This is a genomic window from Desulfofustis glycolicus DSM 9705 (assembly GCF_900130015.1).
In the GTDB taxonomy this organism is placed as follows: domain Bacteria; phylum Desulfobacterota; class Desulfobulbia; order Desulfobulbales; family Desulfocapsaceae; genus Desulfofustis; species Desulfofustis glycolicus.
Window position 1 is genome coordinate 1 of record NZ_FQXS01000022.1, and the last position, 57,671, is coordinate 57,671.

At 55.4% G+C, this 57,671-nt stretch carries 50 protein-coding genes and 2 pseudogenes (1 of these 52 running past the window's edge); 32 read left to right on the forward strand and 20 right to left on the reverse strand.

Annotated elements, in window-relative coordinates; translation table 11 throughout:
- Positions 1 to 246: pseudogene (locus BUC26_RS23610) on the forward strand (IS1634 family transposase); the annotation flags it as partial.
- Between the two features lie 173 nt (positions 247 to 419).
- Here BUC26_RS23610 and BUC26_RS16035 read toward each other — a convergent pair.
- From BUC26_RS16035 to BUC26_RS16080, 11 genes are all read right to left on the reverse strand, one after another.
- Positions 420 to 1,859, reverse strand: coding sequence for an EH signature domain-containing protein (locus BUC26_RS16035; RefSeq protein WP_073377620.1), 1,440 nt, complete (start codon positions 1,857 to 1,859; stop codon positions 420 to 422).
- Positions 1,856 to 2,608: an OmpA/MotB family protein gene (locus BUC26_RS16040; RefSeq protein ID WP_073377621.1), complete on the reverse strand. Its 753-nt coding sequence runs from the start codon at positions 2,606 to 2,608 to the stop codon at positions 1,856 to 1,858. The genes BUC26_RS16035 and BUC26_RS16040 overlap by 4 nt, the downstream gene beginning before the upstream one ends.
- 1 nt (position 2,609) lies before the next feature.
- On the reverse strand, positions 2,610 to 4,532 hold the full coding sequence (gene zorA, locus BUC26_RS16045) for an anti-phage ZorAB system protein ZorA (RefSeq protein ID WP_073377623.1): 1,923 nt from the start codon (positions 4,530 to 4,532) through the stop codon (positions 2,610 to 2,612).
- 752 nt (positions 4,533 to 5,284) lie between these two features.
- On the reverse strand, positions 5,285 to 5,872 hold the full coding sequence (locus BUC26_RS16050) for a hypothetical protein (protein ID WP_073377624.1): 588 nt from the start codon (positions 5,870 to 5,872) through the stop codon (positions 5,285 to 5,287).
- A gap of 117 nt (positions 5,873 to 5,989) precedes the next feature.
- Positions 5,990 to 6,427 (reverse strand): terminase small subunit, encoded by a 438-nt coding sequence (locus BUC26_RS16055; protein WP_073377625.1) that lies wholly within the window; start codon positions 6,425 to 6,427, stop codon positions 5,990 to 5,992.
- A 396-nt stretch (positions 6,428 to 6,823) separates the two neighbouring features.
- Positions 6,824 to 7,189, reverse strand: a complete 366-nt coding sequence (locus BUC26_RS16060) for a hypothetical protein (RefSeq protein WP_073377627.1) — start codon at positions 7,187 to 7,189, stop codon at positions 6,824 to 6,826.
- Positions 7,186 to 9,789 carry a hypothetical protein gene (locus BUC26_RS16065; RefSeq protein ID WP_073377628.1) on the reverse strand — a complete coding sequence of 868 codons (2,604 nt, stop codon included), beginning with the start codon at positions 9,787 to 9,789 and terminating at the stop codon, positions 7,186 to 7,188. Before BUC26_RS16065 ends, BUC26_RS16060 begins: the two co-directional genes overlap by 4 nt.
- Position 9,790: 1 nt before the next feature.
- Complete coding sequence (locus BUC26_RS23465) at positions 9,791 to 9,934, reverse strand: hypothetical protein (protein ID WP_161949872.1); 144 nt, start codon at positions 9,932 to 9,934, stop codon at positions 9,791 to 9,793.
- Positions 9,931 to 10,200, reverse strand: a complete 270-nt coding sequence (locus BUC26_RS16070; protein WP_073377630.1) for a helix-turn-helix domain-containing protein — start codon at positions 10,198 to 10,200, stop codon at positions 9,931 to 9,933. Before BUC26_RS16070 ends, BUC26_RS23465 begins: the two co-directional genes overlap by 4 nt.
- Positions 10,188 to 10,400 carry a helix-turn-helix domain-containing protein gene (locus BUC26_RS16075; protein ID WP_073377631.1) on the reverse strand — a complete coding sequence of 71 codons (213 nt, stop codon included), beginning with the start codon at positions 10,398 to 10,400 and terminating at the stop codon, positions 10,188 to 10,190. Before BUC26_RS16075 ends, BUC26_RS16070 begins: the two co-directional genes overlap by 13 nt.
- A 78-nt stretch (positions 10,401 to 10,478) precedes the next feature.
- Positions 10,479 to 11,078: a hypothetical protein gene (locus tag BUC26_RS16080; protein WP_073377632.1), complete on the reverse strand. Its 600-nt coding sequence runs from the start codon at positions 11,076 to 11,078 to the stop codon at positions 10,479 to 10,481.
- A gap of 442 nt (positions 11,079 to 11,520) precedes the next feature.
- Between BUC26_RS16080 and BUC26_RS23070 the strand changes: the two genes are divergently transcribed.
- Positions 11,521 to 11,772 carry a hypothetical protein gene (locus tag BUC26_RS23070; protein WP_143166044.1) on the forward strand — a complete coding sequence of 84 codons (252 nt, stop codon included), beginning with the start codon at positions 11,521 to 11,523 and terminating at the stop codon, positions 11,770 to 11,772.
- A 38-nt stretch (positions 11,773 to 11,810) separates the two neighbouring features.
- On the opposite strand, the gene BUC26_RS16085 is transcribed toward BUC26_RS23070, so the two are convergent.
- Positions 11,811 to 14,123, reverse strand: coding sequence for a hypothetical protein (locus BUC26_RS16085; RefSeq protein WP_073377634.1), 2,313 nt, complete (start codon positions 14,121 to 14,123; stop codon positions 11,811 to 11,813).
- 8 nt (positions 14,124 to 14,131) lie between these two features.
- Positions 14,132 to 14,773: a protein-L-isoaspartate(D-aspartate) O-methyltransferase gene (locus BUC26_RS16090; RefSeq protein WP_073377635.1), complete on the reverse strand. Its 642-nt coding sequence runs from the start codon at positions 14,771 to 14,773 to the stop codon at positions 14,132 to 14,134.
- A 597-nt stretch (positions 14,774 to 15,370) separates the two neighbouring features.
- Here BUC26_RS16090 and BUC26_RS16095 point away from each other — a divergent pair.
- From BUC26_RS16095 to BUC26_RS16120, 6 genes and pseudogenes are all read left to right on the forward strand, one after another.
- Positions 15,371 to 15,946, forward strand: a pseudogene (locus tag BUC26_RS16095) (DsbA family oxidoreductase); the annotation flags it as partial.
- A 289-nt stretch (positions 15,947 to 16,235) separates the two neighbouring features.
- Positions 16,236 to 19,055: a 2-oxoglutarate dehydrogenase E1 component gene (locus BUC26_RS16100; protein WP_073377638.1), complete on the forward strand. Its 2,820-nt coding sequence runs from the start codon at positions 16,236 to 16,238 to the stop codon at positions 19,053 to 19,055.
- Entirely contained in the window at positions 19,052 to 20,254 is a 1,203-nt protein-coding gene (gene odhB, locus BUC26_RS16105; RefSeq protein WP_073377639.1) for a 2-oxoglutarate dehydrogenase complex dihydrolipoyllysine-residue succinyltransferase, read from the forward strand. The genes BUC26_RS16100 and odhB overlap by 4 nt, the downstream gene beginning before the upstream one ends.
- A gap of 2 nt (positions 20,255 to 20,256) precedes the next feature.
- A complete protein-coding gene (gene lpdA / locus BUC26_RS16110) occupies positions 20,257 to 21,660 on the forward strand; it encodes a dihydrolipoyl dehydrogenase (protein ID WP_073377640.1) in 1,404 nt (467 codons plus the stop codon).
- 40 nt (positions 21,661 to 21,700) lie between these two features.
- Complete coding sequence (locus tag BUC26_RS16115; RefSeq protein ID WP_073377642.1) at positions 21,701 to 23,656, forward strand: aconitate hydratase; 1,956 nt, start codon at positions 21,701 to 21,703, stop codon at positions 23,654 to 23,656.
- A gap of 167 nt (positions 23,657 to 23,823) precedes the next feature.
- Positions 23,824 to 25,563 (forward strand): methyl-accepting chemotaxis protein, encoded by a 1,740-nt coding sequence (locus BUC26_RS16120; protein WP_073377643.1) that lies wholly within the window; start codon positions 23,824 to 23,826, stop codon positions 25,561 to 25,563.
- Positions 25,564 to 25,594: 31 nt separating this feature from the next.
- On the opposite strand, the gene BUC26_RS16125 is transcribed toward BUC26_RS16120, so the two are convergent.
- Positions 25,595 to 28,087 carry a glycogen/starch/alpha-glucan phosphorylase gene (locus tag BUC26_RS16125; RefSeq protein WP_084540710.1) on the reverse strand — a complete coding sequence of 831 codons (2,493 nt, stop codon included), beginning with the start codon at positions 28,085 to 28,087 and terminating at the stop codon, positions 25,595 to 25,597.
- A 422-nt stretch (positions 28,088 to 28,509) separates the two neighbouring features.
- On the opposite strand from BUC26_RS16125, the gene BUC26_RS16130 reads away from it, so the two are divergent.
- The 8 genes from BUC26_RS16130 (at position 28,510) to BUC26_RS16165 (ending at position 37,163) form a co-directional block, all read left to right on the forward strand.
- Positions 28,510 to 29,106, forward strand: a complete 597-nt coding sequence (locus BUC26_RS16130) for a tetratricopeptide repeat protein (protein WP_073377644.1) — start codon at positions 28,510 to 28,512, stop codon at positions 29,104 to 29,106.
- 41 nt (positions 29,107 to 29,147) lie between these two features.
- Positions 29,148 to 30,428, forward strand: a complete 1,281-nt coding sequence (locus BUC26_RS16135; protein WP_073377646.1) for an O-acetylhomoserine aminocarboxypropyltransferase/cysteine synthase family protein — start codon at positions 29,148 to 29,150, stop codon at positions 30,426 to 30,428.
- Between the two features lie 17 nt (positions 30,429 to 30,445).
- The gene (gene metX / locus BUC26_RS16140; protein WP_073377647.1) at positions 30,446 to 31,615 is read left to right on the forward strand and encodes a homoserine O-acetyltransferase MetX; all 1,170 of its coding nucleotides are present in this window, start codon (positions 30,446 to 30,448) and stop codon (positions 31,613 to 31,615) included.
- Entirely contained in the window at positions 31,599 to 32,222 is a 624-nt protein-coding gene (gene metW / locus BUC26_RS16145; protein ID WP_208609812.1) for a methionine biosynthesis protein MetW, read from the forward strand. Before metX ends, metW begins: the two co-directional genes overlap by 17 nt.
- Complete coding sequence (locus BUC26_RS16150) at positions 32,219 to 33,250, forward strand: serine O-acetyltransferase (protein ID WP_143166045.1); 1,032 nt, start codon at positions 32,219 to 32,221, stop codon at positions 33,248 to 33,250. Before metW ends, BUC26_RS16150 begins: the two co-directional genes overlap by 4 nt.
- A gap of 13 nt (positions 33,251 to 33,263) precedes the next feature.
- Positions 33,264 to 34,187, forward strand: coding sequence for a cysteine synthase A (cysK, locus tag BUC26_RS16155; protein WP_073377648.1), 924 nt, complete (start codon positions 33,264 to 33,266; stop codon positions 34,185 to 34,187).
- Positions 34,188 to 34,323: 136 nt separating this feature from the next.
- Positions 34,324 to 36,270, forward strand: coding sequence for a sigma-54 interaction domain-containing protein (locus tag BUC26_RS16160; protein ID WP_073377650.1), 1,947 nt, complete (start codon positions 34,324 to 34,326; stop codon positions 36,268 to 36,270).
- A 320-nt stretch (positions 36,271 to 36,590) separates the two neighbouring features.
- Positions 36,591 to 37,163, forward strand: coding sequence for an OsmC family protein (locus BUC26_RS16165; RefSeq protein WP_244155874.1), 573 nt, complete (start codon positions 36,591 to 36,593; stop codon positions 37,161 to 37,163).
- 75 nt (positions 37,164 to 37,238) lie between these two features.
- On the opposite strand, the gene pcaD is transcribed toward BUC26_RS16165, so the two are convergent.
- The 4 genes from pcaD to BUC26_RS16185 form a co-directional block, all read right to left on the reverse strand.
- A complete protein-coding gene (gene pcaD / locus BUC26_RS16170) occupies positions 37,239 to 38,030 on the reverse strand; it encodes a 3-oxoadipate enol-lactonase (RefSeq protein WP_073377651.1) in 792 nt (263 codons plus the stop codon).
- A gap of 23 nt (positions 38,031 to 38,053) precedes the next feature.
- Positions 38,054 to 38,971, reverse strand: coding sequence for an AEC family transporter (locus tag BUC26_RS16175; protein WP_073377652.1), 918 nt, complete (start codon positions 38,969 to 38,971; stop codon positions 38,054 to 38,056).
- A 68-nt stretch (positions 38,972 to 39,039) separates the two neighbouring features.
- On the reverse strand, positions 39,040 to 39,267 hold the full coding sequence (locus tag BUC26_RS16180; RefSeq protein ID WP_143166046.1) for a hypothetical protein: 228 nt from the start codon (positions 39,265 to 39,267) through the stop codon (positions 39,040 to 39,042).
- An 83-nt stretch (positions 39,268 to 39,350) separates the two neighbouring features.
- Entirely contained in the window at positions 39,351 to 39,950 is a 600-nt protein-coding gene (locus tag BUC26_RS16185) for a hypothetical protein (RefSeq protein ID WP_073377655.1), read from the reverse strand.
- 340 nt (positions 39,951 to 40,290) lie between these two features.
- On the opposite strand from BUC26_RS16185, the gene BUC26_RS16190 reads away from it, so the two are divergent.
- The 3 genes from BUC26_RS16190 to BUC26_RS16200 all read left to right on the forward strand — a co-directional run bounded on the left by BUC26_RS16190 (position 40,291) and on the right by BUC26_RS16200 (position 42,113).
- Complete coding sequence (locus tag BUC26_RS16190) at positions 40,291 to 41,139, forward strand: restriction endonuclease (protein ID WP_073377656.1); 849 nt, start codon at positions 40,291 to 40,293, stop codon at positions 41,137 to 41,139.
- Positions 41,140 to 41,246: 107 nt separating this feature from the next.
- On the forward strand, positions 41,247 to 41,645 hold the full coding sequence (locus BUC26_RS16195) for a c-type cytochrome (protein WP_073377657.1): 399 nt from the start codon (positions 41,247 to 41,249) through the stop codon (positions 41,643 to 41,645).
- 66 nt (positions 41,646 to 41,711) lie between these two features.
- Complete coding sequence (locus BUC26_RS16200) at positions 41,712 to 42,113, forward strand: hypothetical protein (RefSeq protein ID WP_073377659.1); 402 nt, start codon at positions 41,712 to 41,714, stop codon at positions 42,111 to 42,113.
- A 78-nt stretch (positions 42,114 to 42,191) separates the two neighbouring features.
- Here BUC26_RS16200 and BUC26_RS16205 read toward each other — a convergent pair whose 3' ends face one another.
- Positions 42,192 to 43,079: a DMT family transporter gene (locus BUC26_RS16205; protein ID WP_073377660.1), complete on the reverse strand. Its 888-nt coding sequence runs from the start codon at positions 43,077 to 43,079 to the stop codon at positions 42,192 to 42,194.
- Positions 43,080 to 43,267: 188 nt separating this feature from the next.
- On the opposite strand from BUC26_RS16205, the gene BUC26_RS16210 reads away from it, so the two are divergent.
- The 8 genes from BUC26_RS16210 to rsgA all read left to right on the forward strand — a co-directional run bounded on the left by BUC26_RS16210 (position 43,268) and on the right by rsgA (position 53,847).
- Complete coding sequence (locus BUC26_RS16210; RefSeq protein WP_073377661.1) at positions 43,268 to 43,528, forward strand: aldo/keto reductase; 261 nt, start codon at positions 43,268 to 43,270, stop codon at positions 43,526 to 43,528.
- A gap of 117 nt (positions 43,529 to 43,645) precedes the next feature.
- The gene (locus BUC26_RS16215; RefSeq protein ID WP_073377663.1) at positions 43,646 to 44,224 is read left to right on the forward strand and encodes a flavodoxin family protein; all 579 of its coding nucleotides are present in this window, start codon (positions 43,646 to 43,648) and stop codon (positions 44,222 to 44,224) included.
- 247 nt (positions 44,225 to 44,471) lie between these two features.
- Positions 44,472 to 48,836, forward strand: coding sequence for an Ig-like domain-containing protein (locus BUC26_RS16220; protein WP_073377664.1), 4,365 nt, complete (start codon positions 44,472 to 44,474; stop codon positions 48,834 to 48,836).
- 170 nt (positions 48,837 to 49,006) lie between these two features.
- Complete coding sequence (locus BUC26_RS16225; RefSeq protein WP_208609813.1) at positions 49,007 to 49,909, forward strand: homocysteine S-methyltransferase family protein; 903 nt, start codon at positions 49,007 to 49,009, stop codon at positions 49,907 to 49,909.
- Between the two features lie 157 nt (positions 49,910 to 50,066).
- Positions 50,067 to 50,405: a tRNA-binding protein gene (locus BUC26_RS16230; RefSeq protein WP_073377665.1), complete on the forward strand. Its 339-nt coding sequence runs from the start codon at positions 50,067 to 50,069 to the stop codon at positions 50,403 to 50,405.
- 68 nt (positions 50,406 to 50,473) lie between these two features.
- Positions 50,474 to 51,919 (forward strand): trimethylamine methyltransferase family protein, encoded by a 1,446-nt coding sequence (locus tag BUC26_RS16235; RefSeq protein ID WP_073377667.1) that lies wholly within the window; start codon positions 50,474 to 50,476, stop codon positions 51,917 to 51,919.
- A gap of 235 nt (positions 51,920 to 52,154) precedes the next feature.
- A complete protein-coding gene (locus BUC26_RS16240; RefSeq protein WP_208609814.1) occupies positions 52,155 to 52,676 on the forward strand; it encodes a class I SAM-dependent methyltransferase in 522 nt (173 codons plus the stop codon).
- Between the two features lie 115 nt (positions 52,677 to 52,791).
- On the forward strand, positions 52,792 to 53,847 hold the full coding sequence (gene rsgA, locus BUC26_RS16245) for a ribosome small subunit-dependent GTPase A (protein ID WP_073377669.1): 1,056 nt from the start codon (positions 52,792 to 52,794) through the stop codon (positions 53,845 to 53,847).
- Here the strand turns inward: rsgA and BUC26_RS23075 are convergent.
- Entirely contained in the window at positions 53,821 to 54,021 is a 201-nt protein-coding gene (locus BUC26_RS23075) for a hypothetical protein (RefSeq protein WP_143166047.1), read from the reverse strand. The two genes, rsgA and BUC26_RS23075, sit on opposite strands and share 27 nt — an antisense overlap.
- A 78-nt stretch (positions 54,022 to 54,099) precedes the next feature.
- Between BUC26_RS23075 and BUC26_RS16255 the strand changes: the two genes are divergently transcribed.
- From BUC26_RS16255 to BUC26_RS16275, 5 genes are all read left to right on the forward strand, one after another.
- Entirely contained in the window at positions 54,100 to 54,627 is a 528-nt protein-coding gene (locus BUC26_RS16255) for a hypothetical protein (RefSeq protein WP_143166048.1), read from the forward strand.
- Between the two features lie 48 nt (positions 54,628 to 54,675).
- A complete protein-coding gene (locus tag BUC26_RS16260) occupies positions 54,676 to 55,950 on the forward strand; it encodes a B12-binding domain-containing radical SAM protein (RefSeq protein ID WP_073377673.1) in 1,275 nt (424 codons plus the stop codon).
- Positions 55,951 to 56,119: 169 nt separating this feature from the next.
- Complete coding sequence (tsaA, locus tag BUC26_RS16265; protein ID WP_073377675.1) at positions 56,120 to 56,593, forward strand: tRNA (N6-threonylcarbamoyladenosine(37)-N6)-methyltransferase TrmO; 474 nt, start codon at positions 56,120 to 56,122, stop codon at positions 56,591 to 56,593.
- Between the two features lie 98 nt (positions 56,594 to 56,691).
- Positions 56,692 to 57,042 carry an antibiotic biosynthesis monooxygenase family protein gene (locus BUC26_RS16270; RefSeq protein WP_073377676.1) on the forward strand — a complete coding sequence of 117 codons (351 nt, stop codon included), beginning with the start codon at positions 56,692 to 56,694 and terminating at the stop codon, positions 57,040 to 57,042.
- On the forward strand, positions 57,039 to 57,671 hold the 5' portion of the coding sequence (locus BUC26_RS16275; RefSeq protein WP_084540713.1) for an HAD hydrolase-like protein. Its footprint extends 117 nt past the window's final position; 633 of the gene's 750 nt are visible here — the first part of the coding sequence; the start codon lies at positions 57,039 to 57,041; the stop codon falls past the right edge of the window. Before BUC26_RS16270 ends, BUC26_RS16275 begins: the two co-directional genes overlap by 4 nt.

Below are 57,671 nucleotides of genomic sequence, written 5' to 3' on the forward strand. Positions count from 1 at the left end.
GCGGATGCCTGGCGGGATCTGGACGTGACCGTCGAGGAGGGGTTGAAAAAATTATCAACCCTGTGCGCGATGGAGCATGAAATCAACGGCAACCAGACCGGTGGCATGCTCAGCGTACCACAGCCACGGCCAAGTCTGGCTCGGTTATTCTCAGCACTGACGATTACCCCGCCCAGTGCTCTGCCGCGTCGGACTGGTCACGTAGACAGCAGAAGGAAGCTGCCGAGCAGGAGAAAATCGAAATAAATTCAGAATATTGAGGGGCAAAATCGGCCTTTCTATATTTGGAACATCCGTAATACTGTTTACTCTTGATGACGGTGCATGAAAATCTAACCCATGAGAACCAGCTTCCCAAGAATAGCCATTGTCTCGTTCCTCAGCAGAGAACAGTTTGTCAAGAATGCCTTTCACAAACATTAATTTCTCCCATACAGCCTCAGATACTCATGATAATCTTCCGGAGGCAAAACGTCCCTAGCGTTGATGTTTATACCTATCGATTGAAGTTCTTCAATGGCCTTGTGTTGCCAATTGAAATTTACAGGGAAATGCGTGATATTGGCGGAGCTTGGGGTTCCTTTCACAGCCATTGCATCACTTAGGCCCTGCGTCAGGGAGCTATAGGTCACCTGTGTTTTTGTATAGTCAAAAACTAAGGCTGACTCATGCAGTCTTGGATAAATCCAAAGATAACACGAATGACTTCCTTCAATGAGATGGGTGCTCTTCAGTTCGACGTGAATGATAGATCTTTGACCATCAACCTGAGAGTAGTTCGGTAGATGCTCTTTTTTATAGTTCTGTCTTAGGTAGTGGATGGCTCCCGAGTCCAGATATAAGCGAGTACCTGTTATTAATTGCTTATCCAACAATCCTTCTAGAAAATGTTTTCTCGAAGGAAACATTCTTTTCAAGTCCTCTTTACCTGATTTATATGAATAATTTTTAAGCGCCTCCAAGAACAAACGAAGATCCAAACGAGATAACCACCCGAGAACTTTTCTATTAAGACCTGAATCAATGACAGACCACCATTTTTGATAATTCGGATGTGTTCTCGGAACTCTTGGGTCACCACCTATGCCAAGTATAACATTCAGCCAACTTTCGTGGATTTCGGTTAAGGGTGCCCGTTCTATAAGAATTTGTAGTACTTTATGCCCCAGAAGATATTGGCCATCATATCTGGATTCGAAGGTTGATTTGTCTTGAAGCTCCTCCAGTATAGGATGGCTCTTGTTTGCCGGAATTGTTTTTAGCTGCTCAACAAAGTATATCTGCTTGGCAATTTTAAGAAATCTACCAGCTTCATAATTTTGAAGATCTAGAACACGTAACTGTTTTGAGAAATCACGTTTAAATTTTTTGCATTCGTCTGCCACCCATATAGGACCATTGTTTCCGAAAATGTATTGATGATAATCTTTCAACATCCCTTTTTTTTCCATTGCGGACAAAAGCCATTTTGCTACCGACTGCGGCTCTGGAAGCATGTCATATTGGGAGAGGTAGTGCTGATAAATATTTAAAACGAGCTGATAACTAGGCTTTGGTTTCAGGTGGTTAATTTTTCGTAATACTGTTTCGGTTAAATGGATTCGATCCTTCAGTTCAGATTCTAAAAGCATTGTCAATGCTCTTATTTTGATTGGTTTATCAAGTACCCAAGACAAGTCTTGGTTCTGAAGAATGGCATAATGTACAGCAGAATATGCTTCTTTATACTTTGCATTACCCGTTCCTGCCCTTCTTGCCATTTCTTTGATATTATTGGTGATAATTGCTAATTTTTGGGGTAGCATACCGAAGGGGTTTTCTGGCAAAACAAAATTAAGTTTCGTGATACTTATTTTCATTTCTCTATGATATCTTCAAGTTGAGAAATTGTTGGCCTTTTTACAGTAAAGCGAATGTCAATTCGTCGATTGGCAGTTCTCTGCTCTGGTGTTTCTTCAGCCAATTGAACAAGTCTGGTTGCTGCATAGCCACTCACTGAAAAAAGTTTCTGGCCAAAAGCATTTTCCATTTCAGAAAGCGATGGTGAGACAGCCAGTCGGTCCTCCCAAAACTCCCACAAAGATATAGCACGAAATGATGATAACCCCCAGTTACCCTTTACCCTGCTGGAAGCTTGGCTATCGGTATGACCTTCAAGGAACACTGTATCCAGATATTCAAAGCGCATCAAACCATTCTTAGATTTATCGAATGGTTTATTAATTGTGGCATGAAGAATTAAACCGATTTGCTCGATAGTTTGGCGTAACTTTTCGTCATCAGGAATCGTATAGCTGTTAGAATCAAAGGTGAGAGTAGTCTCTGGAATACGTAACACAGTGTCATTATCGGCAACAATCACGGTAATGTTTTGATTCGCTAATTCGTCTCGAATCTCATGAATGATGTCTCTTCTCGCTTGTTCAGCATTACGTAATTGCTGGATATCTTCTTCAATTCTTTTCTGTGTTTCTGTCAGTTCAATGATAAGTGCAACGGCAGCGAGAATGAACACCACAAGTAATGCGGACATTAAATCTGAGAAGGAGATCCAGTATGGATTTTCTTCATCAACACGGATATCATTTTGGCGTGATTCAGATCTCATCTCAATTGCTCAACTTGTCTTCAATTTCTTCTACCACATTTGATAAGGCTTGATAGGCACTCTTCATTTGTTCTGCATAATTTGTGGTGTGTCTGGCCCAGAGGTCAAGGTGCTGCTCTGTTTGCGAGTTAGCTCTTGAGGCATAATCGCTGAGCAGCGTCGTCATCTGAACAGCCAAAGCACTAACTTTATCTTCTAAGCCATGCAGAAAGGCATTCTGATGTTCTCTCATCTTATCAAATATGGAGTCAGCAGAAAGGATCAACGACTGAAGTCGCTCGGCCACCTCGTTGAATTGCGCCCTGTCATCTACCAGTTGCTGTCTATGTTCACTTATCAATTTACTTGTTAGCTGATTTTGCTCAGCAAGGTTGCTAGTGCTATTTACTGCCCCTGCTATTGCCCCGGATAGCTTAGATCCCGCATAGCTTATCTGAGAACCAAAATCATTCATCTCAGTGGATGCAGCCTTAAGTTCATTCGCACTTGTTTTCATGTTACTGCTCGCTTCAACATTTGCTTGAACAGATTCATCAAGACCAGCCTGGAGAACCTTTCCTTGCTCAATCAAGGCATTGGACGCAGAGACATGAGCATTCATCATATCTTCGATACGGCTCAACAGGGTTTCAGTGCTTTCCTTAACCTCTTTCGCTTGTTTGACAAATACGGCTTGCCGGTATCTATCACGTTCGCCAGAGATATGGTCCCTCTCATCAAAAGCTTTGCTCAGACCACTTAGTTGCTTTTCTACATACTCAGTGAGCATTTTACCCTGTTCAGCGCTCTGGCCGACTAGCTGAGAGACCTGGGTAGAAATAGTAGCAATTAATTCTTTTTCTCTTTCTGCGGAACTATTCTGATTTTGATCAAGTTTCTTTAAAAATGTGCCCATTGTAGAACTTAAGGAATTAAGCGCTTCATTGACCTTCAGAGATGCGTTATCCATCGCCACTCTTTGGTTGCTACCGAGTACACCGAACCTTTCCAGAAAGGTATCAATAAGGGTATTTAGTGCCTTTTGGTTTCCGTCAGATGTTTCATCAACTAATTTGTTTATGGCAGGAGCCATGATCTTTTCCAGACTAGATTCAAGACTTGCCTGTATTCCTTTGGTTACTTGCAACAATGATTCCTGCATTTTCTCGCCAATTTTTTCAGCTAATCCTTGCAGACTTTCGCGGGATTGCTTACCATCGTCTGCAATTCGTTGTAATTGAAACTCGGCGCTAATTCGGGGAAAAAGCTGATCTATTTTATTCTGCAACTTGTGAATGTTTTTTCTAATACTTCCTGCCAGCCACTTTTCAAAAAAATTAAAGAGGACGCTGAGTGTGACACCCCAAACTGAGGTCATGAAAGCTATTTTTGCTCCAGAGATCACTTGGGCGAGCCCGGTTTTCATTTCCTCAACAGAAACATCATTGCCGATATTGAGCTCTGAGAGACCTAATTGCAAACCAACAAAAGTTCCAATTACCCCGAGGGCTGTGAGAAATCCAGGGACAGCAGCCAGCATCCGACTTTCTGTTATTCCAGAGGCGAGTGTTGAATTATTAAAAAAATGGCGGGCATCTAAAGTATTAAGTAAGGCTAGCTCCCCATTATGCTCAACTTCAAGCAATGTCTCATCAAATTCTAGCCAAAGATGACCTTCTTGGCCTTTTCTCTTTTTTGCTTTTTCGATTAGATCGTGCCGGTTTGATGTGACCGATGAAATGTTCTGCCTACCAACCAAATTCGACAGCCATCCAATTCGCCGAAGTGAAACGAAATATACAATCAAAGACCAAAGAAAAAAGCATGAGGAAATTATTATTAAAGCAGAAACAAAGAGAGCACTTAATTGTTCACCTGTCTCTAAGGAAAAACCAACGGAATGAAAGTCAGGAAACAGCCCAATTAGATTAATATTATCTGTCATGTCTGGTTATTGTTGTATTGATTATTTCAGCCTTAAGACTCTTGATAAACCATCTTTCTCTGCCTCACTTTATGCGATAGCCATCTCGGCCACTACCAATAGACGCAGTGCTACATTGTCATACAGCGAAACAATACAATTCCATTTACTTACGCTAGGTTATCAACACATCGCGTTAATAACAAACATTTCTACCTTATTATAAATGGTCCCCAAAAGATGGACAGTTGTTTAAGCTGTACCCTACCAAGAGGATGAAGAATTGATGAGTGGGGTAAAGCATCGATAGTATCTCAGTCCCGAGCTCAAGGCCAAAGTGGGCCTGGAGGCTCCGCGAGGAGTGGAGACGATCAACCAAAATGGCCAGGAGTATGGAGACTCCTCCCTCCCTGCCTACTGTAACGCCTTTGTGGGCATTCCCCATGCACTGACCTATATCTTTAGCGGATGAAGCAGAGTCAAACAACACAAAAAGCAAGATTTCGCAGCTTCCATGTTAGGAAACTAAGACATTTTTATGATACACCCTCAAATAGAGATGCGAGAGCTTATTCTTTGCTCCAGGTTGAAAAACCCTGCATCATAGCAGTGGGGCGAGAGCTTTCCAAATTCCTCGAGAACAGATACCTAATCGTCTGCCTTCCTTTTGACAAAAATAATAGGTGGCAAGAGATGCCTCTTCTTGCAGCCGCACAAACGTTTCCCTATGCATCTCCTTTGGTTTGAATATAATTGGCACCATCATGTCAAAGTCACTGTCCCCAACGCTGCCCAGCAATTGCCCAAGAAAGGCTGTTGGCATGTTCCGCTTCACGCCGCAGACGTTCAAACATTCGCCAGCGCATCCATTTGGGTTTGAAGACAATCGGTTCCATCATATTCATATCAGCCTCCAGTTGTTTCCTAATTTTTCGTGCCCGCCGCAGCATACGATCGACTTCGCTCTCATGCTGGCTTGCGAAGTTCAATCCGTAGCAGTGACGGCAGAGGAAATATTTCCCGGCACCACATAAAACCGCTACTCGTTTATGACACCAAGGACATTCGAACCAGAGCCGGTGGCCACCAAAATGGCACTCTGAGCGTGAAAGCCGAATGGTTTGCTCGGCCGGTACCCACTCTCCATCACGGCCCCGATGATTGTAATTCAGAATGAAATTATCTCCGGCCATTCTCGCCCCAATTGTGCCGGTGGTAGAGCCGTTGCAACTCCACGAAATCGTGCCTGCATAACCTGGCCGCAAGCACCCTTGCTTTTTGAGCCAGCGAATGTCAATCCGATTCGTCTCCTCAACCGTCGATTTGGCATCCCATCGTCGTCCGCTTCCGTAGCCACCCATTAGTAACCTCCTTTTATTTTTCGAAATCAAAAGGGAAATTTAGACTTTCCTTGGTCTATGTCTCCATCAATGATCCTCGTCAAGGATCTAGAACAATCGGTTTTGGGCAGATGTCGCTCACTTCTTTTCAAGCTTGTCCTCAGGACTAACAAAGTTGACGATAATCCTCTCTGAGCATTTTGGCATTTCTCTGTCCTTCCTTCGTCGTAGATGCTTATCGAAAAGACCGTACAACTCTGCTTTTTTGGTGATTGCCGTTATTGCCGGTGAAGGCTGCTTCATCTCGAGCGCCATTTTAATGATTGCATCGTATTCAGCGACCACGCTGTCAATGGTTACCTCATGTCTGCTTCTTGCAGCTTCCTTCAACTCTTCTACCCTTAGCTGTACATTAGCATTGGACAGAAGCTTTGATGCGTTCACATGTACTGAACCCTCTTTCCAGTTACGGGCGCGTGGATAAGTCCTTCGGTATGCTTCTGAAGCGTTGCCTGTTACCACGAACTCCATGGCGAATTGTTCTTGCTTTGGTGATAGCTGGGTTATGGTCTCCATTATCTGCTCCCTTCAAAATGGTCCGCCGCAATAACTCGGTATCGCGGGCCGGTTGTTTTGCTGCCCCTTGCTCTCTTTGGCGTATGAAACGACGGTGCCGCCGATTTCGACGCTCCAGACGAAAAGCCGATAGTCGTTTCTCCATTGTCCCGGATCCGGTTGCCAGGAATTGATTGCCGCCATACCGGATACGCCGATCTCCGCACCTTCGCCAGCAGCCTGGATCGCGTCGGCTACTCCGGCTAACGCGACTCACAGGAAACGGTACTGATCGACGTTGCTGAAAACTTGACCATAGGGGTTCCCTTCTTAGTCGGGATTGACCGCAAATTGCTGACCATGCCGACCATTTCAACTCGATTTTTTTCCATGACTAATATTCACAGTATGTAGTTGTCAGGCACTACACAGAAAAGCGCCCTGTTTTTTGATTTCCTGCCATCGCGCCCATTGCCGGGGTGTTCCCTTAGGGTGAATGTGCTTCTCGATCTCGGCGTCACTCGCACCCACAGATAGCAGTGCATCCAATACCGGGGTCTGTAGCAGTCCACCACGAACCCGGAACTCGCCGCTGTGAAGATACGGTACGCCGGTGCGCTTCCTGGTCAGGATGTCAATCACCGCCTCCTTGTGACTCCGTAGACGGACAGCCATTTCTTGTGGCAGGGGTTCCGCTGCGGCATAATGCAGCCCGTTGCCCTCCACAGTAAGAACGATGCCAGCATTGAAAGAATCGCTCAAAATATCTTCCGCCGCGCTCATATAATGTCCCCCCCATAGCGCAGACCGTTATTACCGCCGAACGTCGGTCGCGGGCCGGTCGTCGTGCATAAAGAAGTTTCTTTTTCATGTTCACCATGTTCACCTTGTTCATTAGTGACGATTCTTCGACCATTTAAATGGTGAACATTGTCGCTGTTTTGGTGAACGTTGTCGGAGAAGTTCACCGGGACGTTCACCCTATGTTCACCCTTTTTCCCTTCGTAAGTACTTGATTTCTTGATACCAGGTGAATGTGGTGAACGTTGTGAACATTGTTTTTCAACTTTCTTTATATTCACGTGATAGCCGTCTTTCCGTCTTACCGGGTTGAAGTCAACCATGATGCCGATGGCCTTCAAGGCAGGAATGTGCAGCTTCAGGCGCTCTGACAATCCACGGGAAGTTTTGACGAAGTTATCCGCGGCCTTCTCGCTGATGATATTGAACAGGTTGCCAATAGTGCCTAAATATTCGCCTTGCCGCTCAATGAGGTCAATGACAGCCGTGATTGCCGGACTCGCGTCGAGTGACTCTTCAAAACTGACTGCCCGGTTCCGGTAGTATGCGGCCAGCAGATCGTTCCACCCATAAACGGTTTCCAGGGCGGAGCAGGTCTTTGCAAAGTCTGCCATCCGGGGAAGATGATCCAACTTGATCGTCGGTAGCACCCGCAGCACTTCTGCCAGACACGAAAGCAGGGAGCCGAGTATTTTCGGCAGATCGTCGGTGAACCGCTCCATCACGTTTTTCTTGGCTCGGTTTTCCCTGCTGTTGATCGGTTGCAAGGATATGCGAATAACCCGGTCAATCAAATCTGTTTGTTTCGCCAAGGAAGATATGCCGTTGAGAACGACCGGCCTTTGAATATCAACGGCCACCTCGTCGGTGTTGGTGTAGAACTTCCGCCCGGCATGACCGCCACCTGTGGACAGGCTGCAAAGTGCATCCGACATGCCCTTGGTGATCCTGCTCAGGTTGTTGTAGCTCACCAGCAGATTGTTAGCTGCCGACACAAAAACATCTTCAACGTTACCAGGTGCCGCGCGAAGGTTTACCCGGTTTGGGTCAAGAATCTCCCGAAGCATTTCTTGTGCTGTAGACTTTCCGCTTCCTGGAGAACCAAGAAGTTCCAAAATGGGATACTCCGTTCCCGGCATAAGGCATTCAAGCAGATATGATATGGTTAGCCGGATATCCTCTACGCTCATGTTTAGGTGGCTATTGAGCAGTGCCGGAAGTTCCTTATGAGAGCAGCTCACCGGAAGTGGCAACGCTCGCATTGCACTGGTGCGCCTGAAATAAACGCTTTCCTTTGAATTGATAACCCGCCAGGACCCAGGCTCGATCATAACCGCCGACCAATCATCTCGGCACAGGTCGAGGAAGTATCGCTCATTGACCTGTGCTGTCCTGAGATATACGGCTATCTCTTCGCCTTCAAAGATTGCCATCCCGGCCAGCGTGTTGGTTACGTCACTCATGACGTTGCGGTTGGCGACGATGCCGTGCTTGCGGTAAACCTTGTGGCTGATCCAGTTCCGCGCTTGTTGCGACTCCAGCGGCCATACTTGCCGGATATCGTTTTCAGTGGTCAGTATGAAGGCTGTGCCATCAGCGTCATGCTTCAACTCGGCACATTCCAGAACGGCCTTGATGACAAGCTGCGCTGAACTACTAGCCCGTTCCTCTGACTCGTCGTCCTTCACGTCATGATTGCCCCCTGGTTCCACGTTGTCGGCAAACCACTGTTCAAGCTGTTTGCGCTCACTATCATGCCACCGTGCGACCTTATCTTTATCGGAGCAAAAACGTTCAATCAGAACGTTAATATCATTGAATATTTGCTTCGTTGTCAGGTTGCTGGTCCGTGCGAGCCATCCTGCATACTTTTTCGCGGCCTGGTGAATCGTGCCAGTTTCCAGTTCATCGGTGAAGTCGGCAAGGTGGTTTCCCTCGGATCGCTTACCCCCATCGTCTTTCACCTGTCCGTTCTCGTCCGGCAATGGCAGAGCGGGGTCAGGGTTGAACAGATACCCATCGTTGTTGATGTGGCACCTGTAAAGGTGTTTTTCCAAGCACTGCCCGTAAAAAAACGGTTGGCTCTTTACCCCACTTTCACCAGCATAGGCGAACTCTAACCCAACCGACCTGCAATAATCATAAAGCTGTTTGGTCAACGTTGCCGTGCTGTCTTTATGGTACAGATCGACCGGCACAACAATTCTGGATCGGCCAGGGGTGATCGTCGGATACACCGCGTGGATGATGTCGCCCAGAGCATCGTGGATTTCTTCGACGGTAGGCAGGACACCGCCGGGCAGAGGTTTATCAACGTCGAGTGGAAGTAGATAGCAAACCGCTAAATGGGCATCATCGCGTTGGTCAGTAATAACCCCGCGAACGAAGTATTGACCGTTATCGGCCTTTGCTTTAGATGAGGTGTCCGGCAGTACCATCAGGTCGTTTTTGAACCGCTGACAAAGTTCGTCCCAGCCGACCACCTCCTGCTGCGTGGTGTTGCTGACCGGAGCCGAAAAAACGCTTACCAAAAATGCACGCGGTACGCTGTTTTTTAACCCTTGATTTGTTGGATCATGCATGCTAATTTTCCTTTACAGAGTTGATATGTTCTGGTTTTTGAATAGCCGGGTTGCCGCAAACAACCCGGTTTTTCAGTTTCGTACATAACAACGCCAGCAAACGGTATACGCCGGTTACGGCTGCAGCAATCTCTGAGCAAGTCATACCGCCCTCCTGTCTAGCCATGCTAGAACCTCGTCCAACCTGAAACGTCGATATTTGCCGATTCTCAGGTGAGGTATTCTGTTCACATCTTGCCGTCGTGTCTGAGCGTAGACCCAGCTTTCTGGTACTCTCAACTTTGAAGCGAGCTCAGGGACCGTCAGCAACTCATCATCATCCACATCTTTCCCAACACTCCCCTCAACAATTGATTTCAGCCGCTCGACTTCGTCAATCATCTGGTTAAAGGCTCCTCTCAGTTCCTGCATGCAACCCCTCCTTCCGAGAAAAGTTCTCTGGCAGGCTTACCAATCACAGATGCAATCGCATGCTTCTGTCCGGCATCAAGATTATACCGGCCATTTACCGCCATGCTGATTATTGGCTGAGGAATTTTTGTCCTCATTTCCAGTAGCTTCTGAGTGATCCCACGTTCCAACATTGCCTCTTTCAGTGCCACATTCTTCATTCCTTCCTCCCGTGTTGTTAACCGACGGTTGTGGTTAAGTCGTGAATGATGACTTATCGTTTAGATTCAAAAAAAATCCTAACCCTTTTTATTGATGCCAATTTTCTCGGCAAATTCCTTTAGAGTCGGATAAACAGGGATAAACGAGGTATGAATATTCCTTTCTTCCCAACCTGGGTCGTCGTCACAAAGGCGGACCAGATTGTAATGTTCTATTACATAGCTAATCTTCTTTTCCCTATTCAGCCACTCATGGCCATCTTTACCCGCCCCCTTAGCAATAAGGCGATACCCCTTTGCAGTTTTTGTAACACAGAGGGTCCAGTTAGTTTCACCAACCGGATAACCAGTAACGGTTCCATCATCAAACTCAATTTCAGACCAAGATTCTTTTCCTCGGTTTTTCAGGTAATCGTCTATAGGAAAATAGCCTACAGAGACTAGCCATTCGGGGAGAATACGAGACATCCTTTTCGCCTCTTCTAGAGGGACACTATGATGGTTGACAGCCAACCCACACAAATAGACGATAAACGCATCCTCAAGCGTCAACATCCGCTCCTTACCCGATGACTGCCCGGCTTCGGGGTCGACACCCAGAAACTCCCTGGCATGCCGCCTCTGCTTGGCAAGATTGATGCCCAGTAGTTTCGCTAGCTCTTTGTTGGAATACTCCATCTCTCCACCTGATGTTAAGTCGTTAACCGCAACATACCATCTTTATAAATAATTGCAACACAAAGATGTACCAGAATGTCTATTGCAACCAGCGTGCCAAATGCTCATTGATGTGTTAGGCACACAAAAGCAACAATTTACTGTTACAATTTATGAAAGCAAACTTTCCTAACCGACAATTGTCTCATAAAAAACACACACACTGTGTCTTCCTGCCCACAGCGGCGGCATCATCGAAACTGTTACCAGATTGTTACCACATTGAGAAAACTATAGGCGGATAAGAAAGAATAAGATAGAAAATGGATACGCTAGTTGCCTGATTTTGTTCGTCTTGGGAAACACTGGGCAATGACATAAATATTTAAAATCACACTGCAAAACCATTATTCAGCGGTTCAAATCCGCTCGCCGCCTCCAAAAATATGAAGGAGTTATCGGTTTGTCACCGGTAGCTCCTTTTTTTTTGCGCAGTAGTAAAAACAGCATTCTCAAGCCGGAAAGCCGCGGCGGGGTTCTCTGTTTACAGGAAATGCCGTCAGATGTCCAGGGCGCCCTTGCTCCTGCTCCGTCCCATGTGCACCTGGATATACTTTATGGGGGAGGCAAGGTCAATCTGTATAGTGGCATAGGTGTGCGTACCAACGATCACGAAATCGACATCAGTTTCGACGTCGATCGCGATAAGCCTTAAGGCTGCCTCGAAACATTTAGCAACGCCAGGAACAGCCGTTACTTTTCCCTACAGGAGACAACGGCGAGCAGAGCACCAGAAAAGGCCAGCAGATAAGCTCCGCCGACCGCCGGGGTCAGGGCTGCATAGCCGTATTGAAAGGCAAGCAGTGCGGCGCCTGGAGCGGCGAGGACCGCAACGGCTCCGTCAATCCCGCAGGCCCATGGAACCTGCCGCACATCTCTTTGTGCCAGCAGGCGCACGCCAAGAGGAAATGGGATGCCCATCGGTACAGCGGCAAGCATCAGAAAAAACATAGCAGCCCCGCCCCTTACAGCTGCCGGCGAGGCCATCAGCGAAGCGACAGCGATATCCAGACCTTTGAGGGTTGCAACCGTTATTCCTGCAATGACCAGCGTCAGCCCTGCCAACCACAGAGGTGTGGCGACAATCCTGCGGCTCAGGCCACTGCCGATTCCCATGCCACACAATAACGCGGTGATAACCAGAGCGACACTGGTCAGCGCGTTCCCCCACAGCGGCATCAACCGCTGAATCAAGGCCACCTCAAAGAGCATGAAACCGGCGCCCAGCCCGGTGAAATAGATTAGCGTAAAAGGTTGACGTAGCGGGGACAGAGAAAGCGGTACGAGCGGGCCGAGGACAAGCAGCAGGACTGCCGCCGCCAACAGGTAGAGGAGCATCTGCAGAATCACCAGCCCCCGTTCGCTGACACTCAAAAATTCCAGATCCGCACCCCTATCACCGAGCCGCAGAAACTGATTGAAAAAGGGGCGATCATCGCTCGGCGCACGGATATCAAAGCGATATGAACTGCGCAAAAACTCGGGATCCGGCCCTATCAAGGCTGCCAACATGTCATCGAGCAGATCCTCCCGGGATCCGTGGTGCCGATCGGTATGCCCCGACGGCCACAGCACATCAAACCCCTTGCCGCCCGCAAAGGATTCTATCCGCCGGATAGACTCCGGGCCGAAAGGCTGCGGGCCAGCGAGCAACGTCATTGAGCCCCAACCGCGCACGATAGCGATGTGCTCCGCCGGATCCTGAATACCGCCATTACGCAAAACAGTGACCGCCAGATCGGTAATCCTCAGGGCATGACGCAACGGCTCGTCCAACCACACATTAAAGGCGAGATACCCGGAGGGTGCCAGCTGTCTAAAGGCACGACCCACAGCCTCGACGGTGAACAGAGAATCTTCACCGAGTGTCTGTAAACCGGTTGGCCCGCCGAACATTCCGCGGGCCGGAAAGACAACCAGATCGTAGGTGGGAAGATTTGTCCGCGCCAAGAAACGACGCGGATCGCTGACATCAACCTGCGCGCGAGCCGGCAGCAGGGGGCGAATCAGCTCGGCAATGCGGTGATGTGGTTCAACGATCGTCATGGCGGCATTATCAGCCTGTGCCAGGTGGAGGTACGGTGTACCGCCCGGTGCGAGGAAGAGGGCCGACTCGACCGCGCCGGCGACAAAAGGCAGGGCTCGCGGCGTTTCCGCCAGTATCAGGGCGGCGGAATCTTCTTTAGGCAACAGAACTCCGGACATATTTCCATCGATGAAAAGGTGCGGGGGCGAAGGCACCGGGCCGAGGTACTCTAGGCTGAGATCGGGTGCATAACGCAATGCCGGAGACTGCACGACTTCAACACGCCCGAGCGGATGCGGCAGCGGGCCGCTTCGTGAAGCGTTAGGCAGTTGCAGGGCGGAACTGATATCCTTGTATGGAGAGCGAGGCAGAGCAGGTGCCTGCAGGGCGAACAGTGCAATGGCGAACAGTGACAGCACGAGCGGTATCCTGCCAGGCCGGGCCGGCAGAGACGCCACCCAGGCAAACAGAGCCAGGACCGACACGCTATGCTCCGGCAGGCTCCAGCGCAAGATGAACAACACTGCTGCTGCACCCGCCGCTGATCCGAGCAGATTGGCACCGTAAAGCCGGCCGATTCTCTGAGGTCGAGTTGAAAAGGCGATGGAAAGCGCGGCCGCTCCCGAAAAAAACGGCAGGAACGCTATAGCGCCCAGCCCGCTCAGACGGAGCCACTGCGAAGCGTCGACGAACAGCAGATCAACCTCCAGACCGCGCAGAAGCGCCCGTGCTGGAAACGGCAACCAGGCAGTGCTGACTGCGCAGAACAGCAGGGCCGGACCGTAGAAACGCTCCAGCCTGATGCGGCATAGTCTCTGTAACAGGGTCAGAAGCGATCCTCCGGCACCAAAGCCCAGCAGGGCAATGGAGAGAATAACATAGGCCAGATGATGCCCCTGGGCGTAGCCGACCGCCTGCATCAAAACGATCTGCAGTGCCAGCAGCAGAAACGATATCAGTGCGACGGAGAGCACGGTCATGACCGCTGTTACCTCACACCCGCGTCGTCCCCTCGGGTAAAGGGCACAAAACGTACCGGCAGCATATTGCGCGTCGTAAGCTCTCCCTTCTCTTTCTCCACTAGGACCAGCTGTTGAACACGGAAGCGAGAGCCGACCGGGATGATCATCCGGCCGCCGTCCTTCAGCTGCTCGATCAGAGGCGGCGGAATATGCGGAGTGGCTGCGGTTACGACGACGGCATCAAAGGGGGCGTGCTCTTCCCAGCCGTAATAGCCATCGGCCTGCTTCACCATGACGTTTTCATAGCCGGCCGCCGCGAGTCGCGCCTCGGCCCACTTCGCCAACGGGGCGATAATCTCGACGGTGTAGACCTCTTCGACAAGTTCGGCCAGCACGGCAGCCTGATAACCCGATCCCGCGCCGATCTCCAGTACCTTGAACGGTGGCTGTGGGCGAATGAGTTCGGTCATCAGGGCGACGATATAGGGTTGGGAAATGGTCTGCCCGTGCCCTATCGGAAGGGGCCGGTCATCGTAGGCAAACGGCACCTGGGAATCCGGAACAAACAGGTGACGTTCTGCCCTGCGCATCGCCTCGAGTACGCGCGGGGCGCTTACACCGCGGGCCTCAATCTGCTCAGCGACCATGGCCAGACGCCTTTCCTCCATGACGTCCATTCCGTCTTGACACAGGCCTGCCGCCGGAAACCACCCGCCCCGCAGGCCAAGAAAAGCAAGTAAAAGTAAGAGAAGCCATGTTCTTTTCATGATGCCCATCCGTAAATCGATTGCAGTTGCTGGTGTGCAGATATTCGCCTCGACCGACAGAGGATGGGAGCCCCCCACCGTCCGGTCCGACAACGCGAAAAGGTGACACCGTATCCCTTGCTCCTTACAAGCTATCTCTCTTTGGCTGATATTTCCAGATCTTTACCGCCGGAAAAACCGAGACAAGCATGCGATACGGGACCAAACGATCCAGAGAAAAGAGCAAGACATCATCCGCACTATCTTCTCCAATATGGTTTTGCTGCATTGACCTGGCTGGTTCTTTGTTGGCACGGTCTTTTGGGAATGCAGAATAAAGCGACTGCTCAGCACTTCACCTAGCACCGACTCGAGGGGTCCGTCAGGAACAGCGGTTTCCGGCAACCATTGACACGGGCATCTTCATTACCAAAGTCTTTCTATGCCTGTTTCTGCATGGAGGACTTGGTCATGGCCATACTCGAAATCTTTTCGGACTATATCTGACCCTGGTGTTATTTCATTACCGGGAGTATTGAAAAACTGATTGATAACTACGATATACAAATTCACTGGCGAGCCTTTCCGCTCCATCCAGAGACCCCGGAACAGGGGCGCTCCCTGGAAGAGCTTTTTGCCGGCTCAACCATCGAGGTCACTCAGATGCTCGCACATCTCAACCAGGTGGCCCAGTCGCTTGGACTCCCCTTTGGTCCGAGAAAGAAAACCTATAACAGCAGACTGGCCCAGGAATTGGGGCTGTGGGCGGAAACGAGGGGAAAGGGCCACCGTTTTCACCTGGCGGCGTTCCACGCCTATTTCGCCAAGGGACAAAACCTGGCGAAAAAAGACGCCCTTCTCGAAATAGCCGTGACGGCGGGACTCGACCCGGCTGCCGCGGAGAAAGTCATTAAGGAGCGATCCTTCAGCGCTCGCGTTCTCGCCGATTGGCAGCTCTCCAGAGAAAAAGGCGTCACCGCCGTTCCCACCTTGATCATGAACGACTCGTCCCTGACCGGAGCCCGGCCCTACAGCGATATTGCCCGCTTTGTCGAGACAGCAGGCAAGGTGCCGGCAAAGTTTGCCGGGCGGTGATAGACCACCAGCGGGAAGATGCTGGGCCGGCGCCTGTTCTTCTCGCTGGAACGCGAACCTGTTCACGGGTAAAAATCGCTCGCCGGAGTTCCGTCTGCGATTCCCGGTCTTTCGGAAATATGAAAATTCTTGCCGTGCCTCACTGGACAGACCTCCTCCAAAATGATATCTATCTATCTAGATATAGATGACAATTGATACATTTTTTGATACTTCCCATGCACAACGTGTGTTCCTTTGAGGTGGCGGGGGGTTCAGAAAACAAAAACAAGCGACGATGGCTTGAAAGATGAAGGTTGCCTCACCCACTATTCACAGTATCGACTATATAGAGGAAATCTGGCAGCGTTATCAGCAGGACCCCTATGGTGTATCGGCCTCCTGGCGAGAGTATTTCGATAAATTGGGTCAGGCCCGGTCATCCGTGCAAGCGACCCCGCTTCCACCGATCGCTCTCGGCAAGAAACAACTTAGCCAGGGATTCGGGCCGGGCGGTAAGCTCTGTGCGGGGTGCGGCAGGGCCGAGGCGATGTCGTTTCTGCAGTACAATGTCAGTTTGCTGGTACGAAACTACCGGGTACGCGGCCACCTCCTCGCCAAGGTCAGTCCCTTGAGAAGACCACCGCGGTCATTTCCGGAACTGGAGCCAGAATATTACGGGATGAGTGAAGAGGATTTTGATCTCCTCTTCAATTTTGGCCATATTTCCGGACAACAGGCCAAGCCCCTACGCAGTATCATCGAGATTCTGAAAAAAACCTACACGGAGTGCATCGGTGTGCAGTTCATGCATATCGATGCCCTGGTTGAAAGGGAATGGCTGCAGGAGCGGATGGAATCCTCAAGAAACACCCTCGTTCTTGCCAAAAAGCAGCAGGTCAGGATTCTCGAACAGCTAACCGATGCGGTCGTGTTCGAGCAATTCATCCAAAAGAAATTTGTCGGAGCCAAATCGTTTTCCCTGGAAGGAGCGGAAACCCTCATCCCGCTCCTCGACCAGGCTATCGACAAGGCCGTTGCCCAAGGGGTGGACACTATTGTGATCGGCATGCCCCATCGAGGTCGGCTCAACGTGCTGGCCAATATCATGGGAAAACATCCGCATACGATTTTCGGCGAATTCAAGGACGCCGATGCGGAACTCAATATCGGACGCGGTGATGTCAAGTATCATAAAGGATATCATCGCGAGTGGCGCACTGACGAGGGGAATAAGATCACGCTTGATCTCTCTTTCAACCCCAGTCATCTGGAATTTGTCGGACCGGTCGCCCAGGGGGCGCTCAAGGCCCGGCACATTAAAAGAGGCGACGACACAGCGCAGAGAGGGCTGTTGATCCTGATTCACGGGGACGCGGCAATCGCCGGAGAGGGAATCGTGCAGGAGACCCTTAACCTGAGCGGACTTTCCGGTTTCTCCGTGGGGGGAACGCTGCATGTGGTGGTCAATAACGAGATCGGCTTTACCACCTTGCCGGAGGAAGGCCGCTCGACTGTCTATGCCAGCGATGTCGCGAAGATGCTCCAGTCCCCGATCTTTCACGTCAACGGCGAGGTCCCCGATGCGGTGGCCCAGTGTCTCGATGTAGCGCTTGATTTTCGGCAGAAATTCAAACGGGACGTGGTCCTCGATATGTACTGCTATCGCCGCCGGGGGCACAACGAGGGGGATGAGCCACGCTTCACCCAACCAACGATGTATCAGTTGATCGACAAACGACCCACCGTAATGACGCGCTATACGGAACACCTGGTTTCCCTTGGCGAGTTGACCGCGGATGAGGCGGAAAAAATCAGACGCTCCCGAGAACAGTTCCTGGAGGAGGAGTACGGGAAACTGGTGACCGACCAGGAGAGCGATGCCGACCATGGTTGTCTGTTCATGCCCACAACCGGCTCCTACCGCGGCGGGGCGGACGCCGAGGTTCCGGAGGCCTTGACGGGAGTGGACAGTGAAACGCTGGTGCGCTTGGGCAGGGCGTTAACCACCCTTCCTGCCGGCTTCACGGTTCACCCGAAGCTCGGCAAGCTGCTTGAAGCCCGGCGGCAGATGTGCACCGAACACGGTCAGCTGGACTGGGGCGCCGCTGAAGGACTGGCCCTTGCCTCCCTGGTCGATCAGCAGGTGGCCGTGCGACTATGCGGCCAGGACAGTCAGCGAGGGACGTTCAGTCATCGTCACAGCGTCCTGCACGACAGCGAAAATGGTGACAGCTATACGCCGCTTGCCGCCATCAGTCCTTCGCAAGGCCGGATCGATATCGTCAACAGTCCGCTGACCGAAGGAGCGGTTCTCGGCTTCGAATACGGCTATTCAACCGCCTTTCCCGAATCCCTGGTGGTTTGGGAAGCGCAGTTTGGTGATTTCGCCAACGCGGCGCAGGTGTATATCGATCAGTTCATCGCCTCAGCCGAGACCAAATGGAATCTGCTGTCGGGCCTGGTGCTTCTGTTGCCCCATGGCCTGGAAGGCACCGGGTCGGAACACGCCAGCGCCCGCCTTGAACGGTTTCTGGCCCTGGCAGCAACCGACAACTATCAAGTAGTCTACCCCACTGAACCGTCGCAGATCTTTCATCTATTAAGACGACAAGTGCTGCGGAAGATCCGCAAGCCGCTGATCGTCATGTCGCCGAAAAGCCTGCTCAGGCATCCCCGGTCCGTTTCTTCGTTATCTGCTCTGACCACCGGCTCGTTTCGCAAAATTATCGCTGATGAGGGGGTGGCTCAAGAAGCGGTGCAGCGGATTTTGTTGTGTACCGGGAAGGTCTACTACGATTTACTGCAAGGCCGGCAGGAAAGGGAATTGACCAATGTTGCCATCATCCGCATCGAACAATTGTACCCTTTGCCGGAAGAAACGCTATTGTCGGCACTGAGGCCCTACCCCAAAGGCATACCGCTGATCTGGGTGCAGGAGGAACCGCTCAACATGGGGGCCTATCCGTTTATGTATCTGAAATACGGCATGCTCCTCAGCAGATACTGGCGTTTTGCCCGGGTCGGCCGTCCGGAATCGGCAACACCGGCGACGGGATCGGCGGCCAGTCATAAGCTCGAGCAGAGACGGCTGATAGAAGAAGCCTTTACCGGTGGAGGACACACATGATAATCGATGTTGAAGTGCCTGAACTGGGGGAATCGATTACCGAGGTCGAGGTCGGCGAGTGGCTGGTTGCCACCGGGGACTCGGTGCAGCAGGACGATCCCTTGGTCGCCATCGAGTCCGAGAAGGCAACCGTAGAACTTCCCGCTCCCCAGGCGGGAGTCCTGGTGGAGATTGTCAAACAGCAGGGCGAGGTGGTTCCGATCGGCGAGATCATCGCTCGTATCGATACCACACAGACTGACAACGACGGAGAAAAGAAGACCTCCTCCGCACTCTCCCAACCCGAAGACACGGCCGGCGCAGGGGAAAAAAAGGTGATGCCGGCGGCTGCCGGGGTGCTGGCCCGAAATCAGCTCTCTGCGGAGCAGGTGGCCGGCTCCGGCCCCGGCGGGCGAATATTAAAAGAGGATGCCGTGCGGGAGGCGGCAAAACAACCGGTGAGACCGGAGCCGCCAGAACAGCCCCGGCCTGCCCCGTCGTCGATGGAAGATGGAGCAGTAAAAGGTGAGCACCGAGTCCCGATGACCCTGTTGCGCCGGACTGTCGCCAGCCGCTTAGTGGAAGCCAAGCAGAGTATGGCGATGTTGACGACCTTTAACGAGGTGGACATGTCGCAGGTCAAACAGCTACGGGCGACGCTGGGAACGCAATTTTCCGAGAAACATGGCGTGCGGCTCGGGTTCATGTCCTTTTTTGTCAAGGCAGCCATCGGTGGTCTGGGCGATTTCCCCCTGGTGAACGCCAGGATAGAGGGGAATGATATCGTCTATCATGATTATTGTGACATCGGCGTGGCCATAGGAGGCGGCAAGGGGTTGGTGGTGCCGGTAATCCGCCGGGCGGAACAGCTGAGTTTTGCCGACATAGAACGAACAATTGCCGATTTCGGCCAACGCGCCAAGAACAGCACCCTCTCGCCCGAAGAGCTGAGCGATGGAACATTCACCATCAGTAACGGCGGCGTGTACGGATCAATGCTGTCGACACCCATCATCAATCCGCCGCAAAGCGCCATTCTCGGCCTCCATGCAATCAAAGACCGGCCGGTGGTGGTTGATGGCGAAATCACCATCCGCCCGCTCATGTACCTGGCGCTTTCCTACGATCACCGCATCATCGACGGCCGCGAAGCGGTGAGTTTTCTCAAGAGCATCAAGGAGAGAATCGAAATGCCGGAAAAACTCCTCCTGGAGATTTGAACATGCTGTCAGTCAAAAGGAGAAACGACGAGTATGATCTGCTGGTGGTCGGAGGTGGCCCCGGTGGCTATGTCGCCGCCATCCGTGCTGCTCAACTGGGTAAACGGGTCGCTTGTGTGGAGAAGGGCAGGACCCTCGGCGGCACCTGCCTCAATGTCGGCTGCATACCGAGCAAGGCCTTGCTCGAATCGTCCGCCAAATATCACGAGTGCACAGCAGCACTGGCGGACCACGGTATTACGGCGGAAGGGGTTTCCTTTGATCTGAAAAAGATGATGGACCGCAAGGAGACCATTATTCAGACCCTTGCCTCCGGCATTGACTTTCTCTTCAAGAAGAACAGGATCCAGAGATTTTCCGGTATTGCCCACCTGCTGGATAACCGGATGGTCCAGATTACCGGCGAGAGCGACGTAAAAGTGCATGCCGGAGCCGTGCTGATAGCCACCGGGAGCAGAGCCGCCGCCATTCCGGGGGTGGATTTCGACGGCAGCCGGGTGGTCTCAAGTACCGAGGCGCTCGCCTTTTCCGAGGTGCCACGGCGGCTGGTGGTGGTGGGAGCCGGGGCAATCGGGCTAGAGCTGGGGTCGGTATGGCTCCGGCTTGGCGCGGAAGTGACGGTGGTGGAGTCTCTGGACCGAATATTGCCGGCTGCGGATAAAGACATCTCAAAACAAGCCCTGCGCCTCTTCAAGAAGCAGGGCTTCAAGTTTGTTCTGGGTGCCGGGGTCGAGGGTGTCGAGCCGGACGGTGAAGGCTGCCGGGTCACGATTGCCGGCCGGGAATCACTATCTGCCGATAAGGTCCTGTTGGCCGCCGGACGAAAACCGTGCATCGATGGATTGGGTTTTACAGAACTGGGCGGCAGGACCGATCGGTGGGGCTTCATCGAAGTGGATTCCTGCTGGCAGACCTCGCTGCCCGGGGTCTATGCCGTCGGCGATGTGATCGGTGGAGCGATGCTGGCCCATAAGGCCTCCGCAGAAGGCCTGGCCTGTGTGGAAAAGCTGTTCACCGGGTACGGTCATGTCAATTATCGAGCACTGCCCAGTATCGTCTATACCCACCCGGAGGTTGCCTTTGTCGGACAGACCGAGGAATCTTTAACGAGGGAGGGAGTGCCGATCAAAGCGGGCACCTGCTCGTTCAAGGCCAACGGCAGGGCACTCGCCCTCGGTGATGCCGACGGGCTGATCAAAGTCATTGCCCACCGGGATACCGATCGACTGTTGGGCGTCCACATGATCGGCGGTCAGGCCGGAGACCTGCTCGCCGAAGCGGTGGCCGCCATGGAATTTGCAGCCAGCAGCGAAGATCTGGCCCGCGTCTGCCATGCCCATCCAACACGGTCTGAAGCACTTCAGGAAGCCGCTCGCTCTATTGAACAAGCCGCCATCCATCAATAACCCGTACGGAAAGCAAAACCAAGACCACAAGGAGCGCGATATGGGTACCAATCTTACCCGCAAAATCATAGAATCGCATTGTGTTGCAGGCCGGCTTCAGCCAGGCGAAGAAATAGCCCTGAAAATTGATCATACCCTGCTGCAGGACGCCACCGGCACCATGGCGATGCTCGAATTCGAGTCGTTGGGGCTGGACCGGGTCCGGGTCGATCTCGCCGCCCAGTATGTAGACCACAACCTGCTGCAGACCGATTTCAGGAATGCCGACGACCACCGCTACCTGCAAAGCACCTGTGCCCGCTATGGCATACATTTCAGTAGACCGGGCAACGGCATCTCCCATCAGGTCCATCTGGAGAATTTCGGCAAACCCGGACTCACTCTGCTCGGTGCCGACAGCCACACCCCTGCAGCCGCCGGCCTCTCCATGCTCGCCTTTGGCGCCGGCGGACTCGATATCGCGTTGGCCATGGCGGGACGTCCCTATTTCCTGCCCTGCCCGAAGGTACTGGGAGTACGGCTTGAAGGCAGCCTGCCGTCGTGGATAAGCGCCAAGGATATCATCCTCGAGATGCTGCGTCGCTACGGCGTCAAAGGATGCCGGGGAATGGTCGTGGAATATTACGGGCCGGGGGTCGCCACTCTGACCGTAGAGGATCGAGCCGCCATCGGCAATATGGGAACGGAACTCGGGGCGACCAGCTCGCTCTTTCCCTCGGACGAAAACACCCGGAACTACCTTGCCTCCCAACAACGAAAAGCGGATTGGCAGGCACTGGAGGCGGATGAGAACGCAGTGTACGATGAATACGACGTGATAGATCTGGCCGAAGTCGAGCCACTAATCGCCTGCCCGTCGTCTCCCGGCGATGTCGTTGCGGTGCGCGAGGTGGCGGGCACCCCTGTCGATCAGGTCATAATCGGATCCAGCGCCAATAGCGGCCTGAAAGACCTGCTGCGGGTCTCATCGATCATGGCAGGACGACACAGCGCAGCCCACACCGATCTGCAAATCAATCCCGGCAGCCGCCAAGTACTTGAAAACGTGATAGCGGCCGACGGGTTGCTACCGCTCGTCACGGCCGGCGCCAAAATCAACCAGTCCGGATGCCTGGGATGCATCGGTATGGGGCAAGCACCGGGTACCGGCCAGGTAAGTCTTCGCACCTTTCCCAGAAATTTTCCCGGCCGTTCCGGCACAAAAGACGACCGGGTGTACCTCTGCTCACCGGAAACAGCGGCGGCCGCGGCACTGAAGGGTGTTATAACGGATCCCCGCGCACTGGCGGACGAGATGGCGTATCCGGAGGTTCATGATCCGGAGCAGCGACTGGTGGACAGGTCTTCTATTGTTTTCCCTTCCGAAGAGTTGCAGGCAACCGAGGTCGTCCGCGGACCGAATATCGTACCGCTGCCGGATTTTGCCCCGTTGCCGGAAAGCCTGGAGCTACGGGTGGCCTTGAAGGTCGGCGACAACCTCTCGACGGACGCCATCATGCCGGCAGGCAACACCGTGCTGCCGCTGCGGTCGAACATCGAAGCAATCAGCAAGTTCGTCTTCTACCAGGTTGACCAAGATTTTCATGACCGGTGCCGTCTCCTCGGCGATGGCGCAGTAATCGGCGGTGAAAACTACGGCCAGGGATCGAGCCGGGAACACGCCGCCCTGGCCCCGCGCTTTCTCGGGATACGCATTAAGATAACAAAGAGCTACGCCCGCATCCACCAGGCGAACCTGTGCAATTTCGGCATTCTTCCGCTGATTTTCAACGATCCTGACGATTATGATGCCATAACAAACTCGTCGGTTATCGAACTACCCGGTATCAGAGCCAGTGTCGAGAGCGGGGCTACAGAGATCGCCATCCGGGTTGACGGCAAGGAGATGATCACCCTGCTGGAGGTTTCCGACCGGCAGCGGCAGAGCCTGCTTGCCGGCGGGACGTTGAACCTAGTGCGGCAGGAACTGGGAGGAGAGCAGCTCCTCAATCCCTGAGTCGGTTCGATCTCAACTTTACTGGAAAACGAGCCGAAGTATGGTATGTTGATCGCGTTTTTGCCCCGTCTCCGAAGCATGGTCCAAGCGGGGTCTCTAGATCCCCGGCCGCAGGTCTCCCGGAGCGTATCGTTCCGGGGTGGCCAGCCAGAACTGTGAGGCGTTTCATGTCTGATTCATCGTTTCTTGCCCGATCGGTCAACTCGCTCTTCCCCACATTCCAGGCCAAGGTTGCCGGAATGCTCTGGTTGCTGCTCGGCTGTCACCTGGTCGGCGGTCTCCTGCTGGTGGCCGGTGCCGTGGTGTCGTCCGATCTGCGCCTGCTACTGGTGCTTCCGGCGGCGGTCATTTTTGCTGCCGCGCTGCTGCTCGGCATCGCTTTCGCCGCCGCGCTGCGCGACGAACAACGGACCATCGCCCGCGACATCGCCACGCTCTATGACAGCGACAACAAGGAAATTCAACTATTCCTGCCGAAAACCGAGACGGCAACGGAAACCGGCCGACTGCTCCGCACCAGCTACGGCAGCGTGCTGACCGGTATTCGCGCCCTGGTCGAAGATATCCGGCGCATCGGCATCAGTATTGCCGTCGATACCACCAAGGTCAGCCGTCTGGTCTCATCCACCGCCGGCAAGGCTGCCCGGCAGCAGGAAATCTCCCACGAAGTGTCATCGGCCAGCAGCCAATCGAGCAACGCCATTGCCGAGGTCTCGAAAAGCGTGCAATACGTCGCCGATAATACCACCAACAACCTCGACATGGTTCGCGGCTCGCACACCGAACTGATGGAGGTGACCGGAAAGATAGAGCAGATCAGCGGGGCCGTCGAATTGTTTCAACAGACGGTCGAGGAGCTCAGCCAAAGCTCCGCCTCGATCCTCAAGGTAGTCTCCACCATCAACGATATCGCCGAGCAGACCAATCTGCTGTCCCTCAATGCGACCATCGAAGCGGCCCGGGCCGGCGAGCACGGTAAGGGGTTTGCGGTGGTCGCCGAAGAGGTCCGGGAGCTGGCCAAGCGGGTCAAACCGGCAACCACGGAAATCTCGGAAAACATTCAGGCGATGATCGCCATCGTCGAAAAGACCGAGCGGGGCACCACTGAAATCAGCCGGTATACTGCCGACACCAGTGGGGTGATTGGCAAAACCACCAGCAATTTCGACCGCATGGTGCACGATTTCGAGCAAATCAACGACCAGTTGATGAAGGTCGCCGCGGCAATGACCGAGCTGGCGACGGCCAACAGCGAAGTCTCGGACAACATCGGCGGCATCGACACCCTCTGCCGGGAAATCGCCGGTTCGATGCACAGTTCCGAACAATCGGTGGAAACCCTGAGCAACCTGACCGAATCGATGCTGGAAATGGTGTCGACATTTCGCACCGGCGAGGGGACCTTCGACCGGTTGATCGGCTGGGCACAGACTGCCCGGGAACGGGTGCAACAGGAAATCGAAACCATCGGCAAAAGCGGTGCCAATCTCTTCGACACCTCGTATCGAAAGATCCCCAACACCAACCCGCAAAAATTAGAAACGACCTACACGGCCGCCTTCCACCGCAGCATCCAACCGCTCTTCGATGCGCTGAAGAAAGAGATGAACGGCGTCATCTACAGCATCGCCGTCGATCGCAACGGCTATTCACCGACCCACCATGCCGAATTTTCCCGGCCGCCCAGCGGCGACCCGCAGCAGGATCTGTTGTACAGCCGACACATGCGCATGTTCAACAGTAACAAGACCGAGAAGCGGCGCTGCAGTCACACCAAGCCGATGCTGCTGCAGACCTATATGCGCGACACTGGCGAGATCCTCAACGATCTGTCCCTGCCAATCATGATCAATGGCAAACACTGGGGCGCGTTGATCATCGGCTTCGATCCGAAAAACTTCGGTTAGCCGCCGGCGGCCTACAGCGGCCGCGGCAGCATCACACCGGTATCCCCCAGATCTCGTTGGCGTATTGCTTGATTGTCCGGTCGGTGGAGAATTTGCCCATTCGCGCGACGTTGAGCACCGCCATCCGCGTCCAGCGCTCCTGGTCGAGAAAGGCCTCGTTGACTTGGTGCTGAGAGTCGATATACGACTCGAAATCGCGGATCAGCAGATACTGGTCATGCGGACTCATCAAGCTGTCGACCAACGGCTTGAAGAGATTGCGATCACCGAGCGAAAACGAGCCGTCGGCCAGGGCTTCGATCACCTCGTCAACCTCCGGATTTTCCCGGCAGATCTGCTCCGGAGTCCGGCTGTTGCGGATTCGCTCGAATTCCGCTTCTTCGGCGTTGAGGCCGAAAATGAAGATATTCTCATCACCTACCTCCTCGCGAATCTCGATATTGGCCCCGTCCAGCGTGCCGATGGTCAGGGCGCCGTTGAGGGCGAACTTCATATTGCCGGTCCCTGAAGCTTCGGTGCCGGCGGTGGATATCTGCTCGGAGAGATCGGCCGCCGGGATGATCATCTCGGCCTGGCTGACGTTATAGTTGGGCAGGAAAACAACCCTCAACCGATCGCCGATGCGCGGGTCGTGGTTGACTACCTCGGCGATCGAATTGATCAGCTTGATGATCAGCTTGGCCCGCCAATAGGACGGCGCCGCCTTGCCGGCGAAGATCACGGTGCGCGGCGGCAGGTTCAGCTTCGGCTGGGTGACGAACTTCTGGTAGAGGTAGATCACGTGCAGTGCGTTGAGCAGTTGCCGTTTGTATTCGTGGATGCGCTTGACCTGGACGTCGAACATCGTTTCCGGGCTGACCTCGACGCCGGTGGCCAGGTTGATATAGGTGGCCAGCCGCGTTTTATTCTCCAGCTTGACCTGCCGGAATGCCTCCCGGAATTCCGCGTCGTCGGCCAGTGGTTCGAGCTCGTGGAGCTTGTCGAGGTCTACCTCCCAGCCTTCGCCGATGCGGCTGTTGATAAGGGCTGATAGCTGCGGATTGGCCTTGAGCAACCAGCGACGCGGCGTGATGCCGTTGGTCTTGGAGTTGAACCGGTCCGGATACAGTGCATTGAAGTCCTTGAAGATACGCTCCTTGAGCAACCGCGTATGCAGCGCGGCCACGCCGTTGACGGAGTGCGAACCGATAATGGCCAGATGAGCCATCCGCACCATTTTCGGATACCCCTCCTCGATGATCGACATGCGTCGCAGCTTGTCGTGATCACCGGGATATTCCTGGGCGATCTGGTCGAGAAAACGCTGGTTAATCTCGTAGATGATCTGCAGGTGACGGGGCAGCACCTTGCCGAGCAGGTCCACCGACCAGCGCTCGAGCGCCTCCGGCATCAGGGTGTGGTTGGTGTATGCGAACGTCTTCGTGCTGATATCCCAGGCCTTTTCCCAGTTCAGCCCCTCCTCGTCAAGCAGTAGCCGCATCAATTCGGGAATGGCGATGGCCGGGTGGGTGTCGTTGAGCTGGACGGCGACTTCGTCGTAGAATGTGTCGAAGGTCTGATTTTGTTTTTTGTAGCGCCTCATGATGTCCTGGAAAGTGGCGCAGACGAAAAAGTATTGCTGTTTCAGGCGCAACTCCTGGCCGGCATAGTTGTGGTCGGGCGGATAGAGCACCTTGGAGATGGTCTCGGAGCTGACCTTGTGCTGCACCGCGCCGATATAGTCGCCCTCGCCGAAATGGGTCAGGTCGAGTTCCCGCGAGGCCCGGGCCGCCCAGAGCCGCATGTTGATCACATGGTCGTTCTTGTAACCCGGCACCAGGATATCGCACGGCATGGCCATGACATCCTCGGTTTCGATCCATTTGGTGCGATAGCAGCCTTTCTCGTCCTGAAAACTGGTTACCTTGCCGTAAAATTTGACGCAGAACACCGGCAGGCGACGTTCGAACTCCCAGGGAGTCCCGTAGCGCAGCCAGTTGTCGGGGCTCTCCACCTGATAGCCGTTGATCAATTGCTGGTTGAACAGTCCGTATTCGTAGCGAATACCGTACCCGTAGGCCGGAATCTTCAGGGTGGCGATGGAATCCATGAAGCAGGCGGCCAGCCGGCCGAGTCCGCCATTGCCGAGGGCGGCATCTTCTTCCTGTTCCCGGATCTCCTCGAGCGTATAGCCAAGCCCCTCGATCGCCTGGTCCACTTCCTCCCACAGGCCGAGATTGATGATGGCATTGCCGAGCGACCGGCCGATCAGGAACTCGAGGGACAGGTAGTAGACCCGTTTCTTTTCCTTGGCGTAATACCTCTTCTGGGTTTTAATCCACTTTTCCACCATGATGTCGCGCATCGTAAAGGCCAGCGCCTTGTAAATATCGGACGCACCGGAGCGTTCCGGGTCCCGCCCCTGAAAGCTGATCAGGTGGTGAATGATATTGTCCTGGATCGATTTGACGGTGGTCGGGAAATACTGTTCCCGGGCACTCTTCTTGCTGGCTTCACTCAATACATCTGGGGTCGGTATGCTCATCTGTGCTTCTCTCAAAGGTTGGGCCGTTTACGGCGGATATGAAACAGGAGACAATCGATCACCCTCGCCTACAGGCGGCCCTGATGCTGACGCGGAGCGAGACAATCGACTGCAGAAACAATGACCGGATGACCTTACCTCAGGTTCATCTCGGTTTCGTGAATATGCCATCATGGTTATCTTGCGAAGCGATCCGAAGGGGTCGCCGTAAGCCGGGCTGATCGAACGGGGCGTCTGCACTATGATGCCATGATTGACCACGTTCTGTCCAGCTTCTATTGGTCCAACCGCTCCCCAATGGCAAATAATATCACATTGTGGTATAGAAAATCTTTGTATGATGGCTATTATCTCGTGATGTTCGATGTTACCACCGATCCCCATACTCACTGAGCACATCTTCACATTCTCTCGAGGAGCGCATGGCACACAATTCGGCAACCGTCAGCAAACAGACTTTTTATCTGACCATCTTTCTCATCTTTATTGCCGGTTTTCTTGCCGGCGTGGTCTTTACCGTCTTTCGCACCGACGATGCGCCGGCCGGCAGCCCCGGGACAACGCAGGGTCAGCAAGCTTTGCCGCAGCAGCAGGCGGATGCGATCCTCCATCTAGAGGCGGAAGTTACCGCCCATCCGGACAACTTCGACGCCTGGACCCAACTCGGCCACCTCTATTTCGACACCAACCAGCCCGAAAAAGCGATAGGCGCCTACACCAAGGCGCTCGAACTGCACAGCGGCAGTGCCGACCTGTGGACCGACCTCGGCGTTATGTACCGGCGCAGCGGTGATCCGAGTAAGGCGCTGGAATCGTTCGACAAGGCGATCGCCATCGATCCCGCCCATCTCCAGTCCCGCTTCAACAGGGGCGTCGTCCTCCATTTCGATCTCGACCGGACCGAGGAGGCGCTGGACGCCTGGCGCTCGGTACTTGCCTTGAACAACGACTACCGCATGGCCAACAACCGGCTGCTCAGAGAATTTATCGACAGCGTGGCAAACGAAACCACCAACTGACACGGTCGCCGGCGACCGCTGTTTTGCCCAAGGAGAACACCATGAAATTCGAGACCATCGCATTGCACGGCGGCCAGACCGTCGACCGGGACACCCTGTCGCGTGCTCTGCCTATCTATCGCACCAGCTCCTACGTGTTCAAGAGCACCGAACACGCGGCCAACCTGTTCGCCCTGAAAGAACTCGGCAATATCTACACCCGGATCGGCAACCCGACCCAGGACGTACTCGAACAGCGCATGGCCCAGCTGGAAGGCGGGGCCGCCGCGCTGGCTCTGGCCTCCGGCACCTCGGCGATCTTCTACACGATCATCAACATCTGCTCGCAGGGCGATGAGGTCGTCGCCGCCAACAACCTCTACGGCGGCACCTATATCCAGTTCGCGTCGATCCTGCCACAGCTCGGCATCACCGTGCGCCTTGTCGATCCCGATGACCCGGCCAACTTCGAGCGGGCCATCACCGAGAAGACCCGGGCGATTTTCTGCGAGACCATCGGCAACCCGACGCTCAACGTCATCGATTTTGCCGGTATTGCCGCCGTGGCCAGGGCCCATCACCTGCCACTGATCGTCGATTCGACATTCACCCCGCCCTGCCTGCTCAGGCCGATCGACCACGGCGCCGACGTGGTCATCCATTCGCTGACCAAATGGATCGGCGGGCACGGCACCGGCATCGGCGGCATTGTCGTCGACGCCGGCCGCTTCGACTGGACCGACCCGAAATTCAAGCTCTACAACGAACCGGACGACTCCTATCACGGCCTGCGCTACGCCCACGACCTCGGCGACCTCAACCCGGTGGCCTTCGCCCTGCGCATGCGGCTGGTGCCGCTGCGCAACCTCGGCGCGGCCATCTCGCCGGACAATTGTTGGCTCTTCCTGCAGGGCATCGAGACCCTGGCCCTGCGCATGGAACGGCACTGCAGCAACGCTGCCACGGTCGCCGACCACCTGAAAAACCACGATCGGGTCGACTGGGTCTACTATCCGGGCCTGCCGGGTTCACCGGGCCACGACAACGCGGTACTCTACCTGAAAAACGGCTTCGGCGGTATGGTTACCTTCGGCATCAAGGGCGGCCTGCAGGCCGGCCGCACCTTTATCGAAAACCTCTCCCTGATCTCGCACCTGGCCAATGTCGGCGACGCCAAGTCGCTGGCCATCCATCCGGCCTCCACCACCCACTCCCAGCTCTCTCCGGAGCAGCTGGCCGAGTCGGGTATCGGCGAGGAGATGGTCCGGCTGTCGATCGGCATCGAGCACATCGACGACATCCTCGCCGACATCGATCAGGCGCTGGTCAAAGCGACGGCTTGAGACACCACCCGACTCCGATGAATCAGACGATCGAGACCCATCTGCAAGTCGGCTCGGCGGGCACCAGCGAAAAGAAACTGTTCACCTTTGGTGAGCCGCCGGGCGAGCTGACGCTGGAGAGCGGCGCCCGGCTCGGTCCGATCACCATCGCTTACGAGACCTGGGGAGAGTTGTCGCCGGCACGGGACAATGCGGTGCTGGTCGCCCACGCCTTTTCCGGCGACTCGCACGCCGCCGGCTATTACAAGGACGATCCGCCCGGCGCCAAGCCCGGCTGGTGGGACAGCCTGATCGGCCCGGGCAAGGGACTCGATACCGACCGCTGTTTCGTCATCTGCGCCAATATCCTCGGCGGCTGTTCCGGCTCCACCGGCCCGTCGTCGATCAACCCGCGCACCGGCCGGCCGTACGGCCCCGATTTTCCGATGATGACCATCGGCGACATCGTCGAGACGCAGAAGGCGCTGCTCGACCACCTCGGCATATCTTCGCTGTTGGCGGTGATCGGCGGCTCCGTCGGCGGTATGCAGGTACTCGAGTGGTGCGTCCGCTACCCGGAGATGGTCCGCGCCGCCATCCCGGTCGCCACCACGATGCGCCATTCGGCGCTGGCCATCGCCTTCAACGAGGTGGCCCGCCAGTCGATCATGGCCGACCCGCTCTGGAACCGGGGCAACTACTACGACAGCGAACCGCCGCACCTCGGCCTGGCGGTGGCCCGGATGATCGGCCATGTCACCTATCTCTCCGACGAGGCGCTGCGCCGCAAGTTCGGCCGGCGGCTGCAGGACCGTGAGCGGGTCGGCTACGGCTTCGACGTCGATTTCCAAGTGGAGAGCTACCTGCGCCACCAGGGTTCCAAGTTCGTCCACCGCTTCGACGCCAACTCGCTGCTCTATATCACCAAGGCCGCCGACTATTTCGACCTGGTCGAGCGCCGTCCGCCGGCCCGCTCGATCCGCGACCTGACCGGGGCGGCCACCAGGTTCCTGGTGATCAGCTACACCTCGGACTGGCTCTACCCGACCTACCAGGCCCGGGAACTGGTCAAGGCGCTCAAGCGGGTCGGGCTCAACGTCAGTTTCTGCGAGATCGAGGCCGACTGCGGTCACGACGCTTTTTTAATACCCGACAAACGACTCGGCAGCCTGGTGGGAGGATTTCTCGACAATGTCCGCCGTTCCTGACACCATGCGCTTCGACCTGCGGGTCATCGCCTCGAAGATCGAACCGGGCAGCCGGGTTCTCGACCTCGGCTGCGGCTCCGGCGATCTGCTCGCCTGGCTGGCCGAGAACAAGCAGGTGATCGGCAGCGGCGTCGAGCAGGACAAGACCAAGGCGGCCCTGTGCATCAGTCGCGGCCTGAGCGTCGTGCAGGGCGACATGAACGAGGAGGTCGACGATTACCCGGACAAGTGCTTCGATTACGTCATCCTCAGCCAGACCCTGCAGCAGGTCTGGGAGCCGGCCCGGCTGCTCTATTCGCTGTCGCGGATCGGCCGCCGCTTCATCGTCAGCTTCCCGAATTTCGGCCACTATTCGATCCGTCTGCAGCTGCTGCTCAAAGGAATGGCTCCGAAGAGTGAAGAATTGCCCTACAACTGGTATGATACTCCCAACATCAGAGTCATCACACTGAAGGACTTCCGGCGGTTTGCCCGCGACGTCGGCTACCGGATCGTCGATGAAATCGCCGTCAAGACCGATGCAGACACCGGCAGCGGCAGCGTCATCAGCCGCTGGACCGACCTGCGAGCCTCCTACGGGATCTTTATCATCGAGAAACAGACATGACCACAGACAAACGCACCCCCAGCCCGGCAACCTGTACACTGAACGGCGCACCGTGCCGTACTCGAACCGGTGCCACCGTACTCACGGACATCTGCGAACACCAGAAAGTGAGCGCCTCGTCGAAACATCACCTGGTGCCCGGCGTGGTGGAGCGACTGATGCAATCCTGGAGCACCAAGGAGTGCTACGATCACATCAGCCCGGTCTCCATCCCCTCGCACGGAGCCGTCGTCACGATCATCGAGCAGACCCGCCGCATCCTGTTCCCCGGCTATTTCACCTCGGCCAAACTGCACGCCGCCAACCTGGAGTACTATATCGGCAACGAAACCGCCGAGCTCTACGAAAAGCTAGCCGAGCAGATCACCATGGCCATCCGCCACGACTGCCGGCGCCACGGCCAGCCCTGCACCAACTGCGAGGTGCGGGCCAACGAGATGGCCTACCAGTTCATCGAGCGGTTGCCGGACATCGCCTCGATCCTGGCTCAGGACATCCGCGCCACGCTGGAGGGCGACCCAGCGGTCAACGGGCCGGACGAGATCATCTTCTCCTACCCCGGTCTGCGCGCCATCACCGTCTACCGGATGGCTCACGAACTGCACGCGCTCGGCGTGCCGATCATACCGCGCATCATGACCGAGTGGGCGCACGGCGAGACCGGCATCGACATCAACCCCGGCGCTACCATCGGCCCGGGACTGTTCATCGACCACGGCACGGGAGTGGTGGTCGGCGAGACCACCGTCATCGGCAGCAACGTCCGGATCTACCAGGGCGTCACCCTCGGTGCCCTGTCGCTGCCCCGCGATGCCGGTGAAAAAATGAAACACAAGAAACGCCACCCGACCATTGAGGACAACGTGATTATCTATTCCAACGCCACCATTCTCGGGGGCGACACGGTCATCGGCGCCGGCTCGGTGATCGGTGGCAACATCTGGCTCACCGAGAGCGTGCCCGCCGGCACCAAGGTGGTGCTCAAACGACCGGAGCTGATCTACCAACACTCGCGCGCCGACGCGTGACAAGGAGGAACCCATGGCCCTTGCATTAACCGAGACCTACGGCTGTACCCCGCTGCTCGCCCTGCAGCACTTCGGCAAGGAAAGCGGCGCCACCATCCTGGCCAAACAGGAATCGCGCAACCCGATGGGCAGCGTCAAGTGCCGCATCGCCGTGGCGATGATCGAGGCCGGAATCAGGGACGGCCTGATCAAGGAAACCACCGTCGTCATCGAGCCGACGAGTGGCAACACCGGCCTCGGCCTCGCCTTCGTCTGCGCCGCCAAGGGGCTCAGGTTGATCCTGACCATGCCGGAGTCGATGAGCGTGGAGCGCCGCATGCTGCTCAAACACCTCGGTGCCGAACTGGTACTGACCCCGGCTGCCAAGGGTATGAAAGGGGCGATCGCTGCCGCCGAGGAACTGCTCGAAAGCCATCCGGATAGCTTCATGCCCAACCAGTTCGCCAACCCTGCCAACCCGGAGGTGCACCGCAAGACCACCGCCGAGGAGATCTGGCACGACACCAAGGGCGCCGTCGATATCTTCGTTGCCGGTGTCGGTACCGGCGGCACCATCACCGGGGTGTCGGAAGTCCTCAAAGAGCGCAAGCCAGGCCTGAAGATCGTGGCCGTCGAGCCGACTGCCTCGCCAGTACTGTCCGGAGGCCAACCGGGACCGCACAAGATCCAGGGCATCGGCGCCGGCTTCGTGCCGGACATCCTGAACACCGGGATCATCGACGAGATCGTCCAGGTCACCAACGAGGACGCCATCGAGACCGCCCGGCAACTCGCCCGCGGCGAGGGCATCCTCTGTGGCATCTCCTCCGGGGCCGCCGCCTGGGCGGCACTGCAGGTGGCCCAGCGCCCGGAGAACACGGACAAGACCATCGTCGTCGTGCTACCCGACACCGGCGAGCGCTACCTAAGCACCGACCTGGTCGTCAAAGACGATTGACGGGCCGCAAGGGGTGATATCGGCAAAGACGAGGTCGGACAACTCGCCCGGATAGTGCCATACCCGGCTGGATTATCGAGCCAACCATGCTTATCAGAAAGAGACGAGTATTCTTGTCTCCAGCCGATAGAGCATCATGGAGCATCCACCAGCCAGACACCCGGCAGCCCCGGCCAATGAGGATATGCTGCTGCGCGCTATCAGCGATGGCACGGCAGCGGAGACCGGCTCGGACTTCTTCCGGGCACTGGTCCGGAATCTCAGCCTTGCCCTCGGGACCTATGGCGCCTGGGTAACTGAATACCGAGAAAGCACCAGGCGGCTCCGCTCCCTCGCCTTCTGGCTCGGCGACAACTACATCGAAGACTACGAATACGATATCACCGGCACCCCCTGTGAAGTGTTGCTCCGGGAAAAGACCTACCTGCACATTCCGGAGAACGTGGTCGAGCTCTTCCCGGGGGACCCCGACCTGCCGAAGATCGGGGCGGTGAGTTACATCGGTTTTCCCCTGCTCGACCAGCAGCGCATGATCCTTGGCAATCTGGCCATCGTCGACCGGCGCCCGATCCCCGACTCGTTTCGCAACCTCGCCCTGTTTCGCATCTTTGCCGCCAGAGCCACGGCCGAGATGCTGCGCCTCCGGTCCGAAGCGGAATTACAGGATCGGGAGGCAAAACTGCGCGGCGTGTTCGACGGGGCCCTTGATGCCATCCTCGAACTCGATCAACATTTCCGGATCGCGATGCTCAACCCGGCGGCGCGAAAGCTGTTTGCCATCAGCGAAAGCGACCCGACCGGCAGGGACTTTGAGCCGTTTTTGGCCGGCGGCGATTACGCCCGGCTCCACTCATTTATCCAGGCACTGCAGGAGCGGTCGAAGAACGAGCGCAGCATCTGGATACCCGACGGTCTGACGGTGACAACCAGGCAGGGCAAGACTATCCGCACCGAAGCGACGCTGTCTCAACTCGACACGTCCGGCCCACCTTTTTACGTGCTGATCCTCAGGGACGTTAACGAGCGCTACGAATCGGCACAAACCATCGCCCTGCTGCAGGGAGAAGCCGACTACCTGCGCAGTGAGGTGCAGACCCTGGCCGGTCACGGCGAAATCATCGGCCGCAGCCGGCCGCTCCGGGCCATCATGGAGCTGATCGCTGAAGTCGCTCCCACCGATTCCACGGTGCTGCTCTTCGGGGAGACCGGCACCGGTAAGGAATTGCTGGCCCGCGCCATTCACGCCGCCAGCAGCCGGAAGAACCGGCCGATGATCACCGTCAACTGTGCGGCAATTCCGGACACCTTGCTGGAAAGCGAGTTCTTCGGCCACGAGAAGGGCGCCTTTACCGGAGCGACCCAGCGCCGTGAGGGCCGCTTCAGCCTGGCCGACGGCGGTACCATCTTTCCTGACGAAATCGGCGAGCTGAACCTGGAAATGCAGGCGAAACTCCTGCGGGTGCTCCAGGAAGGAGAGTTCTCACCGGTCGGCAGTTCCCGAAACCGACAGGTGGACGTGCGGGTGATCGCCGCGACCAATCGCGACCTGCTGGAGGAAGTTCGGCAAGGAACCTTTCGCATGGATCTCTACTACCGCCTCAGCATTTTCCCGATAACCATCCCGCCGCTGCGGGAACGGGGTGACGACATCACCCTGCTCGCCAACGGGTTCCTGGAGAAGTATGTAGCCCGGCTGGGCAAGCGGATCGCCCCGCTCTCTCCGCGCCTGCTGCAACGCCTGCGCACCTATTGCTGGCCGGGCAATGTCCGTGAGCTGCAAAACGTCATCGAAAGAGGCGTCATCACCGCGCGGCACGGGGAGTTGAACCTCGACTACGCCCTGCCGCACCCCCCGGCAGGCGAGTTGGATCCGGGCCGACAGGCCGCCCCGGAAGCGGCTCCCCCGGGTGCAATCCTAACCAGCAGCCAACTCCAGCAGATGGAGCGGGACAACCTGCTGCTCGCCCTGAGCACAACCGGCTGGCGGGTTTCCGGTGAAAACGGGGCCGCCCGGCTGCTCGGCATGCCGGCCTCGACCCTGCAATCCCGCATGAAAGCACTGGCCATCAAACGCCCGGCCTGATCCCGCACCGCTGCCGTCAGATGGCCCGCCCGCACTGACCACACACTCCAGTCCGACCTACCTCACATCGTCCCCCCCATGCCGCCGCCTTCTGCACATCTGCGCCCTACCGAGATCTCGGCAAAACCGCTCACGACATCTCGTGACTCACGAAATGTCGGTTTCCCCCAATAATCACCATCTTAAACATAAGATTCTGTAATACCTTATTTTATTTTTTTTATCCCGGATGGCACGCTTCCTGTAATTACCTGGGTGACCGCCGCCGACAACAGGCGGCAGCACTAAACCCCAAAAACCCCCTAGCGGAGGATCCGACAATGCAAGAGCAAGCACAGGTACAGGCAAACATGGTCAATGGCGTCGATGTCGACAAACTCTTCGGCACCATCGATGCCGTCAAAGCAGCCCCGGTGGTCGCCACGTTCAGGTTCCGGGCCAACAACAAGTGGCTCGGCGGCGGACACAACCGCACCACGATCACCAACTTCTACGGTACCCAGCAGGAACATGAGCGAAAAGAACCGTTCACCCTCGACGCCGACGAACCGCCCGTCCTGCTCGGCGAAGACAACGGCCCTAACCCGGTGGAATACGCACTGACCGCACTGGCTGCCTGCGTGACCACATCCATCGTCTACCACGCGGCAGCCCGCGGGGTCACTATTCATGCGATGGAATCACGGCTGGAGGGAGACATCGACCTGCAGGGTTTCCTCGGTCTGCGCGACGACGTGCCGCGCGGCTACAAGCAGATCCGGATGTTCGTGAAGATCGACGCCGATGCCCCGCCGGAAAAACTCGCCGAGATCGTCAAGCTGGGGCCGACCTACTCCCCGGTTTTCGACACCTTCACCCGGCCCGTGCCGGTCTCGGTGGAGCTTGACCGCTAATCTCGACGCAGCACAACAAGCAACAGCGCGGCACGGGCACCGTTGGTCCGTGCCGCGGCGTTGCCCTTCCACCGGTCAGGCTCCTCCGGCAAGAAATTCCCGCAACGCCTCGTTGAACAACTGAGTCTGCTCGATATTGGGCAGGTGGGCGGCATCCGGCAACACCACCAGCGACGAGCCGGCAATGCCTTGATGCAGGGTCTGGGCATAGGCCGGCGGGCAGGCCGGATCGTCGGCGCCGACGATGACCCGGGTCGGCGAAGCGATTTCAGCTAGTCGGCCGCACAGATCCATATCGCGGATCGCCGCAGCGCAGCCGATATACCCATCGACTTCGGTACCGAGGATCATCTCCCGCACTTTGTCCAGCCGCGGATCGCCCGATTCGCGAAACTTCTTGGTGAACCAGCGCTCCAGGGTAGCCGGCATGAGCGCCGCAACTCCGTCCCGCCGGGCGATGTCGATCCGCTCCTGCCACAGCGACGACGGCGGCATCGCACAGGCAGTATCACAGAGACAGAGGGAGCGCACCTTGTCGGGATAGTCCATGGCCAGCAGCTGACCGGTAAAACCGCCCATCGACAAACCGACGAAATGAACCGCCGTGATGCCGAGCGCCTCGATCAGAGCGACCGCGTCCGTGGTCAGCTGCTCGATGGAATAGGATCCGACCGGGGCCTCGGTGCCGCCGTGGCCGCGCTGGTCGTAGCGCAGGACGCGATAGGTCGCGGCGAGCAGCGGCATCTGGTCGTCCCACATGGTGTAATTGGACATCAGGCTGTTGCTCAGCATGACCACCGGCGCCCCAACAGGACCGTCCAGCCGGTAATTGATGGCTATGCCGTTGGCGGTAATGGTTGTCTTCATGGCCACTCCTTACTGGTTTGAATTCAGGCAAGCACCGCCAGCGTGAAGAGCGAGGCGATGGTCGAATAAACGATGGCCCGGCCGATGCTCGCCGACGCAATCCGGTACTGCAGGGCCAGCACGAACGGCATCGCCCCGCACGGTCCGGCGGCGATCAGCAGGGTCGCCTCCCCGCCGATCCGATCCACCCCGGTCAACCCCTGGAACAGCAGCCAGGCCACCAGCGGGTGAAGCAGCACCTTCAGGCCGGTGGTCGCCACCGCCACCCCGTCCCAGCCGCGGCCGCCGGCCCCGGCCAGGATAACCCCGAGCGAGAACAGCGCAGCGGGCGCGGCGGCGCTGCCGGTAAACGTGCAGAAGGTGCGGATGCCGGCCGGCATCTCCAGCCCGAGTACATTCACTGCCAGACCGAGCGCGATGGCGACCAGGACCGGGTTGCGCAGGAAGAACCGCCCCACCTTCCACAGCGGTTCATCACGGTGCGAGGCAATCTCAAGACCGATAATGGTACCGGCGAAAATCACCGTGGTGTCGACGACAATCACCGCCGTGATCGGGATGGCCGCCTGGTCGCCATAGAGAAACTGGGCGATGGGCAGCACGAAAAACACGTGATTGACGAAACAGGAGGCCATGCCAATCAGCAGCGCCTCACCCCAGTCCCGCCGGAACACCAGCCGGGCCAGCGCCGCACCGACGGCAAAGAGAATCATCTCGGAGACAAAATAGAGAACCAGCAATCGCCAGTCCACCTGCCGAAACGCCGCATCGGAGAGCAGCGAGAAGAGTAGCGCCGGCACGGCCACGAAAAAAACGAAGCGGTTTATCGCCTGGGCGCTGGCGTTATCAAAGAAACCGCGCCGGCCAAAAAACAGGCCGACCAGCATGATCGCGAACACCGGCAGGATAGGATTGAAAAAGGTGGCGACGATCGCCTGCATGATAGCGTGGCTCCGATAAGCGAATCTGCCCGACTCTCAACCGGGACCGCACCTCCCGGCCCCCTCCCCTAACCGCGCGACATCGGATCCCGTCCCCGGTTGGCCTCAGCACGAATCTTCCACACCAACAAACTCAAGACGCCAAGCATTGCCAGCGCCCCGAAGAACCCGAACACGCTGGCCATTCTGCTACCGAACGCCAAGCCAAGTCCGCAGACCATGACCAACACGGCAAGCAACGTCAGCCCCCCGTAAAATACAACCTGCAACACCACCGCTCGTTTTCCTGATTCCATTCTATCGCACCCCGGCCATAAACGCAGATGAAACCACTATAGCATCTCAATACCTGAAAACACAGTCCGGATCTCAGGACCTCTCAATCGGCACTTCCTTCCGCTGGTTTTCCCTGGCTGCCACTCACCGCAACTGATGAGCATCCATGATCCCCAAGACGATCGAGTGGACTGACCGTTCCCTCAAATTGGCCAAGGAGGCGTTGTGTCTCAGATACTAATAACACCACAGGCAGCCGCCTTCTCTGCTGACCACGTAGCGCTTCTTTCATGTCGCCGATATCCCGTCTTATTTTCTCAGTTCTTCTGGCATAACGCTTCAACCTCAAGGTGGTGACAAGTTGTTGAAGAGAAGAGGCGGTGTCAAACATGCCCTGTTCGTCTATCTCCACCAGCGATTTCGGCTCCGTACTGCTTCCCAAAAAATGAACGAAGTACAGTCGGACGGCCTGTTCAGCCTGAACTACCTGCCAACGTGGAATAATACGCTCATTTTTGAGATGACCAAGGAAGAACTCGAGCTGTTCATGCCAGAGGTAATTCTGCCACTTGCAACGCAACCGAAAAAACAACCCAACCCATCGAACAAGGTGCGGCTCCGATCCTGGTTTTACAATACTGCTCTTTAATAGAAACTCTGCAAACGATGCATCCTGAAATCTTATATCGCGTGATGTATCCATACCCCCTCCAGCACAACCCGAATAACAGATTTCCCCACTTAGGCGAATTACGTCTAAGTAGTTATTTTGTAATTATTTCTCATTTCGATCAGCAGGAAAATTCTAGTTGCGGTGATCCTAACAATGAGCTAGCTTACCTTATTGTTCTGACATTTCTCTGACATAGAGCCGCTGGATGGTAATAATTCCCGTCTGAGAGAACAGCATGGACGGCAGGTAGGAGAAGCCTGAGAGATTGATGAAAACCACTTAAGCCGGCCAAATAAGTACTAACCGCGAATTCGCCTAATTAACGTTATTCAGCTAAAACTAATTAAATATATTGAAAGAAGATCATGAAATGCAAAATGTGATTGAAGACTTATACAATTTGACACCACAAGAATTTGAGAGGTTATGCGCACATCTGCTGGTTTATTATGGTTATGAAAATATTAAATTAGTAGGTGGAGTAAATGATCAAGGTGTTGATATAACTTGTGAGAAAAACGGTAGTTCAGTTGTAGTTCAAGTCAAGCATTTAAGAAAAATCTCATTTCAAACAATCCAAAAAGTTCTAAAACAAATATTATCCTCTAACTACACCTTTGATGAAATACTTTTAATTACCTCCTCGTCTGTTAACCAAGTAAGCAGAAAAAGACTTATACAGTCTTTTCCTGATCTTCAATTAACTATCCTTGATTACGACGAAATCACAAGCAAGCTACAGGAAAAAAATGAGTTAGAGCAAGAAGAGCTTAAGGCAGCAAGATCAAGAAGTAGAAAGCAGAGATCACTCTTTGTTATTGGCTTCCTCGGCGCTTTATCTTCAATTTTGGGGTCTTTTATATCCACTTACCTTTTCTTTGCTGAACCTGAAAAGCCACTTTTAAATGAACGTATTGAAAAGGTAGAGTTAGCTTTAGGCAGTCTCAAAAATTTAGAGAACTATTTGGATGATATAAAGGCAGATATGATCCAAACAGAGAAAGAAACAAAAGCTATAGAAATAGAATACCAAAAAGCTAAAGAACTGGAAAAATTAACTAAAGAACAATATGAAGTGATTAGTAAGGCTATAGGTCGAAAATCAACCTACCAAACTATATTTGACTATTCTATGGGTTTGCTATTAGGAGTCGCAGGTTCCTTGATAGCAAGTGTTATCTATACAAGAATAAAGCAAAATAGACTTTTAAAAGAATAAATGATGAATAACCAGTCATTTAACACGGACTCGCTGAGCTCGCCGGTTAATTCAACGTTCAGTGATTTAAGGCTTTCCAGCTCTGGCCATAAGGATAAAGTAACATCATGAAAACAATTCTATGTCTTTTTCCCGTACTACTCTTACTCTTTCTCGACAAACCGTCTTTTGGCCATAGTTGGATGGCACCTGAGGATGCAGCAAAGAGAAAGAACCCGGCACCAGTCTCAACAGAATCTGTGCAACACGGCGAAGCTCTCTTTACGGAGCTGTGCGCATCTTGTCATGGCATCAAAGGAGCTGGATTCTCAAAGGAAAAAACCGGCCTCAGGGTGGATACTCCAAACCTGCCAAGCAACCTTCAGACGCATTCTGATGGTGATTTTCATTGGAAAATAGTGAACGGAAATGACGATATGCCATCATTTGAAGACCACCTGTCTGAAAAAGAAATCTGGAATATCATTAACTATATACGATCATTAATAGATGACCCGAACAGCTAACCGACCGACACAACGAACCGGGGATCTCATCGGTTACGTCCACGGTTCAACGATGAAACGCAATAGATGCTTACGATAGTCGCACTAAAGGCATTGGGGATCTGGGTTGTCATTCTTGTTCTGGCGATTGCCAATGGAGTGTTGCGCGAGTCTTTACTCACACCGGCGTTTGGAACGCCGGCCGCACTCTTGCTGAGTGGAGTGCTGCTGTCGGCTATTATTATTGGTGTTGCATACATATCTCTGCCGTGGCTGCACATCGGCCACCCCGTGCATCTCTGGCTCGTTGGCTTGGGGTGGCTCGCACTCACCCTCGTCTTTGAGTTCTCCTTCGGGCTCTGGCAAGGCAAGTCGTGGCCCGAGTTGCTTGAAGCCTATACGTTCAAGGATGGCAACATCTGGCTCGTCGTCCTCGTGTTGACGGCTCTTGCACCATACATCGCTGCCAAGCTGAGGGGGTGGGTGTAGTATGAGCTAGCAGGGAGAATTCCCATCTGATATACACGGCAAGTTGAACGGCCAGCGGCAATTCATCAAACGGGCTGTTCACGTTTGCAGCAGTACCAGAATCGAAAGCACAACCAGGGTCATGCCGATCCATTCGTACCGATGGATCCGCTCTTTGAAGAAGAGCGTGGTAATGAGTACCGTGAACAAAAACTCAATTTGCCCAAGCGTCTTCACCAGTGCCGCTTCCTGCAGTGCGAATGCGGTAAACCAGCCGATACTGCCCAGTGCGCCGGTAACACCGATAAACCAGCCGATACCCATGTGTTTTTTGAGCCGCCGCCAGTTACTGGGATCTTCACGATGTACCAGGACCGTGCACAGCAGCCCCTGGATAACAATGGATACCGACAGCACAAAAGCAGCCGTGATCATCGGATCGCTCGGAGATAAGAGGCTGGCCTCGCGAAGCAGCACCGACGTGATCGCAAAACACACTCCCGCCGCCAGCCCGTACACCGCAGCCTTGTTCGCCAGCAGAGATCGCACTGACAGATGTGATCTGCGGACACTGACAAAGGCTATCCCGATACAGCCAAGCGCAATGGCCAACCAGTCAAAACCACCGATCGAACGATGAAAGACGGCGAAGGCAAACACTGCAGCCAGCAGGGGTTCCGTTTTGGCATAGGTCGTCGCGACGGCAAAATTGCGCAGACTCAAAACCATTACCAGTAAGACGGTCGCCGCCAATTGAGCGACAGATGCGAGCACGACAAACAGCCAGAAGCGGATTGGCAGCGTCACCAACTCGAAATCAAAATAGAGACTGAGAGTGGCCAGGTAGACAAGTGCCACCGGCAGACCGAACCCATACCGTGCCCAACTCACCGTTACGGAACTGAGGTCGGCGGTCAGTTTCTTTTGCCCGGCGGTGCGGATGGACTGCATGAATGCAGCAAAAATGGTGAAGAAGATCCAGGTCATTGATGGTCTTGTTGAGGGTGCATGCCGATAATACCCACCCTTTCCGGATAAAACGAATAGAAAAATGCCATTTGAACCGACTTGTTATTGTAATATAAGCTTTTGAATACATACTGATGGCAAATCACCAGCCGGTGACTGGCGTTTGACGACTCCCCGCTATCAGGGGGGAAGCATCCGCCGCCAACGTGGCGCTCGCGGGCGAGATCGAAGCGGTGGCAGCGAAAAAATCGTGCACTCCGGCGCAGGTCGCCTTGGCCTGGGGCCTCGGTCGCTCTGAACATATACTGACTTTGACCGGAACGACGAAACTTGACAATCTCAGGTCGAATCTCGGCGCCTACGACGTGCACCTGACCGAGGCTGAACGGTCGGCCCTGAATGCACTGGCGGAACGCGTTATGGGCGATCGCTACGACGAGTGGGGAATGGCCGGCATAAACGGCTGAACCGTTATGCAGGCGTTGCGGGCCGCCGGCCGCCATGGCGCCTGACATCATCGGTATCGGCAAACCAATACCGCCATCACGAAACCGGGAGATCAGTCCGCCGATGGAGACCAAACGATGAAAGTACTCGTGCTCAACGGAAGTCCCCGGCGAGGGGGATCAGTCGCATCACTTCTCAAGACGGTCATAAGAAACGTATCGGCGGAGCATGATATCGAGTGGATTGACGTGTGTGGACTCGACATGAGGTTCTGCACGGGGTGCATGGTCTGCCGAGAAAAAGAACTCTGCATTCTACCCGAAGATGATGCGCATACCGTTGGGAACAAGATACGGGATGCCGATGCCCTGGTTGTCGGCACACCGACCCACTGGGGAAACATGTGCGCCCCGCTCAAACTGCTGTTCGACCGCAATGTTCCGGTATTCATGGGGGAGAGCCCCCGGGGCATGACAGCGCCGCGGCAGAAGGGTAAGCGCGCCGTAATCGTGACGGCGTGCACGACGCCATGGCCATTCAACGTCATCCTTCCGGAAAGCAGGGGGGCTCTCCGGGCAGTCAGGGAAGTTCTGCACTATGGCGGTTACAAAATTGTCGGGACGGTAACCAGACCGGGAACCAAAAAATCAACAGAGATCAACACGTCACTTGAGAAAAAAGCAAATCGACTGGGAGGAAAACTCGTCCAGAGCTAACCGTCCACCGCGTCCACCGGCAAAGGTCGGGTGGGGATCGCACACAAAGCGACAGGATTATAGAGGTGGCTGGAATCGTATCTCCATATATGGGAATTTAATTTCGCTATCTAACCGGAATTTCATTTAAATATATTGCCTGAGCGGATCTGTACTGGTATGGTTTTCAATTCGTAAGCTACGTTTGCAAGCGGTCTCTAGCGGGGGGTAGAGAATATGACGACTCATGAAAGCTGGAGGAAAACGCGTGACCCCCGTGAGAAACCATCCCCTCTGCACGCTCCAACTGTCCCTGGTTCTGCTGCTTGTTGCCTGTTGCTGCGATGTGCAGGCGGCGCGACTCGTCAGTGTCGATATCCTGGACCGGGAGTACCTCGTCGTTAACATCTCCGATGGCGATGTTGTCCACCAGGACGAAGTCAACAAGGTAGAACAGGTCCTTCGCTATACTCCCGAACTCGACAAGAGTGCTGCAGCCCAGACCGGCAACTGGACCATTTCCTCCGCCGATGATTCCGGCTACGGTCCGGACGGCCGCATCCCGCTCAGCTGCTCGCGTAAGACAAAATTGAGCGGCCACGCCGAAATGGGCTGGTCCGGCAGCGATTATGTCTACGAATACACCTATGAACACTGGATCTACCTGCAGCTGCCCAGCCCGCTACAGCAAGGGGCGTCCTACCAGCTTGCCATCGACGCTTCGATCAACAGCGATTCAGTGGAAGAATCGTTTACCTTCAATATCTTCAACAGCGTGTCTGAGGCGATTCACGTCAATCTCGTCGGCTACAGCCCCGATGCGCCTCACAAAGCGGCCGATCTCTACCATTGGCTGGGCAGCGGCGGCCCCCGGGATTACTCCTCGTTCGAGGGCAACACGGTCTATCTCCACAACGTGGCCACCGGGGCGGCGCAGGCCGTCGGCACCGTCCAGTTCTGGAAGCAGAGTGGCACCGATGTCTTTAATTACAACCTGACCGGCTCTGATGTCTGGGCCATCGATTTTTCCGGAGCCGCCATGCCCGGCACCTATCGCCTCGTGGTTGATGGCGTGGGTTGCAGTCAGGATTTCGAAATCGCCGAAGACGCGTATCATGCCCCATACGCCGTATCGCTGCTCGGCTATTTTTATATGCGCATTGGCGAGGGCAATCCCAAAGACATCTCCCCTCCACCGCGGACACCACTCTATATACCCGGCCAGAGTCCGGCGGATACGACGGTCTATCTGACGACCATGCAGCCCTACCACCCGAACTGGTCCACGTTCACGGACGGGGACAAATGGGATAAACCCTCTGCCTGGGTGCCGTACGTCAAAAGCACGCCCCCGACCACCAACCCGAACGCTTGGGGCGGCCACTCCGACGCAGCCGACTGGGACCGCCACTTGGGCCATGTCGTCAATATTTACGACTTGCTGCTGCCGTATCTCATGTCGGACGGCGCCATCGATGACGATGATCTGGGGATCACCGAAAGCGGCAACGGTATACCCGATATCATCGACGAGGCCCGCAATGAAGTCGATTTCTGGCTCCGCTTGCGAGACGGTGCGGGGTACTCGCATGGCCTGACCAACCCGAACGGCAGCAATGAACTCTTTCAGGCCGGCCCGACACCCATTGCTGCCTGGGCCAACGCGGCCAACGCGGCCATGCTGGCCGACGCCTTTCGCATCGCCGGCCGTTCCGATCTGATGACCGACCACCAGGATGCCGCAGCAGAAGCCTATACCCACGCCTCTTCGCTGACGGACCAGATGCTTGACGAGGGCCTGGATCTTGACGACGGCAGACTCAGGGGGCGCGACCTGAAAATGATGGCGGCCGCCTTTCTCTACAACGTAACCGGCGACACCGCCTACGAGGATGCCATCTTCAGCGAAAGCGTCTGCTCCGGCGGCCCGGCAACCCTGAACAACTCCGGCCGCAACCAGCTCTATGGCACTGCCGCCTACCTGATCACGCCGCGGCCGATTCATTACCCGGCGCTGCAAGACGCCATGAGGACGCAGATCGTCGCAGAAGCGAAAAGCACGGAAGCCGATCTGATGAACTCGCGTCCTTCCCGCCGCGCGACCTACAACCCTCCGGGCTACTGGCGCACCGCCCACTTTGTCACCCGGACGATCATCGCCCACGCGGTCACGGAAAGCCAGTTTGACAGGGACTATTTGCGCACAGCCCTCAATCTTGAAGCGGACTGGAGCCTGGGGCGAAACCCGCTGAACATGATCGAGATGACGACGGCAACCACCGTGCTCGCATCCAAGAGAAGCGTCCAGGAATCTTACACCTCCGGCAGGTATGACGGCGTCCCCGGGGTGCATCCCGGCCATACGCCGTATATGAACCTCGATGACTGGGATCCGGGCATGACCATGGGCACCCCGTCGAAGCTGATGCAGGACAGCTATCCGGGCAACGTGCTGGCCACCTGGCCCAGGGGTGAAACCTATTACCCCTCGCGCTGGGTCTGGGCGCACAACGAGTTCACCCCGCGACAGACCATGCGCGGCAAAATGGCGCTGTACGGCTACCTGGCGGCCATCGCCGAACCTGCCGGACCGCCCGTTGCGGTTACGGGCGTATCCCTGATTCCGGAGACCCTTATCGTCAACGGCAGCGACAGCAGTCAGCTCACGGCAACCATTGCGCCGGCAGATGCCACGAACAGGCTCCTCGACTGGGAATCGAGCGATCCGACCGTCGCCACGGTCGATGCCGGCGGCAGGGTACGCGGCGTCTCGCCCGGTACCGCGACCGTTACCGTAACCACGGTAGACGGCAGCTTCACCGACTCCTGCACGGTAACGGTAAGCGACGTGGCGGTGACCGGTATCACGGTTACCCCGGCCAGCGTGACCATACCCGAGGGGGCTTCCGAAACGCTTGCCGCAAACGTTATGCCGGACAATGCCATCAATCAGACGATCAGCTGGAGTTCGGACGCCGTCAGCGTCGCCAGCGTCAGCCAAAACGGCATCGTTTCGGGAAATGCAGCGGGCACGGCGACCATTACCGCGACAACGGAAGACGGCGGCTTTGTCGATTCCTGCCTGGTCACCGTCGAGGACATCCCGGAGGAACTGGTTGTGTACCGCGATGTCGGCGGCATGGCGCTCAACACCTGGGCGCAGAACGGCACGCTGACAGAGCTGACCGGTGGAGGCCAGGAAGGATCGAAGCAGTACCGGTTTACCTACAATTTCTCAAACTGGTGGGCCGGGCTCGGCTTCAATATCAGCCCGGTGGATATCTCCTCGTATGAGAAGCTGGTCATCGCCATCAACGGGCCCACCGCTGCGAGCAACCACGCCAGCGTCACGCTTTCCGATGTCAACGAGGTGGACAGCGAAACCTATGAACTGACGAGGACCACGGACTACGCGCTGCTTGAGATACCGGTGAGCAGCCTCGCCGGCTCCACCGGGATCGACCTCACCGCCATCCGGCATATGATGATCAGTGTCGGCGGCTCACAAACAGCCTCCGGCACGCTCTATTTCGACAACATCTACTTTGGCGGCAGTATTCCGCAGGTGCCGGTCACCGGCGTAACGGTAACACCGGCCTCGGCCGTCATCGACGGCGACACCGTGCAGTTGCATGCTGCCGTATCGCCGAGTAATGCAACCGATACATCGGTGACTTGGAGTTCGAGCAATGATTCGGTCGCCTCGGTGAATGATTTCGGCCATGTGCTCGGCCACGCACTCGGCAGCGCCACCATCACCGCCACCACCGGGGACGGCGGGTTTACCGATACCGCGGATATCACCGTTACGACCCCTACCGTCGGACGGGTCATCAAGGTGATGCCGCTCGGCGACTCCATTACGGAAGGGTACACCATTCCGGGAGGATATCGCCTGAAGTTCTGGCAAAACCTGGAGAACGACGGCCTCGACTGCGGCGTCGATCTCGTGGGAACGCTCAACAACAACTCGGTGGCCGGTCTCGACGACCCGGATCATGAGGGGCACTCGGGCTGGACGACGGGACAGATCCTGGCAGGGATCGACAGCTACCTTGCCGTCTCCACGCCGGACGTGGTGATGATGCACCTCGGCACCAACGACATCGCCCAGGATACCGTGGCCGAGGCCCCGGCCAACCTGCGCGGCCTGATCGATCACATCTGCGCTGCGCTGCCGGCGGACGGCAGGTTGTACGTCGCCAAGATCATTCCCATGGGCGGCGTCGGCAACCCCGATTCGCTCGCCTACAACGACATGATCGTCGCTGCGGTAACCGAGAAGCAGAACGAAGGGCTGCCGGTCTATCTGGTCGATGCCGCCACCATCTGGTCCAACGATTTGTACAGCAACGACTGGACGCACCCGAACCAGCAGGGCTACAACGCCCTGGGAGATTTCTGGTTCGATGTGGTGCGAGACGACGTGCAACTGCCGTGCGGTGGAGTTGTCACGATCCCGGGAGATGTAAACAACGACGGCTCCGTGGATCTTGCCGACGCAATCTCTGCGCTGAAAGTCCTGACCGGCAACCAGACCGGTGCCGTGAAAGAGGCTGACATCAATGGAGATGGTGCGATCGGTATGGAAGAGGCAGTCTACATACTCCAGAGGGAGTCGACGCCTCCTTAGCAGGACACACTCTTCCGGACCGGGCGGCTGCGTTGCAGACTGCTGACGAACGGGCGCCTGAGGTTCTCACCGTTGGGCGGTTGGCAATATCACCGCCGGTGAGGTATGCTTGAGGGAACTGCGGCGAAGTTTTTTTTCATCCGTTTCCTCAAACAGGGAGATGAGCAGTTGTGTCCCTGAACACCTTTACCCTTCTCGATGGCGGCATGGGCCGTGAATTGCAGGCGATGGGCGCCCCGTTCAGACAGCCCGAATGGTCGGCCCTGGCCCTCATGGAAGCACCCGGGTCTGTGCGCGCGGCGCACGAGAACTTTATCGGGGCCGGGGCGGATGTCATCACGACCAACACCTACGCCGTTGTCCCCTTTCACATCGACAGCAAGACCTTTGCGACAGACGGCCGCAGACTGATCAGGCTGGCAGCGGAGATTGCCCGACGCGCTGCAGATGAAGCGAACAGGGAGGTCACGGTTGCCGGATGCATTCCCCCGCTGTTTGGCTCATACGAACCGCAGAACTTCGATGCCTCGCAGGCCGACAGCATTATTACACCCCTGATCGAAGAACAGCAGGATCTGGTTGATTACTGGCTGCTGGAGACCACCTCGGCTATCTCCGAGGCCCGCTTTGCCTGCTCGCACCTGACAGCGACCGACAAACCTATCTGGATTTCTTATACCCTGACTGACCGTGAGGATTACGCGGCCCAACCCACTACGCTGCGCAGCGGTGAAGCGATCCACGATGCGGTCGCCTTTGCCCGAACGACAGCCGGGGTCGAGGCCGTGCTGTTCAATTGCAGCGGCCCCGAAGAAATGGTAGACGCCATTAAAATTGCCGTGGATGTTGCCGGAGTACCGCTGCGCATCGGTTGCTATGCCAACAGTTTCGCCAAAACCGGAAGTGATGAAATCCGGGCGAATACGTTGATCTCCGAGCTTCGCCGGGACATCACCCCGGACGTCTATCTGCGGTTTGCCAGGATGTGGAAACAGGCGGGCGCATCGATCGTCGGCGGCTGCTGCGGCATCGGCCCCGCCCATATCAAGGCCCTGCATGACGCCCTGCGCTGATCGTGAAAGTTAGCGGGGGACAGGTTAAAACCAGTTGCGCAATCAAATTTTATCATCGGAATATCATGCATATGCCTGCGGTAAAATTTTCTTGCGCGCCTCGATCTTGAGCGAAATTCCGAATTTTTCAAGCTCCCCACAAGAAAGGATCAGACGAATGAGTTACATTGATTGGCAAGATTTTCAGAAGGTCGAACTGTGCGTAGGCACCATTGTCGATGTCCAGGATTTTCCCGAGGCCAGAAAACCGGCTTATAAACTGCTTGTAGACTTTGGCCAGGACATCGGCGTCAAAAAGTCCAGCGCACAGATCACTGATCTGTACACCCGGCAAGAACTTCTCGGCAAACAGGTCATAGCTGTCGTGAATTTTCCCGTAAAACAGATCGGGCCGTTCATGTCGGAGTGTCTGGTTACCGGTTTTAGCCGGGAAGATGGTGCTGTCGTTTTGGCGGTACCCGATGCCACCATTGGCAATGGCGCACGCCTTGCGTAGCAACACCGTTACCCGGGAAGAAGCCACCAAAACTCTGCAAAACCTTCGGATAACAATCGAGTACAATTATGAACACCCAGGCGGATGAAGCCGTTACCAGAGGATTGATCCTGGAGCAGGAGGCCGGGTTCGACAAGGCCAAAACCGTTTACAAGGATATCTTGCGCCATGTCACCGATGAAACGGTCCTGGAAAAGGTCCGCTACCGGATGGAGGACATCGACGATCTGATCGAAGAGAAGGCCATTTACCGGCGCATTGACGAAAACGCAAAGCGGGTTCTTTCTGAAATCGGTATCAATATTGCCGAGAATCAAACTCTTATGGATCTTCTCGTGGAAGCCGACGGTGTTGATTTCGACAACGAAACGGCCCTGTTCATCCCGTTGAAACGGGACTATATCGATCGCTGCCTCGAGCAGGTGCCGCGTGAAATGGCATGCGATCCGGGAATGAACACGTTTGGCACCGGTGCGACTTCACCCTTCCTGAAACGGGCCGGCGAGGAAGAATTGCGGCCGGCCAACCGCGAGGAATACGAACAGATTGTCGATGTGGTGAGCAAACAACATGATCTTGTGGAGATTTTCAGTCTGCCGGTAGCCTGCGACAAGAGCATCACCCTCTTCGAAATCGCCCAGCTGATGGAGAAAAACTATCACGGCCTGAAGATGATCACCACCACCGCGATGAGCGATGCCGAAGTGACGTTTCTGAAAGGCAAGGAAGACTGGCTCGACGGCACCAGCCTGATCACCTCTTTGTCGCCCATGGCCAACATGGTCGACCACTTCTTGCGCAGTGCCCGCACCGGCAACAACCTCTTATTGATCGACCAGAGCATGGCCGGCGTATCCGCCCCGGGCAGCCCGGAGGCTTTCCTGACCCAGAACCACGCCCAGGTTCTTTTCATGATGATCATCGCCCAGACCGTCACCCCCGGCATATCCTGTATACACTGCGGCATCCCCAGTGTTGTTGGTTCGGACGGCACGCTTGCATACAGCTCTCCGCACCAAACCTTCATCAATGCAGCCCTGGCGCGGATCAACACCTGGATCACCGGATTTCCGTCGGCCCAGACCGGCGGCAGCACCAGTCTTCCCGATGTCACTTTGCAGGCTTTAACCGATTCGGAATTGAGCAGGAATGCATTGCGCAAGTATGGGGTCCACATCGTGCGGCATGCCATGGGCGCTTTAGACAGCCTCAACTTTTTCTCCCTGGAGAAATTCCAGGAAGATTGCGAGCGAGAACGGCACTCCCGAAAAGTATTCGATGCAATTCTGAAAGATAAGGGAGTGATCCCCCTCTACTTTCCCGGCGATGCCCAGGCTTTGGCAGCAATACGCGAAATCGCCGAAAAGGGTAACCCGAAGGATGCCGACCACACCCTGAAGAACGTGGATTCCTTCAGCCAGTGGGAGGATACCATCCGCCAGGCTGCGAAAAAGAAATGCTATTACCCGCAGCTCAACGACATCGTCATCAATTCGATCAAATCCGACGCGTGATTCACCGGTGCCCGGCGCTTCACTCAAGTCTCTTGCAAATTGATCCCGACCGCTTCCGCCTTGTCTTCGGCGTGTATTCATGTTTCTGTTACCGCAGAAATAACAGGGAGCTCAAACACGGGGTTTCCCGCTCCATACGATCACGCTCATAACGGGTGCCTGGATTGCCATGACTCCCTCATATACGAACAGCTTTTCAGGAAAGGGGGTATTTCCTTCCCGGTATGCCTTCACGTTGCTGATTCCATTTCGAAATATCTTCCTCTCGCCAAATCAATTGCTGAAACGACTCGATCTGCGCGAGGACCATGTCGTTTTGGAAATCGGCCCCGGCCCCGGCTATTTCAGCACCCATGTTGCAAAACGACTGACCTATGGGCGGCTGGTCCTGCTCGATATTCAGCAGGAGATGCTGGACTACGCGAAAAAGCGGCTTGACAAAAAGAAGGTAACCAACGTTGATTACCGGCTGACCGATGGCCATTGTCTCGACCTTGAAGATAGCGTTTTCGACAGAATATTCATGGTCACCGTTCTCGGTGAGGTTGACAACAAAGACGGGTATCTTGAGGATATTCACAGGATCTTGAAAGAAGATGGCATCTTGTCCATCTCGGAATTGGCCGGCGATCCCGACAAGCTGAGCCTTGCCGAGGTCCAGTCTCTGGTTTCGGCGCATGGTTTTGCCGTGAAAGATGTGTTCGGCAGCAGGTTTAACTATACGGTCAATTTCACGAAGAGAACGACAGCGCCGTGAGTACACTGGTGAAACACTCGATTTGTTATGTTTTGGCTTGGCCGTCATCCCGGTAACAGCGGCGGCCGCCTATGCCTCTAATCACATGAAATGAGCGATTGACTCGCCTTGAATTATGACATTGGCGCATTTGGGTTTCGATTCCTGGTTTGCCGCACACGTCACCGATAACACCGTTGATGGGTGCAGCTTTGCCCGGATCTCCGCGGTTGATCGCGGTTCATATCGCATACTGGATGGCGAAAAAGAGGTTCCGGCAGAGCTGTCGGGCAGGTTCTCCTACCAGGTTGATCGTTCCGGCGACCTACCCTGTGTCGGCGATTGGGTAACGGCCAACTATTACAACGAGGACAGCGCGGCGATCATCCACCGGGTTTTCCCCCGCAAGACCTTCCTGCGACGCAAGGCGGCGGGGGAGACCGTCGACTTTCAGATGATTGCCGCCAATATCGACGCCGCCTTTATCGTCCAGTCCTGTCATTTTGATTTCAACACGCGACGGCTCGAGCGCTACCTGGTCATGGCGGCAGACGGACGGGTTACCCCGGTGGTCGTGCTCACCAAGACTGACTTGATATCCCGCGATGAACTGGACCGAAAAATCGCCGCTGTCACCGCTGTTGCAGCAGCCGATGTCATTGCCTTGAGCAGTGTCTCGGGTGACGGGTTCGCCGAATTTCAGGAATCGCTCGCTCCGGGAAAAACCTACTGTTTCCTTGGGTCATCGGGCGTCGGCAAAACGACGCTGATCAACCGCCTCATCGGCCAGGACATGTTTGCAACCCGGTCTGTCAGCGACACCGGGGAAGGAACCCATACAACGTCGCGCCGACAGCTCGTCGTCCTCTCCCGGGGGGCACTCCTCATCGATACACCCGGCATGCGGGAACTCGGCATGATCGGCAGCGGTGACGGGATCGATCGGAGTTTCGAGGAAGTTTCCGAGCTGTCCGCGCGCTGCCGCTACACGAATTGCAGCCACCAGCACGAACCCGGCTGTGCCGTCAGGGCGGCGATCGACAACGGTAACGTGCCGGAAGACCGCTATGCCAGCTATCTCAAGCTCAAGAAAGAGTCGTCCTTCCATGAGATGACGTATCTGGAAAAGCGAAAAAAAGACAAGGATTTCGGCCGATTCATCAAATCAGTTAAAAAACATACCAAGCGCTGAAAAATCAACTGCAGCCTGCTCATGAATCTCACGGATACCAAGACATTCAAGATAATCGCCGCACTCACCGCCATTGCCGGTGGGAACGCACGAGTCCGGAGGCATGAACTTCGACCGGAACTGACCGCGTTGTTTTTTCTGTTGAGCCATTTGCAAAACAATCTTTTCGCCCAAACTCCGCGTTATGCTCAAAATTTTATCCTCGGAATATCAGCTATATGCCTGTGGTAAAATTTTTCGCATGCCTTGATTTTGAACGAAAATCTAAGTTTTGCAAAAGGCTCTGTTCTCTTAATTTTTAATAATTATTTTGAAAATATGGATTACTTCAAGCAGGTGCTCCGCTCTTTTTTTGGATTATCTATCGGCGTATTGTTTTACTGGTTCGCGATGATCATTTCCTTTCCAATATCTCATCTGGTGTATAATCGGGCATTGCAGAATGAAAACATGACCCACCTCCGGGCCGGTACTGAAGAAACGTTCGCGATTGTCTTCGGGAGTCCCCTGATGATCGGGTGGTTGTTTCTCTTTTTTGCCGTTACCAGTTTTCTTGCCGTCTTTGTGGCCAACACATTCGTCAAAAACCAGATATCACTGAACTGGTTGCTGATCTGCATTTGTCTTTGTTACCAGTTTTCCCTGATAACCCTGGAATATAACGTTACTCTCACCTTCAGCCTGATCGCTTGCGGCGTCATCAGTTCTTATCTGGCACACCGCACGCACGGCAAACCAGTGGGAAGAAGCGGCGCTCAAGTCGCCGGGAACGGCCGCTGAACCCCGTTCGGCGGACAAACGGTACTGCACCGAAAAGGGTACTTGGGTATGCATGTCCTGCTTATTTCAGCCAATACCGAACAGTTCAACATGCCGGCAATGCCTCTGGGGCTTGCCTGTGTGGCCGAGGCGACGATCAGCGCAGGCCATGACGTCACCATGCTGGATTTGATGTTTGCGGCGGATGTCACGACCACACTGGCGACGGTGATTTCCGAAACCCGACCGGAATGTATCGGCATTTCGGTGAGGAACATCGACGATCAAGATATCGAGGCACGAACATTTCTGCTCGCCAAGGTGAAAGAGATAGTCGCCGTCTGCCGGGATCTGTCATCCGCCCCGATTGTCCTCGGCGGCGCCGGTTACAGCATCTATCCCGGCAGCGTACTGTCCTACCTTGACGCTGATTTTGGCATAAAGGGAGAAGGGGAAATCGCCTTCCCTGCCCTGCTGGCGCATTTGGAGGACAAGACAGACCCTTCGGGAACACCCGGATTATATTCTCGCAACCATGATCCGCATCCGCCGCCCGAACTCAGCTCCGATCTGGACCGGCTGCACCTGCCGGAACCCCGAATCCTGTCATCTTCGGCGTCGCGGAGCCAGGACCCATGGATTCCGGTGCAAACCAGGCGCGGTTGTCCCCTCAGATGCAGTTATTGCTCTACTCCGTCCATTGAGGGCACGCTGCTCAGGAAACGGTCCCCTGAGGGTGTCGCCGCTTGGCTCGAGCGGTGGGTTTCGGCCGGGTATGAAAATTTCTTCTTTGTTGACAATACATTCAATCTCCCTCCCGACTATGCCAAATCGATCTGCCGAAACATTATTGCCCGGAAACTGGCCATGCGCTGGCGGTGCATCATTTACCCGAGACGTGTCGATAAAGAATTGGCCGAACTGATGTTCGCAGCCGGCTGCCGGCAGATCAGTCTCGGCTTCGAGAGCGGCTCCGAGAAGATGCTGAAACACCTGAACAAGCAGTTTACGTTGGCAGATATACGAATGAGTTCGACCTTGTTTGGTGATTGCGGAATTGAACGCATGGGCTTTTTGTTGTTGGGCGGACCCGGTGAAACAAAGACCTCGGTCGAGGAAAGTCTTGCGTTCGCCGATTCTCTGAACCTGGAGATGCTCAGAATTACCGTCGGCATACGCATATACCCCGGCACACAGCTGGCCGCAATCGCAAAAAAGCACGGGATCATCAGCTCCGAAGACGACTTGCTTCAGCCACAATTCTATCTTTCGTCGGACATGGCGAAGTGGCTGCCGGAACGGCTGATACAATGGCGAGCGAATCGGAACAATGTAATTATGTAACAACTCTGCGTGACCGGCTCTTTTTTGCCTTTCCCCTGTGCCGACGGCGGCCGGTAATCGGCAAACGGGGAGAAACAACCATGGATCGAGTCGGTTTTTTTAAAAAAAGGCGGCGTTATGTTATGTTCATCCGGCCTTTACGCAAAATACACCAGCGCGAGAATCAGCTATGGAGATTAAACCGATAGGTATTATCCACACGCCCTTTACGGAACGGGAAGGTATGCCCATCCAGCCTTCCGGGGCAGTTGGGGTAACCGGCACAATCGAGGTGTTTGACCACTTCCAGGCAGGTCTCAAAGACCTCGACGGCTTTTCCCACATTTTCCTGCTCTATCTCTTTCACCAGAGCGATGGATTCAAACTGCACGTCATTCCATTCATGGACACCACGCCGCGCGGCGTCTTCGCAACGCGCGCCCCAAAGAGGCCGAACCCCATCGGCCTGTCGATCGTAGAGCTGGACCGTATCGAAGATGGCGTTCTCCACGTGCGAAACATCGACATTCTCGATGGCACACCGTTGCTCGACATCAAGCCATACGTTCCGAAATTCGACCGCCCCGAAACGGTGCGCTCCGGCTGGCTGGCAAATTCCAGGGATCCGGTTGCACAGAAAAAAGCGGACGGCCGGTTCACGTAGAAGAGGGCCGGCGGTTTTGATACCGACAAGCTCATTTTCGTCGAGCACAATGGGACAGCAACGGATGTCCCCGCTTCACCTTCAGCACAACAGGAACAATGACAGAAAATAATGCATCCGAACATACTACGGCAATTACGGTACTCTGGGAGTATATCGTCAGGGACGGCTATCTCGATCAGTTCCTTCAGGCATACGCCTCCGATGGCACCTGGGCGGAGCTTTTCCGGAAACACCCGGGCTACCTCAAAACCGAATTGATCCGGGACAGCTCCAACCCCAACCGCTTCATCACGATTGATCACTGGGTTTCACTGCCTGCCTACTCAACCATGAAACACCTGAGCAGAAACGAGTATAAATCGATGGATGAACACTGTGAGAAATTCACCGTCGATGAGAACTATATCGGCGTTTTTGCTCAACTCACCGACAGGCAGCAGCCATGACCGGCCATCCGGATACATCCCTGCAGACCAAACGGCGCCCGTTCGCATATCCTGCTTCGGTCAGCGAAATCCTCCTTGACCTGGACGGCACACTCACCGACCCGCAGCTCGGCATCACCCGCTGCATTCGATTCTCTCTTGAGAAAATGGGCCGGGACGTACCGCCGGCCGACCAGCTGTTGTGGTGCATCGGCCCGCCCCTCAAACATTCGTTCGCCTCGTTGCTGGCAAGCGACGATGACGATCTACTGAACACCGCGTTGCGCCATTACCGTGAGCGGTTCGCTGCCACCGGGCTCTACGAAAACAATGTTTTCCCCGCTATTCCCGAGGCGTTGCAAGCGATCAGAGCCGCCGGGAGGCGATTGTTTCTCGCCACGTCGAAACCGGTGGTGTTCGCACGCCGCATCCTCGATCATTTCGGCCTTACCGGGTTTTTCGACGGGATTTACGGCAGCGAACTTGACGGCCGCCGCATCGACAAGACGGAACTGATCGGCTATCTGCTGGACCGGGAAGGAATCTCACGCCAAACCGCAATGATGGTAGGCGACCGGCGCTACGATATCATCGGCGGCAGAAACAACGGGATCGCCACTGCTGCGGTCACCTACGGCTATGGCAGCAGC

What these genes read in the sequence shown, in the direction of transcription:
- BUC26_RS16035 (WP_073377620.1), bottom strand. Translation starts at nt 1,859, where the DNA reads ATGAAAATAAGTATCACGAAACTTAATTTTGTTTTGCCAGAAAACCCC.
- BUC26_RS16040 (WP_073377621.1), bottom strand. Translation starts at nt 2,608, where the DNA reads ATGAGATCTGAATCACGCCAAAATGATATCCGTGTTGATGAAGAAAAT.
- zorA (WP_073377623.1), bottom strand. Translation starts at nt 4,532, where the DNA reads ATGACAGATAATATTAATCTAATTGGGCTGTTTCCTGACTTTCATTCC.
- BUC26_RS16050 (WP_073377624.1), bottom strand. Translation starts at nt 5,872, where the DNA reads ATGGGTGGCTACGGAAGCGGACGACGATGGGATGCCAAATCGACGGTT.
- BUC26_RS16055 (WP_073377625.1), bottom strand. Translation starts at nt 6,427, where the DNA reads ATGGAGACCATAACCCAGCTATCACCAAAGCAAGAACAATTCGCCATG.
- BUC26_RS16060 (WP_073377627.1), bottom strand. Translation starts at nt 7,189, where the DNA reads ATGAGCGCGGCGGAAGATATTTTGAGCGATTCTTTCAATGCTGGCATC.
- BUC26_RS16065 (WP_073377628.1), bottom strand. Translation starts at nt 9,789, where the DNA reads ATGCATGATCCAACAAATCAAGGGTTAAAAAACAGCGTACCGCGTGCA.
- BUC26_RS23465 (WP_161949872.1), bottom strand. Translation starts at nt 9,934, where the DNA reads ATGACTTGCTCAGAGATTGCTGCAGCCGTAACCGGCGTATACCGTTTG.
- BUC26_RS16070 (WP_073377630.1), bottom strand. Translation starts at nt 10,200, where the DNA reads ATGCAGGAACTGAGAGGAGCCTTTAACCAGATGATTGACGAAGTCGAG.
- BUC26_RS16075 (WP_073377631.1), bottom strand. Translation starts at nt 10,400, where the DNA reads ATGAAGAATGTGGCACTGAAAGAGGCAATGTTGGAACGTGGGATCACT.
- BUC26_RS16080 (WP_073377632.1), bottom strand. Translation starts at nt 11,078, where the DNA reads ATGGAGTATTCCAACAAAGAGCTAGCGAAACTACTGGGCATCAATCTT.
- BUC26_RS16085 (WP_073377634.1), bottom strand. Translation starts at nt 14,123, where the DNA reads ATGACCGTGCTCTCCGTCGCACTGATATCGTTTCTGCTGCTGGCACTG.
- BUC26_RS16090 (WP_073377635.1), bottom strand. Translation starts at nt 14,773, where the DNA reads ATGGAGGAAAGGCGTCTGGCCATGGTCGCTGAGCAGATTGAGGCCCGC.
- BUC26_RS16100 (WP_073377638.1), top strand. Translation starts at nt 16,236, where the DNA reads ATGAAGGTTGCCTCACCCACTATTCACAGTATCGACTATATAGAGGAA.
- odhB (WP_073377639.1), top strand. Translation starts at nt 19,052, where the DNA reads ATGATAATCGATGTTGAAGTGCCTGAACTGGGGGAATCGATTACCGAG.
- lpdA (WP_073377640.1), top strand. Translation starts at nt 20,257, where the DNA reads ATGCTGTCAGTCAAAAGGAGAAACGACGAGTATGATCTGCTGGTGGTC.
- BUC26_RS16115 (WP_073377642.1), top strand. Translation starts at nt 21,701, where the DNA reads ATGGGTACCAATCTTACCCGCAAAATCATAGAATCGCATTGTGTTGCA.
- BUC26_RS16120 (WP_073377643.1), top strand. Translation starts at nt 23,824, where the DNA reads ATGTCTGATTCATCGTTTCTTGCCCGATCGGTCAACTCGCTCTTCCCC.
- BUC26_RS16125 (WP_084540710.1), bottom strand. Translation starts at nt 28,087, where the DNA reads ATGAGCATACCGACCCCAGATGTATTGAGTGAAGCCAGCAAGAAGAGT.
- BUC26_RS16130 (WP_073377644.1), top strand. Translation starts at nt 28,510, where the DNA reads ATGGCACACAATTCGGCAACCGTCAGCAAACAGACTTTTTATCTGACC.
- BUC26_RS16135 (WP_073377646.1), top strand. Translation starts at nt 29,148, where the DNA reads ATGAAATTCGAGACCATCGCATTGCACGGCGGCCAGACCGTCGACCGG.
- metX (WP_073377647.1), top strand. Translation starts at nt 30,446, where the DNA reads ATGAATCAGACGATCGAGACCCATCTGCAAGTCGGCTCGGCGGGCACC.
- metW (WP_208609812.1), top strand. Translation starts at nt 31,599, where the DNA reads ATGTCCGCCGTTCCTGACACCATGCGCTTCGACCTGCGGGTCATCGCC.
- BUC26_RS16150 (WP_143166045.1), top strand. Translation starts at nt 32,219, where the DNA reads ATGACCACAGACAAACGCACCCCCAGCCCGGCAACCTGTACACTGAAC.
- cysK (WP_073377648.1), top strand. Translation starts at nt 33,264, where the DNA reads ATGGCCCTTGCATTAACCGAGACCTACGGCTGTACCCCGCTGCTCGCC.
- BUC26_RS16160 (WP_073377650.1), top strand. Translation starts at nt 34,324, where the DNA reads ATGGAGCATCCACCAGCCAGACACCCGGCAGCCCCGGCCAATGAGGAT.
- BUC26_RS16165 (WP_244155874.1), top strand. Translation starts at nt 36,591, where the DNA reads ATGCAAGAGCAAGCACAGGTACAGGCAAACATGGTCAATGGCGTCGAT.
- pcaD (WP_073377651.1), bottom strand. Translation starts at nt 38,030, where the DNA reads ATGAAGACAACCATTACCGCCAACGGCATAGCCATCAATTACCGGCTG.
- BUC26_RS16175 (WP_073377652.1), bottom strand. Translation starts at nt 38,971, where the DNA reads ATGCAGGCGATCGTCGCCACCTTTTTCAATCCTATCCTGCCGGTGTTC.
- BUC26_RS16180 (WP_143166046.1), bottom strand. Translation starts at nt 39,267, where the DNA reads ATGGAATCAGGAAAACGAGCGGTGGTGTTGCAGGTTGTATTTTACGGG.
- BUC26_RS16185 (WP_073377655.1), bottom strand. Translation starts at nt 39,950, where the DNA reads ATGGATACATCACGCGATATAAGATTTCAGGATGCATCGTTTGCAGAG.
- BUC26_RS16190 (WP_073377656.1), top strand. Translation starts at nt 40,291, where the DNA reads ATGCAAAATGTGATTGAAGACTTATACAATTTGACACCACAAGAATTT.
- BUC26_RS16195 (WP_073377657.1), top strand. Translation starts at nt 41,247, where the DNA reads ATGAAAACAATTCTATGTCTTTTTCCCGTACTACTCTTACTCTTTCTC.
- BUC26_RS16200 (WP_073377659.1), top strand. Translation starts at nt 41,712, where the DNA reads ATGCTTACGATAGTCGCACTAAAGGCATTGGGGATCTGGGTTGTCATT.
- BUC26_RS16205 (WP_073377660.1), bottom strand. Translation starts at nt 43,079, where the DNA reads ATGACCTGGATCTTCTTCACCATTTTTGCTGCATTCATGCAGTCCATC.
- BUC26_RS16215 (WP_073377663.1), top strand. Translation starts at nt 43,646, where the DNA reads ATGAAAGTACTCGTGCTCAACGGAAGTCCCCGGCGAGGGGGATCAGTC.
- BUC26_RS16230 (WP_073377665.1), top strand. Translation starts at nt 50,067, where the DNA reads ATGAGTTACATTGATTGGCAAGATTTTCAGAAGGTCGAACTGTGCGTA.
- BUC26_RS16235 (WP_073377667.1), top strand. Translation starts at nt 50,474, where the DNA reads ATGAACACCCAGGCGGATGAAGCCGTTACCAGAGGATTGATCCTGGAG.
- rsgA (WP_073377669.1), top strand. Translation starts at nt 52,792, where the DNA reads ATGACATTGGCGCATTTGGGTTTCGATTCCTGGTTTGCCGCACACGTC.
- BUC26_RS16260 (WP_073377673.1), top strand. Translation starts at nt 54,676, where the DNA reads ATGCATGTCCTGCTTATTTCAGCCAATACCGAACAGTTCAACATGCCG.
- tsaA (WP_073377675.1), top strand. Translation starts at nt 56,120, where the DNA reads ATGGAGATTAAACCGATAGGTATTATCCACACGCCCTTTACGGAACGG.
- BUC26_RS16270 (WP_073377676.1), top strand. Translation starts at nt 56,692, where the DNA reads ATGACAGAAAATAATGCATCCGAACATACTACGGCAATTACGGTACTC.